This window comes from [Mycoplasma] phocae, from assembly GCF_003332325.1.
Lineage (GTDB): Bacteria > Bacillota_I > Bacilli_A > Mycoplasmatales > Metamycoplasmataceae > Metamycoplasma > Metamycoplasma phocae.
The window spans coordinates 749729-807399 of the sequence record NZ_CP029295.1; the positions used below are offsets into that span (position 1 = coordinate 749729).

Annotated in this window: 48 protein-coding genes and 1 tRNA gene (2 of these 49 running past the window's edge); 39 read left to right on the plus strand and 10 right to left on the minus strand. The window is 27.5% G+C overall.

Going from position 1 to position 57671, the window contains the following annotated elements; translation table 4 throughout:
• Positions 1-2681: the 3' portion of an SMC hinge domain-related protein gene (locus DA803_RS03025; protein ID WP_114191136.1), read on the plus strand. The gene continues 253 nt to the left of window position 1, outside the view; only the last 2681 of its 2934 coding nucleotides appear in the window; the start codon falls outside the window, past its left edge; it ends in the stop codon at positions 2679-2681.
• A gap of 118 nt (positions 2682-2799) precedes the next feature.
• Here the strand turns inward: DA803_RS03025 and DA803_RS03030 are convergent.
• Positions 2800-2889: transfer RNA gene (locus DA803_RS03030), tRNA-Ser, on the minus strand.
• Positions 2890-3089: 200 nt separating this feature from the next.
• Between DA803_RS03030 and DA803_RS03035 the strand changes: the two genes are divergently transcribed.
• Entirely contained in the window at positions 3090-3398 is a 309-nt protein-coding gene (locus DA803_RS03035; RefSeq protein WP_114191137.1) for a virulence protein, read from the plus strand.
• A gap of 87 nt (positions 3399-3485) precedes the next feature.
• Here DA803_RS03035 and DA803_RS03040 read toward each other — a convergent pair whose 3' ends face one another.
• Positions 3486-4328 (minus strand): leucine-rich repeat domain-containing protein, encoded by an 843-nt coding sequence (locus tag DA803_RS03040; protein ID WP_170120276.1) that lies wholly within the window; start codon positions 4326-4328, stop codon positions 3486-3488.
• A 69-nt stretch (positions 4329-4397) separates the two neighbouring features.
• Here DA803_RS03040 and uvrB point away from each other — a divergent pair, with 69 nt between their 5' ends.
• Both uvrB and DA803_RS06700 read left to right on the plus strand, forming a co-directional pair.
• Entirely contained in the window at positions 4398-6368 is a 1971-nt protein-coding gene (gene uvrB / locus DA803_RS03045) for an excinuclease ABC subunit UvrB (RefSeq protein WP_114191139.1), read from the plus strand.
• A 54-nt stretch (positions 6369-6422) separates the two neighbouring features.
• Positions 6423-7088 (plus strand): hypothetical protein, encoded by a 666-nt coding sequence (locus tag DA803_RS06700; protein ID WP_114191140.1) that lies wholly within the window; start codon positions 6423-6425, stop codon positions 7086-7088.
• A 132-nt stretch (positions 7089-7220) separates the two neighbouring features.
• Here the strand turns inward: DA803_RS06700 and DA803_RS06705 are convergent, their stop codons facing one another.
• On the minus strand, positions 7221-9335 hold the full coding sequence (locus tag DA803_RS06705) for an MYPU_1760 family metalloprotease (protein WP_114191141.1): 2115 nt from the start codon (positions 9333-9335) through the stop codon (positions 7221-7223).
• 169 nt (positions 9336-9504) lie between these two features.
• On the opposite strand from DA803_RS06705, the gene rsmD reads away from it, so the two are divergent.
• From rsmD to DA803_RS03095, 8 genes are all read left to right on the plus strand, one after another.
• A complete protein-coding gene (rsmD, locus tag DA803_RS03060) occupies positions 9505-10059 on the plus strand; it encodes a 16S rRNA (guanine(966)-N(2))-methyltransferase RsmD (RefSeq protein WP_114191142.1) in 555 nt (184 codons plus the stop codon).
• 20 nt (positions 10060-10079) lie between these two features.
• On the plus strand, positions 10080-10706 hold the full coding sequence (gmk, locus tag DA803_RS03065; protein WP_114191143.1) for a guanylate kinase: 627 nt from the start codon (positions 10080-10082) through the stop codon (positions 10704-10706).
• A gap of 7 nt (positions 10707-10713) precedes the next feature.
• Complete coding sequence (locus tag DA803_RS06710) at positions 10714-11484, plus strand: PP2C family protein-serine/threonine phosphatase (protein ID WP_114191144.1); 771 nt, start codon at positions 10714-10716, stop codon at positions 11482-11484.
• Positions 11465-12469, plus strand: a complete 1005-nt coding sequence (locus DA803_RS03075) for a serine/threonine-protein kinase (RefSeq protein WP_114191211.1) — start codon at positions 11465-11467, stop codon at positions 12467-12469. The genes DA803_RS06710 and DA803_RS03075 overlap by 20 nt, the downstream gene beginning before the upstream one ends.
• Positions 12470-13324, plus strand: a complete 855-nt coding sequence (gene rsgA / locus DA803_RS03080; protein ID WP_114191145.1) for a ribosome small subunit-dependent GTPase A — start codon at positions 12470-12472, stop codon at positions 13322-13324.
• A 13-nt stretch (positions 13325-13337) separates the two neighbouring features.
• A complete protein-coding gene (locus tag DA803_RS03085; RefSeq protein ID WP_114191146.1) occupies positions 13338-13988 on the plus strand; it encodes a ribulose-phosphate 3-epimerase in 651 nt (216 codons plus the stop codon).
• Positions 13989-14012: 24 nt separating this feature from the next.
• Complete coding sequence (locus tag DA803_RS03090; RefSeq protein WP_114191147.1) at positions 14013-14483, plus strand: hypothetical protein; 471 nt, start codon at positions 14013-14015, stop codon at positions 14481-14483.
• Positions 14484-14688: 205 nt separating this feature from the next.
• A complete protein-coding gene (locus DA803_RS03095; protein WP_114191148.1) occupies positions 14689-15096 on the plus strand; it encodes a hypothetical protein in 408 nt (135 codons plus the stop codon).
• A gap of 42 nt (positions 15097-15138) precedes the next feature.
• Here the strand turns inward: DA803_RS03095 and DA803_RS06715 are convergent, their stop codons facing one another.
• Positions 15139-15651 carry a hypothetical protein gene (locus DA803_RS06715; RefSeq protein WP_114191149.1) on the minus strand — a complete coding sequence of 171 codons (513 nt, stop codon included), beginning with the start codon at positions 15649-15651 and terminating at the stop codon, positions 15139-15141.
• An 899-nt stretch (positions 15652-16550) separates the two neighbouring features.
• Here DA803_RS06715 and DA803_RS03105 point away from each other — a divergent pair.
• From DA803_RS03105 to DA803_RS06720, 5 genes are all read left to right on the plus strand, one after another.
• Entirely contained in the window at positions 16551-16796 is a 246-nt protein-coding gene (locus DA803_RS03105) for a TM2 domain-containing protein (protein ID WP_277869732.1), read from the plus strand.
• 808 nt (positions 16797-17604) lie between these two features.
• A complete protein-coding gene (dnaK, locus tag DA803_RS03110) occupies positions 17605-19380 on the plus strand; it encodes a molecular chaperone DnaK (RefSeq protein WP_114191150.1) in 1776 nt (591 codons plus the stop codon).
• Positions 19381-19625: 245 nt separating this feature from the next.
• A complete protein-coding gene (gene rpsB, locus DA803_RS03115; protein WP_277869733.1) occupies positions 19626-20558 on the plus strand; it encodes a 30S ribosomal protein S2 in 933 nt (310 codons plus the stop codon).
• Positions 20559-20567: 9 nt separating this feature from the next.
• On the plus strand, positions 20568-21446 hold the full coding sequence (gene tsf, locus DA803_RS03120; RefSeq protein ID WP_114191151.1) for a translation elongation factor Ts: 879 nt from the start codon (positions 20568-20570) through the stop codon (positions 21444-21446).
• Between the two features lie 133 nt (positions 21447-21579).
• Positions 21580-23157, plus strand: coding sequence for a variable surface lipoprotein (locus tag DA803_RS06720; protein WP_114191152.1), 1578 nt, complete (start codon positions 21580-21582; stop codon positions 23155-23157).
• 410 nt (positions 23158-23567) lie between these two features.
• Here DA803_RS06720 and DA803_RS06725 read toward each other — a convergent pair whose 3' ends face one another.
• The gene (locus DA803_RS06725; RefSeq protein ID WP_114191153.1) at positions 23568-25052 is read right to left on the minus strand and encodes a hypothetical protein; all 1485 of its coding nucleotides are present in this window, start codon (positions 25050-25052) and stop codon (positions 23568-23570) included.
• Positions 25053-25568: 516 nt separating this feature from the next.
• Between DA803_RS06725 and pip the strand changes: the two genes are divergently transcribed.
• The 14 genes from pip to DA803_RS03200 all read left to right on the plus strand — a co-directional run bounded on the left by pip (position 25569) and on the right by DA803_RS03200 (position 40688).
• Positions 25569-26525, plus strand: coding sequence for a prolyl aminopeptidase (gene pip, locus DA803_RS06730; RefSeq protein WP_114191154.1), 957 nt, complete (start codon positions 25569-25571; stop codon positions 26523-26525).
• Between the two features lie 117 nt (positions 26526-26642).
• Positions 26643-28805 carry a helix-hairpin-helix domain-containing protein gene (locus DA803_RS03140; protein WP_114191155.1) on the plus strand — a complete coding sequence of 721 codons (2163 nt, stop codon included), beginning with the start codon at positions 26643-26645 and terminating at the stop codon, positions 28803-28805.
• Between the two features lie 179 nt (positions 28806-28984).
• The gene (gene nusA / locus DA803_RS03145) at positions 28985-30562 is read left to right on the plus strand and encodes a transcription termination factor NusA (RefSeq protein ID WP_114191156.1); all 1578 of its coding nucleotides are present in this window, start codon (positions 28985-28987) and stop codon (positions 30560-30562) included.
• A complete protein-coding gene (locus DA803_RS03150; protein ID WP_277869734.1) occupies positions 30546-30842 on the plus strand; it encodes a YlxR family protein in 297 nt (98 codons plus the stop codon). The genes nusA and DA803_RS03150 overlap by 17 nt, the downstream gene beginning before the upstream one ends.
• On the plus strand, positions 30809-32611 hold the full coding sequence (gene infB / locus DA803_RS06735; protein WP_114191158.1) for a translation initiation factor IF-2: 1803 nt from the start codon (positions 30809-30811) through the stop codon (positions 32609-32611). The genes DA803_RS03150 and infB overlap by 34 nt, the downstream gene beginning before the upstream one ends.
• Positions 32611-32940 carry a 30S ribosome-binding factor RbfA gene (rbfA, locus tag DA803_RS03160; RefSeq protein WP_114191159.1) on the plus strand — a complete coding sequence of 110 codons (330 nt, stop codon included), beginning with the start codon at positions 32611-32613 and terminating at the stop codon, positions 32938-32940. The genes infB and rbfA overlap by 1 nt, the downstream gene beginning before the upstream one ends.
• A 13-nt stretch (positions 32941-32953) precedes the next feature.
• On the plus strand, positions 32954-34774 hold the full coding sequence (gene mnmG / locus DA803_RS03165; protein ID WP_114191160.1) for a tRNA uridine-5-carboxymethylaminomethyl(34) synthesis enzyme MnmG: 1821 nt from the start codon (positions 32954-32956) through the stop codon (positions 34772-34774).
• A 4-nt stretch (positions 34775-34778) separates the two neighbouring features.
• Complete coding sequence (locus DA803_RS03170; RefSeq protein WP_114191161.1) at positions 34779-35210, plus strand: 23S rRNA (pseudouridine(1915)-N(3))-methyltransferase RlmH; 432 nt, start codon at positions 34779-34781, stop codon at positions 35208-35210.
• A gap of 175 nt (positions 35211-35385) precedes the next feature.
• Positions 35386-36582: a hypothetical protein gene (locus DA803_RS03175; protein ID WP_114191162.1), complete on the plus strand. Its 1197-nt coding sequence runs from the start codon at positions 35386-35388 to the stop codon at positions 36580-36582.
• A 179-nt stretch (positions 36583-36761) separates the two neighbouring features.
• Positions 36762-37940 carry a hypothetical protein gene (locus tag DA803_RS03295; RefSeq protein ID WP_145960829.1) on the plus strand — a complete coding sequence of 393 codons (1179 nt, stop codon included), beginning with the start codon at positions 36762-36764 and terminating at the stop codon, positions 37938-37940.
• A 372-nt stretch (positions 37941-38312) separates the two neighbouring features.
• Positions 38313-38651, plus strand: coding sequence for a hypothetical protein (locus tag DA803_RS03190; protein ID WP_114191165.1), 339 nt, complete (start codon positions 38313-38315; stop codon positions 38649-38651).
• Positions 38652-39078: 427 nt separating this feature from the next.
• Complete coding sequence (locus DA803_RS03360; protein WP_170120277.1) at positions 39079-39219, plus strand: hypothetical protein; 141 nt, start codon at positions 39079-39081, stop codon at positions 39217-39219.
• 69 nt (positions 39220-39288) lie between these two features.
• Entirely contained in the window at positions 39289-39462 is a 174-nt protein-coding gene (locus DA803_RS03365) for a hypothetical protein (protein WP_170120278.1), read from the plus strand.
• A gap of 167 nt (positions 39463-39629) precedes the next feature.
• Positions 39630-40688, plus strand: a complete 1059-nt coding sequence (locus DA803_RS03200; RefSeq protein WP_114191167.1) for a hypothetical protein — start codon at positions 39630-39632, stop codon at positions 40686-40688.
• A gap of 213 nt (positions 40689-40901) precedes the next feature.
• Here the strand turns inward: DA803_RS03200 and DA803_RS03205 are convergent, their stop codons facing one another.
• From DA803_RS03205 to gpmI, 3 genes are all read right to left on the minus strand, one after another.
• Positions 40902-42560, minus strand: a complete 1659-nt coding sequence (locus DA803_RS03205; RefSeq protein WP_114191168.1) for an MATE family efflux transporter — start codon at positions 42558-42560, stop codon at positions 40902-40904.
• A 10-nt stretch (positions 42561-42570) separates the two neighbouring features.
• The gene (locus DA803_RS06740) at positions 42571-43335 is read right to left on the minus strand and encodes a DUF2779 domain-containing protein (RefSeq protein WP_114191169.1); all 765 of its coding nucleotides are present in this window, start codon (positions 43333-43335) and stop codon (positions 42571-42573) included.
• Between the two features lie 95 nt (positions 43336-43430).
• Complete coding sequence (gene gpmI, locus DA803_RS03215) at positions 43431-44930, minus strand: 2,3-bisphosphoglycerate-independent phosphoglycerate mutase (RefSeq protein WP_114191170.1); 1500 nt, start codon at positions 44928-44930, stop codon at positions 43431-43433.
• Between the two features lie 194 nt (positions 44931-45124).
• Here gpmI and rpmH point away from each other — a divergent pair, with 194 nt between their 5' ends.
• Genes rpmH through yidC form a run of 3 tightly spaced genes read left to right on the plus strand, consistent with a single transcriptional unit; the run spans position 45125 to position 47649 of the window.
• Entirely contained in the window at positions 45125-45274 is a 150-nt protein-coding gene (gene rpmH / locus DA803_RS03220; protein ID WP_371690277.1) for a 50S ribosomal protein L34, read from the plus strand.
• Between the two features lie 28 nt (positions 45275-45302).
• Entirely contained in the window at positions 45303-45629 is a 327-nt protein-coding gene (gene rnpA / locus DA803_RS06745; protein ID WP_114191171.1) for a ribonuclease P protein component, read from the plus strand.
• The gene (gene yidC / locus DA803_RS06750) at positions 45619-47649 is read left to right on the plus strand and encodes a membrane protein insertase YidC (protein ID WP_114191172.1); all 2031 of its coding nucleotides are present in this window, start codon (positions 45619-45621) and stop codon (positions 47647-47649) included. The genes rnpA and yidC overlap by 11 nt, the downstream gene beginning before the upstream one ends.
• Before the next feature lie 41 nt (positions 47650-47690).
• Here yidC and pepF read toward each other — a convergent pair whose 3' ends face one another.
• Both pepF and DA803_RS03240 read right to left on the minus strand, forming a co-directional pair.
• Positions 47691-49514 (minus strand): oligoendopeptidase F, encoded by a 1824-nt coding sequence (pepF, locus tag DA803_RS03235; RefSeq protein ID WP_114191173.1) that lies wholly within the window; start codon positions 49512-49514, stop codon positions 47691-47693.
• Positions 49515-49519: 5 nt separating this feature from the next.
• Positions 49520-50038, minus strand: a complete 519-nt coding sequence (locus DA803_RS03240) for an adenine phosphoribosyltransferase (protein WP_114191174.1) — start codon at positions 50036-50038, stop codon at positions 49520-49522.
• 151 nt (positions 50039-50189) lie between these two features.
• Between DA803_RS03240 and DA803_RS06755 the strand changes: the two genes are divergently transcribed.
• The 5 genes from DA803_RS06755 to DA803_RS03265 form a co-directional block, all read left to right on the plus strand.
• Positions 50190-51845, plus strand: coding sequence for a ribonuclease J (locus tag DA803_RS06755; RefSeq protein ID WP_114191175.1), 1656 nt, complete (start codon positions 50190-50192; stop codon positions 51843-51845).
• Positions 51846-51873: 28 nt separating this feature from the next.
• On the plus strand, positions 51874-53079 hold the full coding sequence (locus tag DA803_RS06760; RefSeq protein ID WP_114191176.1) for a membrane-attack complex/perforin family protein: 1206 nt from the start codon (positions 51874-51876) through the stop codon (positions 53077-53079).
• A gap of 71 nt (positions 53080-53150) precedes the next feature.
• Positions 53151-55025 carry a hypothetical protein gene (locus DA803_RS06765; protein ID WP_114191177.1) on the plus strand — a complete coding sequence of 625 codons (1875 nt, stop codon included), beginning with the start codon at positions 53151-53153 and terminating at the stop codon, positions 55023-55025.
• A 42-nt stretch (positions 55026-55067) separates the two neighbouring features.
• Positions 55068-55733 carry a LemA family protein gene (locus tag DA803_RS03260; protein WP_114191178.1) on the plus strand — a complete coding sequence of 222 codons (666 nt, stop codon included), beginning with the start codon at positions 55068-55070 and terminating at the stop codon, positions 55731-55733.
• 156 nt (positions 55734-55889) lie between these two features.
• On the plus strand, positions 55890-57671 hold the 5' portion of the coding sequence (locus tag DA803_RS03265) for a DNA topoisomerase subunit B (RefSeq protein WP_114191179.1). The gene runs 162 nt beyond the window's last position; the window shows 1782 of its 1944 coding nt (coding positions 1-1782); the start codon lies at positions 55890-55892; its stop codon lies off the right edge, out of view.

Below are 57671 nucleotides of genomic sequence, written 5' to 3' on the forward strand. Positions count from 1 at the left end.
ATAATCGTGACCGTGCTTGTGACATTCCTCATGATTTTTTTACAATATCAAGAGTGTTAAATCGTGGTAAAGGAAGTAATGAATATTACATTAATTCTGAAGTTGCTAGACAAAGAGACATTAAAGAAATCGCCATGCAAAGTGGTATTTCAAAATCAAGTTTAGCCATTATTGGACAAGGAACAATATCAGACATTGCTGAAGCTACTCCTGAAAGAAGAAGAGAAATTTTAGAAGAAGCTAGTGGTACTTCAATGTATCGGTCAAAAAAAATTGAAGCGCAAAGGAAACTTGAAAGAACACAAGAAGCTTTAGACCAAATCGTTATTTTAGTTGAAGAGCTTGAAAGACAGCTTAAACCACTACAAAGACAAGCGGAAAAAGCAAGAATATACAAAACTAAAGTTGAACAACTAAAGGATGTAGAAGTTACCCTACTAGTGCATGACTTTATGCACTATTCGGAGAGATTAGAACAATTAAAAACCGAAGCAAGAGAATACGATATTGTGCGTGAAGATCTTGAATCTAAGGTTTTAATGTATGAACAAACAATTAAACAAAAAACTGGCATTATTCAAAATCTTGAGGAAAACATCAAAAATATTGCTAGACGTTTAGATGAAGTAAATTCGGAAATTAGTAATCTAGAAATTAGAAGTGCTAAGGAAGAAAAACATCGTGAAATGCTAATAAATGGGGAATTGATTGCCACTGCAAAAGAGCAAGCTGACGCCTTAAAAATGGAATTAAATACTATTAACACTAAAATATTAGGTTATAAGGAATTTATTCAAAAGAAAAAAGCTGATATCGAAAAATTACAAACATCAACTGCAAATCGAGCAGCTATGATTTCGACAATTAAACATGACATTTCATCTGACACAGATAAACTTAACAAAATTAGATCAAAATTAGACGTAATTGAAGAAATGAAATCTAATCGAACCAATTTGGCTAAGGGAACAAAAAATATTGTTGAAAATGCCCACCTATTTAAAGGATATAAAAATTTAGTAAGTGAATTAATTGCAGTTGAGAATACTTATGCGCGAGCAATTGAAACTATTTTGGCAGCCGCAATTCAACACATCGTTGTAGATAGCCCTGAAACAGCTGTTAAAGCCATTAACTTTTTAAAGGAAAATAACGGAGGACGTGCAACATTTATTCCGCTAAGTTCAATTAATCCTAAATATGTTAATGAACAACATATTATCGTTGCTAAAACACAAAAAGGTTTTATTGGAATTGCCGCCGATTTAGCAGCAACAGAACCAGAATTTGATGTACTAAAAAGATTTCTATTAGGAAATATTTTGGTTTGTGACACGATAGAAAATGCAAGCAAATTATCTAAATTGCTAGAAAAAAGATATATGGTTGTATCACTTGACGGAGATATTATTCGAGTTGGTGGAGTAATGTCAGGTGGACAAGTTAGTCAAAATATTTCGATTTTCGGAGTAGATGAACAAGTTAAACAATTAGAGGAATTAGTTCCTGCTATTAAAAACAAAATTGCAATCTTAAATGAAAAACTATCAACCATTCAACATGAACAAGATTCAGAAACAGCCTTACTTTCAAATTACACAATTGAAAGAGCTAATCATCAAAAGGAATATGATTTAGCATTGGAAAAATTTGATGAATTGAAAGTTAAATATCAATCGATTTCAAATGAAATTTTTTCAGAAGGTCAAGTGGTGGATATTGCCGCACAAATTCAAAAATTAACTATTGATCGTAGTGATTTATTAGCAATGAAAACTAGTCAAGAAGATTTATACTACAGTTCTAAAAAAGAATTTTATTTAATGAATAGTAAAAAAGCAGAAGCTAATTCAGAGCTTAATCAACTATTAAAAACTAACGCTCAAAAAATCGCAGAAAAAACAAAAGCAGAATCAATTATTCAACAAGCAAAACAAAGATTGGCAGAACAGTACAATATGCTATTTGAAACTGCTAAGGAATTCTATAATCCAACAATCGATTTTGATGTTGCTCGTAGTTTAGTTAATAGTCTAAAACAAGATATAAGGGAATTAGGACATGTTAACCTAGATTCAATTAATCAATTAGAAGAAGTTGAAAATAGATACAATGATGTTAAATCACAGCAAGAAGAAATTGCTGCTGCAAAATTAACCATTGAAGAAGCAATTGATGAAATGGATAAAATCATTATTGAAAGAATTACTAAGACAGTTGAACTTGTTAATAATGAATTTAAGCATGTATTCTCAAGAATGTTTGGCGGCGGTATGGCTGAAATTAGGTATACCGATCCAGATAATGTTTTGGAAAGTGGAATTGATGTTATTGCTCAACCACCAGGCAAATCAATTCGAAATTTAAAACTATTTTCAGGTGGTGAAAAAGCCTTAATAGCAATCTCATTACTATTCTCAATTATTAAAGCTAAACCTTTACCACTATGTATCTTAGACGAAGTTGAAGCCGCATTGGATGAGGCTAATGTTATTCGTTTTGCCGAATTTTTACAAAGTTTAAAAATAGATACTCAATTTATTGTTATTACTCACCGTCAAGGAACAATGGAAAGAGTTGACAAACTGTATGGCGCAACTATGCAAAAACGTGGTGTTACCACTTTCTTTGCTGTTAATTTACATGAAGCTAAGAAATTAATTGTTGAAGAAGAAAAATAAAACCAAAGATCAAAAATTTAATCAGTTACGGTTTTATAAAACAAAAATTCGAGTGCAACTTAGCACTTGAATTTTTGTTTTGAGAATAATTAACTACCCATTTTTTTGTTCTTACATATGGCGGATAGTAAGGGATTTGAACCCTTGAATGCCTTTCGACATTATTAGTTTTCGAGACTAACCTTTTCGGCCACTCAAGCAACTATCCACAGTATTTTATTCACATGTAATATTTTACTATAAAAAATTAAATTAAAATTTGTCTGTATTTTTGAATTAATTAATTAAATAAAAAAATTGCTATTTATAATATTTTTTTACCTTATTTTCTTGCGGAAAAAAATTCTATAGGTAATTTGTGCTATAATAAAAAAGTTCATTTATTACAATTATATGGAGATTTAAAATATGTATGGCTTAGTTTTTTATTTAAATAAGGAAGTTCTTAAGAAGGCTTATGGACTTGAAAAAAACTATAAACAAGCATATGAAGATGTTAGAGATATTTTAAGACATTATGGTTTTCATTGGCTATCAAATAGTTTTTATTTTTCTCGTTCAATTAATAATCTAAAACAAATTTTTCAAGCTATTCAACATTTAAAAAAACTTAATTGATTTGTTGAATCTCTAGTAAGTTTACATATTTTTAAAATGGAAGACTTATCAAATTTCACAGAGTATATGAGTTCAAGCACCGACTCATTTGATGAATAATTTTAAGATTAAAAATTTAAGGACAACTACAGCAAAAATTAAAATAAAAAAGCGATCATTTTTTGATTGCTTTGTTTTTGTATACTATTAATTTGACACAATTTCAAATAAATGTGAAGGGTCTGCCGCTAAGGCTTCCTTGAATTTATCGGAAGTTGTTTTATCTAAAATTGTTAGTTTAACTTTTGCTAATGTTTCCATTTTTGGATGAATGTAATCTAAAAAGTCGACATCAACATTTACGAGACTCGCAGGTAATTCCAATTTAGTAAATTTATTTTGTGACAGAGCACCACTTTCAATTCTTGTAACTCTCGATAAATCAATTTCAGTTAAAAGGTTATTTGCAAAAACTCCCTTTGTTAAAACTGAATAATTTACTAGGTCTTTCATATTAATAGATTTAATTTTGTTGCTTCTAAATGCGCCTTCCCCAATAACTGAAATACTATTAGGTAAAATTAATTCCTCAATTGAATTTTTTTCAAAAGCATTATCTTGAATTTCTTTTAGTTTATTACCAAAAGTAATTGTTTTTAGTGAATTAATTTCTGAAAATGCCCCTTTTTCTATTAATTCTAGTGATTCAGGTAGAATAATTCTTTCAATATTAATTTGTTGGTCGGTAATGATTCCATTTGCTATTTCTTTTCTATCGCCTTGATTGTTAATGGTAAACAATCTTAGCAGTGTTTTTCATGAAAAGGCTGATTGTGGAATAACTTTTAAATTTGTTTGTGAAAGATCTAAAGTTTTGGTTGTGCTATTGTAATAATTTTTAGCATCACTTCCAAATAAAAATTTCGCTGCAAATTCATTGGCATTTTCACGACTACATGCAATAGCGGATAATCCTAAAATAGCCGGTGTTATAATTGCTGCTGCAAATCCTAAACTAATTCTTTTTAATTTATTATTTTTGTTAAACATAGAACTCATTTTACCATATTTCATTAAATCTTATATCTTAAATGGATATATTCAATTAAAATTATCAATATGAACAATCTAAAACTGATATCAAAATATCAACCTGCTGGTGACCAAATTGCGGCCATCGCTGAATTAGTTGCTGGTTTAGAAGAACAAAAAAAGCATCAAATTCTATTAGGAGTAACCGGGTCTGGTAAGACCTTTACTATTGCGAATGTTATTAATCGAGTAAATCGACCGGCATTAATTATTAGTCATAATAAGACCCTAGCAAGCCAATTGTACACGGAGCTAAAAGAACTATTTCCAGAAAATCGAGTGGAATATTTTGTTTCTTATTTTGACTACTACAAACCAGAAGCTTATTTGCCGAAATCTGATTTATATATTGAAAAAACTAGTAAGAATAATAAAGAATTAGAAGCAATGAGGATGTCGGCTATTAATGCTTTAAGTATTCGTCATGACACAATTGTCGTGGCCTCAGTTGCTTCGATTTATGGTGAATTTAATCCGACTGAATATCGTAAAAACTTTATGCCAATTGAAAATAATTTAAAAATTAGTCGGAAAGACCTCTTAATTAGATTAATTCAAATGGGCTATGAGCGTAATCAAGGAGAGCTTAGTCGCGGTCAATTTTATACTAAAGGCGACGTTATTGAAATATGCCCAGGTTACAGCTCTGATTATAATATTCGTATTGAAATGTTTGGTGATGAGATTGAAAATATTTCATTAATTGATTCATTAACAAAAAATTTAATAAAATCCCAGAAATCATTAACAATTTTTCCAGCCACAACTTATACAGTTAATCCTAACAATATTGAAAGTATTTGTGAAGCGATAAAAATAGAACTAGAAGATCAAATTAAATATTTTAAACAGGAAAATAAATTATTAGAAGCGCAACGAATTAAAGATCGTACATTGAATGACATTGATTCAATTAAGGAATTTGGTTATGTTAATGGAATGGAAAACTATGCTCGATATGTTGATGGTAGGGAAGCCGGCCAACGTCCATATACATTGTTTGATTATTTACCTGACGACGCTATTATTTTTATTGACGAAAGTCATTTGATGATTCCGCAATTAAATGGAATGTATAACGGTGATCGTTCAAGAAAAGAAACATTAGTTAAATATGGGTTTAGATTGCCATCTGCACTAGACAATAGACCATTAAAATTCTTTGAATATGAAAACTTTTCGCATCCTAGAATTTATATGTCAGCAACACCAGGTGAATATGAACTTGATAAAACCGAAGGCGAAGTTATTACTCAATACATTCGTCCGACTGGTTTGCTTGATCCAATTATTGAAATTAAACCAAAGAAAAATCAAATTATCGAACTTTATGATTTAATTCAAAATCAAATTAAGAAAAAAGAAAAAACTCTAATTTTAACTACCACAAAAAAGAATGCCGAAGAATTATCACTTTATTTTCAGGAACAAAAAATTAAATGTGCTTATATTCATGATCGTTTTAAAATTTTTGAGAGAAATGAAATTCTTAGAGGACTTAGAATTGGTAAATTTGATGTGGTAATTGGTATTAATCTATTGCGTGAAGGAATTGACTTGCCTGAAGTTAGTTTAGTTTGTATATTAAACGCTGATAGTGCTGGTTTAATGCGAGATACTCGAAGTTTAATTCAAATTGTTGGGAGAGCTGCGCGAAATGTTAATGGAAAAGTTATTTTCTTTGCAGATGAAATTACTAATAGTATGAAAGCTGCAATTGAAGATAATAAACATAAACGTAAAATTCAAAATGAATATAATCAAAAGCACAATATAATTCCGCAAACTATCATTAAAGCAATCCCTAAATCCGAACATGATGACGAAATTTTTGATAAACTTTTAAATGAGAAAGATTACACCAAAATGATTCATAATAAAAAATTTATCAATTCAATGATTTATAAAATGAAAGATTTAGCTAAAAATAAAAAATTTGAAGAAGCGATAAAAATCCGAGATTATTTAATTGAACTCGGAGTGGATCTTGAAAAATAATTTTAATATCACAGTAAACGCTGTTAATTGTAAGAAATAGAAAAGAGTTATATTATGGGAATACCAATAGGGGCTAGTTTATTTTTATTTTTGTTAGGTATATTAGTTACGGTAATTTATGTATTAGTAAAAAAGAAAACTTTAGACATTGAGCAAAAAGATGTTAAACGTGCATTTGATCCAAATAAAAAAAGGCATTTTATCCCTTCTAGAATACAAAAAGAAAATCTTTATGATCCTTCCTGGCTTGAAAATAATTCTTCAACTAATGAATATGTAAAAATTTATTATGAAGTGATTAGAAAAATGCGTCAGGAAACTAATTTTAGGCATATTGTCGCGCCATATAATAAATTAGAAATTGCTAATTATGTTAATAATTCTATAAATCCTAAAAATGGACTTTGAAATTATCAAATACACCACATTGATGAGATTAGAATTTCTGGCACATTTTTTTCAACAATGCCCGAATATGAAACATCATTAGCAATCTTAGTTAGCACAGAAGAGCATTTCTTCTTACATTATTTAATTGTTATGGCTAAAACTACATCTCCTAATGGTCGAATTTTAAAAGAATTTGGTGATTTAGAAATAGGCCTTGAATATTGAGTTGAAATGGCTAGAAAATATTGCCTAAAATATGGTTTAAAATATGATGATAAATTCTTAGATTTAATTTTTATTGAAAGAGAAATGCATGAGATGCTAGTATAGAGGCATCTCTTTTTATTTTAATTTTATTTTTGACAAATTTATATGACAACAAATATTTTCTTGTAGAAAAGATAAATTTATTATAAAAATCTCACAACGTCGGTTGTGAGAGTAATTATAAATATTTATCAATTAGTATTTTTTTCATTCATATCAAAATTCATTTTTATCTTCATCTTTTTTGATTGCTATTTGATAAGTTTTTGATAGAGCATTTCGTTCATTAAAAATTGCCATGTATTGACGGTAATTTGTAATAGTTCTAGCATTTTGTTTTCAAATTTGGTAGTTGTCATTAGCGTTATTTTTATCTAAAATATCGCTAATTTCATTGTCATCAATTTCATTATCATCATTTTGATCGATTCATATTTTAATATTTAGCTTGCCATCTTTTTCAATATATTTGTTAATTTCATTTATACCGACTGAATCTGAATAATAAGCTACATATTCATAATTACTTTGATTTTCAGGATATATAGTTTTTTCAGTGTAGTTATTAATTTTACCTTCAGTGTATGTTTGATTTCAATATTTTTTAGCAATAAAATTGTATTGAGTCGGATTTAATTTAATTTTTAGTGGATCTTTATTTGCTGAATTTATTACAAAACTAAATTTATGATTTGGAATTGAATTATTTAGAAAATTTTTATTAATTTTTAGATAACCACCAAAATTAATGTTATTGTAATCTTTTCGATCTTCAGTTCATTTGCTTGTATCACTACCAATATAACTAATGGCTTGGCGGTATCCCATTAAATCAAGATAGGCTTTAAATAAACCCTTAGCACGTGAATTTTCTCCAGCAATATTAATGTATGGATATTCTTCATCTTTAGTGTAGTATTTTTTTAATTCCGGATCAAAAACTCAGTTATTAGAAAAAATTTTAAAATTACTCTGATTTTCACCTGTTGCATCAAAACCAATTGTTTTTAGAATATCATCTCCAATGGCGGTTAAGTAAACATCAGAATTAAAACCCCTAGATCCAAAACCTGAAAAATATAAATAATTTAAATAGCTATTACTATTTTTATATAATTTAGGGTTTGCTGTATATGAAAGTTTCAAAAGTTCTCTTGGCACTAATTCTTCAAATGAATAAAGATATCTAATTTTGTCGGGATCTGTTTTTTTACCAAAAAATACTCTATTGCTATCATTATTGTTAAAGAAATAATTTGATTCTATTCTACCAAGTGTTTTAAATCTTATTCTATCCTTAAGATTGCTATCATAATTTAGATTTGAAAATTTAAACAAATCATATGAACTAAATTCACGAAAGATGGGAGTTCCATTAGAAATGTGGAAGTCTCTTCGATTTCTTACAAAATTTTGATTTTCAGTGTAACCTAAATTTGTTCTAAATTCAGTTAAAAATTTATTATTATTGGCCTCAATATTAGTAACTAGTTCTCTTCTTTTTTCATCGCCAATTTTATAAACTAGATCAGTATTAGCATTCGGATCTGATCTTTTAGTACTTTTGTTATACACATTATCGATGTGATGAGTATATTCGTGAGCTAAAACCGAAAGAAGCATTTCAACTTTTTGTTCAACTGGTCATTTGGTAAATGTCCCATCTTTTTTAACAATACTATCAATAAATAAGTAAATACTAAATTCAGATGGTAAATAAACTCCGTTGGCATTACTTACATTAGCAAATGGAATTTGTTTATTGATATATATGGTATTTAAGGAATTTAGTTCTGGTCCGAAATTTACACGTTTTTTAAAAAGTTCATTTAATCTTTGAATTCCTTCTTCGTTTAAAAAATAAATAAGATTTCCTTCTTGATCTCTAGCAACTGGGTATTCAATTACTGATAAATTTCCAAATTTATATTCCTTGTTAGCAACTAAAAGACTTTCATTTTCACTGCTATTAATAAGTTTAGTGTTAAATCTTTTTGCATCTTTGCCATCTGAGTCGATAATTGTAATTTTCGGATTCGATAAATCTTCAAAACTGTCTTTAAAATAGTGGTATCCAACATATCCAAGCCCACCAACAATCGCGATTCCAAAAAGAAATAGTAAGAATTTAAAAAATCCACCACCCTTTTTTTTCTTATTTTTGTAACTATCATCAATACTTTGTTCTTGAATAGAATTTTGATCATTCGAAGTTTGTTTTTCTTCTTGATTTTGGTTTTCTAAGTTATCATTAGGGTTATTTAAATTCTCATTTTCATTATGTTCATTTTTTTTATCATCTTCATTCATGCCTATACCCCTTTGAATAAATTAATAAATAATATTTTAATTCAAAATCTAAAAATCATAAAACTAAATTTAAAGAAATAGTCCATAATCATTGATTTAAACATTTATTTTTTCACAAATATTGTTTATTTTATTTACCTTTATAAATTAATATATAATAATATCCAATATGTTGAGAATTATTGCTGGAAAATATCGTTCACAAATCCTTAAACAGCCTAGTAAAAATACTACTCGACCTACAATTGACCGAGTACGTGAGGCGATTTTTTCATCTATTCAATTTGATATTGAAAATAAAGTTTTTTTAGATCTTTTTTCTGGAAGTGGTTCATTTTGTTTAGAAGCTCTTTCTAGAAATGCTAAAAAAGCAGTTTGTGTTGAACGTGATTATAATGCCTATAAAATTATTTTAGAAAACCAAAAGAAATTAAGAGAAGATAATCTAAAAGTTTTTAATACTACAGCCCAACGATTTTTAGAACAAAATCTAGATTATAAATTTGATTATGTTTATTTAGATCCACCATTTGCTGATAAAGAACTTTTGTTGTGATGCTTAGATAGCATTTTTGAAAAGCGAATTTTAAATGATAAAGGACTTGTAATTGTTGAAACTGATTCTGGTGATTTTTTGGCAAGCAACAAGGTGTATAATATTATTAAGAGCAAAAAATATGGTAAAATATTTGTCTATTACATCGCTTATACACAATTGAAATAATATTAATGACAGGAGAAAACATGGATAAAAAATTAATTATATTTACTGGCCCCAGCGGCGTAGGGAAGGGTACGGTTGAAAAAATTTTATTTAATCAAAAAGATTTAAAATTAAAACTTTCTGTTTCGATGACTACAAGACAACCACGTGAAGGTGAAGTGGATGGTATTCATTATTATTTTGTTTCAAAAGAGACTTTTAATGCTTGTTTAACTGATAATCGCTTAATTGAATATTCAATGCATTTTGATAATTATTATGGAACTTTATATTCTGAAATTGACCGAATTTGTGAACAAGGTAAAATTCCGTTTCTTGAAATTGAAACTAATGGTGCTAAACAAATTTTAGATTATTATAAAAAAATGGGGAGACAAAATGAGGTATGCTCAATTTTTCTAATGCCTCCTTCATTTACCGAGCTTGAAAAAAGAATTGAAGGTAGAAATACTGAAACTGAAGATTTAATTGCTAAACGACTAAGTAAGGCGCAAGAAGAAATTGCGTTTTCAACTTTATTTCAACATGTCGTAATTAATGATGATGTCGAAGAAGCAGCTGCTAAAATTCGCGAAATAATTTTAAAGGAATTCAAAAAAGTTATTGAAGGCAAAAAAGAAAATCAAACTGAGGGGAGAAAAGCTTAATCAGTTTATGAGATATTGCATTAATTCAAATATTGGAATTGTTAGAAGTGAAAATCAAGATCGCGGCGATATTGCTTGAAACGAAAAGTGAACGCTCGCCATGTTATGCGATGGTATGGGTGGACATTATGGTGGCGCAAAATGCGCAGATTTAACCATTAATTTATTAAAAAAATATTTTAATGATTCATTTTTGGTTGATACAGCCTTTGATGATAAAAATAAAATAATTGATTGATTTAATGCAGCCTTAAGTTTTATCAAAGAGAATTTAATAAAATTTGCAAATCAAAATCCAGAATTTAAAAGTATGGGCACGACATTAACGACTTGCCTAATTTTTAACGCTAACAGAATGGTATATGTTTTTAATATTGGAGACTCTCGAACTTATGTTTATAATGGTCTTCTTCATCAAATTACCAAGGATCAAAATTTGTATAATCAAATGATTTCTCAAAAAATTTTAGACACTGATTTGGCTAGTAAACATCCCGATGCTAATAAGCTTGTGAGTTGTATTGGACCGAGTACGATAATTAGATATGATAATTATATTATTAGGCCAAGTTCTAATATCAAATATATAATCCTATCTTCAGATGGACTACATGATTATGTGGATAAACCAGTCATTGAACAAGTTATTCAAGATGTAAAAAAAACATTAGAGGAAAAAACTAAATTATTAATTGAATATGCTAAAAGAAACTTATCAAAAGATAATATTACAATAATGATAGTGGAGTTGAATGATGATGAAAAAAGAATTGGATAATTATCCAGATTTAAATAGCAAATTTACAGATTTTGAACTAATTGGCGAAGGTGGATTTGGTCAAGTTTATTCGGCTGTATATAAAAAGGATAATAAGCGCTATTCAGTTAAAACTTTAAGATTTGATGCTAATCAAACCGAATCTAGTAAACTTCGTTTTATTAATGAGTGTAAAGTTCTTAGAAAAATATCTAGTCGTCATGTAGTAAAAATCCTTATGTATCATATTGGAGAAAAAGAATCATATTATGTAATGGAACTAATTCATGGTGAAGGACTCAAAAATATTATTCGCAAAAATCAAAAACTTTTACCAGATATTGCCGTACTATACGCAAAAGAAATTTGCCAGGGTTTAATTGATATTCATAAACAAAATGTTATTCATCGTGACCTTAAGCCAAGCAATATTTTAATCGAAAATGGTACTAACAATGTTAAATTAATTGATTTTGGAATTTCCTTAGATGAAGACACTATTCGAGTTACAGCGGCTAATAAAACAGTTGGTTCAGTTCAATACATTGCTCCGGAGATTCTAACTCAAGCTCAAGGACCATCAATTTATAGCGATATCTATGCACTTGGAATAATTTTGTACGAAATGCTTGTTGGCAAAGTTCCATTTTCATCCACAGACCATCAAAATATTATGCTTATGCAAATTAATTCGCCAGTTCCTAGAATAGAAAATGTTAATATCACAATTCCCCAAGCACTAGAAAATATAATTATTAAATGTACTGCCAAAAAAATTTCACAACGTTATGAAAATTGTCAACAATTACTTTTAGATTTAGAGACTTGTTTAGATCCAAAACGTGCTAATGAAAGACGTTTGGAACTTACAAATAATTCAGTAAAAAAAGGTATTAGTAAATTCTTCAAAAGTAAAACTTTTACCATTCTATTTTTTACCATTGGTGGACTAATTATTTTAATTACAATTATTTTCTTATCATTATGAGCTGGAGAGGTGATATAAATGCCAATAGGAAAAATTGTTAAATCAGTGGCTGGGTTTTATGATGTCAAGGATTTCGAAAGTAAACAAATCTATCGGGTAAGAGGGAGTGGTAAACTACGACTATTAGATTTTAAGCCGATTGTTGGCGATTATGTTGTATTTGAAATTGGGAGTTTTATTAATAAAATTTTAGAACGAAAAAATTTCTTTATTAGACCTAAAATTGCCAATGTTGATCAGGCAATTGTTGTCATGTCATTAGTTGAACCGGAATTTAGTTATTCTTTAGTTGATAAATTTTTAATTATTGTGGAAAACAAAAACGTTAAGCCTATTATTGTTTTAACAAAAAAAGATTTAACTTCAGATTCTAAAATTGAATTCTATAAAGACCAAGGGTATGAGGTTTTTGAAATTAATTATCAAACTAAAACTGGTTTTGACGGACTTGAGGAAATTTTTGAAAATAAAACTAGTTTTTTTGTTGGTCAAACTGGTGTTGGTAAAACTACTTTGATTAATTATTTAGCTAAAACACATTTTGAAACTCAAGCAATATCAAAATTTCTTAACCGGGGAAAGCATACTACTAGAGAAGTAAGTTTAATTGAATACAACGGTGGTGAAATTATTGACACACCAGGATTTTCTTCAATTGAGTTCGATTTAACAATCGATGAAATCCCTAAGGCTTTTTATGCTTTTAGAGAGGCTGCAAAGTTATGTAAATATCGAAGCTGTCATCACTATCGTGAGTCGGAAAACGATTGTCAAGTTAAAAAGCTAGTAAGTGAAGGTATTATAAAAAAAGAGCGATACTCAAATTATCTAAGTTTCCTAGAAAAAATATTAGAAAAAGAAAAAACATATTAATTAAGGAGAAAAAATGAAAAAGCTTAGTCCATCTGTTTTAGATGTTCCCAAAGAAAATTTAGTTGACTATATAAATACCCTAGTGAAATGGGGAGTGCATAATGTACACTATGATGTTATGGACAATATTTTTGTTCCTAATCACGCACTAAAATTAGATGAAATTAAAAAAGTTCATGAACAGTGTGCTAAACATGTGATGGATATCCATTTAATGGTATCAGAGCCTTTTAAATACTATGAAATGTATAAAGGAATTGGCGATATTCTAACTTTTCATTATGAGGCTTTCAATAACAATGAACTTAATGAATTAATTGCCACGGCCAAAAAAGATAATGTCAAACTAGGATTAGCTATCAAGCCTAACACTAAAGTTAAAGAAATTTTGCCATACATAAAATCATGTGCCCTAATTCTAATAATGAGTGTTGAACCTGGTTTTGGTGGTCAAAAATTTATTGAAACAAGTCTTGATAAAGTTAAAGAAATTACTGATTTTATTCACAAAAATAATTTAAATGAAACTATCATTCAAATTGATGGGGGCGTTAAAGACATCAACATCAAATCATGTTTTGAATCTGGTGTTTCATTAGCTGTTGTCGGTTCTTATTTAGTGAAAAATTTTTCAGAGGAAACTGTTAAAAAATTAATTGCTTAGTTTCAATGATATAATAATTACATTATGTTTTCAAATACTCAAGAATCAAAAATGAATAATGGGTTTAAAAGATCATTATTAGTTTTTAATGTTCTAGCCATTATCATTCAAATTATTCAATTAGCACTTTTAATAAATTATTTTGTTACTTTTTTATCGTATTTAAATAATCAAGATAGTACAAAAACTTTTTCTCCATTTGCTAGTTTAATTCCAATATATATTCTATCGCCGATAATAACTGTTTGCTTTATTCTAAATATTTTTGCGATGATTCGCGCTTATAAGGTTCATAATAATCTCAAAATTGCTATATTGTTTGGATTATCATTATTTATTGCCATTGGAATATTAGGCTTGATTGCTACAATTCTCCTTATAAAAGAGGAAAATAAGAAATTAGCTAATAGTAATGGATATTCAGAAAATATGGACGATATTCCTGAATTACATGATACAACTGATAATAACAATGATTCTAGAAAAGACGCTTAAGCTTGCTTAAGCTTTTTATTTTTAATGTAAATTAAACAAATACTTATATACAAAAATTACTTTTATTTTTTAAAATTTACTTTTTTTAAGTTTTATTTTTTTTAAAAACACAAAAAAAGTGAATATATTTTCTATAATTAAAATGTTGATTTTGTTAAAATCATTTATGTTTTTATCTTCAACATTAAAAAAACAAAGGAATTTTATGAACAAACCTGTCAAAAAAGCAATATTGGCATTTAATATAATCTCTATTATAGCTTCACCTATTATCTTAGGTTTATTAGTTGCTATAGTTTTATTATTCAATTCTGAGAGAACAGAATCTGAATCAACATCATTTTTATTGAAAATAATAGCAGAAATTCTAGCATTATTGCTATTTTTAACCCTAAACTTCATAGCTTTTGTGTTAAATATAATTGGCATTACTATCGGATTTAAAGAAAAAAAATCCACTGCCGGGATTATGTTTATTTTATCAATTGTCTTTAGTGGTTTAATGGGAATATTTGGAATAATAGGATCTGTTATGCTATTAAAAGATTATCCAAATAACCAACAAAGATATAATAATAATATGTCAAACTCAAATAATATGAATAGAATCTAAATTATATAAAATACATTCAAATACAATTTGGGTGTTTTTTATTTACATATTTTTTAGTTTTATAAATAATTTATTATAGGTTTCTTTAAGTTTATTATAATTATCGATATTAATTTTTAGTAATTGATAATGTTTTCTAACAACATGAATTTTATTATCAACTCACTTATTTCATATTTTGTCATTAGTATTGGTTTCTTCATTTTCAATATTTTCGCAAAGCAATTCAACTGATACAAAATTAATGTTCATTAAGCGAATATTTTTTTCAAATTGCGATTCTAATTTAATTATTAGATAATTTAGATCATCTTTGATATGTAATCTGATTTCATGCGAGAGTTTAGCAAATTTTTCTAGCAAGCCTTGGATAGTTGCACATGTTTTTTGAAATTTTAAATCTAGAGTATTAGCTCGAGTTAAAACTTTTTTACTTAGTTTAGTATTTAGATAAAAGTTTTTATCGATTTTATCATTAATAATTTTTATTTGATTATTAGCTCAAATAATTACCTGCAAAATTTTTTTAATTGTTTGTTTATTATTTTTTTTCATTTTACTAACCTTTTTAAATTCAAAATTTTATTTATAATTATAGTCAAAAAATTTAGCTAACTATCTAGAAAAATAATGCCGCTACATTTGCATCTTGGTTTGAATCTATTTTTATTTATTATCTCGAATGCATTTTTTGATCTGCATTTTTCTTAGATTTATTTAAATTAATTGCTTAATTTTTTAATAAGAGATGATAAGTAGTTAATAAATCACCAAATATGCAAAATTTTACAAGCAATAATTTTATGCAATGTATTTTAAAATTTAATTGCTAGCATTTATTTTCTTGTGCAAAATTGGAAATATAATCTAATTGCGTTTTTGGTATGATAATTTCATCCATTTATTTATTTTGTGATATTTATCTTAATAATTTAAAGCAGAAAGCATTAATAATAAATTATAAATTTTGCTGGCTAGCATATAAAATATTTTGATTTTCATTGCTATTAGGATAAAATTTTCGAATAATAAGTTGACATTTATACTATTTATTATGTTATTGTTTTTAGAATGGTTGTTTCTAAATTACTTCTAAAATTAGAAATAAAACGACATCATTTTGAAAAGATATTAATTTTAATAATGATTTAAAAAATCAAATATAAATTTAAGAATATTAGCATTTTTAATTATTTTTATAAAAATTTTTTGCATTATTTAAATTATTTGATAAAAATGTAATATGATATATGAGTATTTGTATATTTGTGTGCACATAAAGTTTGTAAATTAATAAATAATCACCATCAAATCACATGATTTGGGGTGATTTACTTTTTATATTTGTTCTTTATTTTTTTACTAATTTTAAAAAAGCGAAAAATATAACTTTAAATACTATAAAATTAATTTAGTAAAGTTTTTACAAAATCATTTTAAAAAAGGAGAATTTTATGGAAAATAAAGAAATGAAAAAACCTATGGAACCACAAGTAAGCGAAAAAAGTAGAACAGTGCTATCATTATTATCTTTTTTCTTTGGAACATTAGGAGTTGATAGATTTTACGGCGGTAGAGTAGGACTAGGACTATTGAAATTATTTACCGGTGGCGGTTTCGGAATTTGAGCAATTATTGACTTTTTCCTAGCAATCGCAGGTGTTCAAAAAGATGAGAAAAAATTACCAATTAAAAAATAAATTTTATAAATAATAAATTTTTAATAAATGATAATTTTAAAAATAATATATAAAGAGCCAACTAAAATTCTTAGCTGACTCTTTATATATTATTTTTAAAATATTTATTTGCATTTACAATGATTCTAGTCTATTATCATAATTTTTTTATAATTAGAATATTGATTTTTAATAAGTGATAATGTTTTCTTACAACATAAATTTTGTTATTAACTTATCTATTTGATATCATATTATTAATATTGATTTGTTTACTTTTAATATTTTCCCAAAATAATTCGGTAGATACAAAACTAATGGTTGTTAATTAAATAATTTTTTCAAATCGGCACTTTGATTTAATTATTAGAAAAATAATTCCTGTATAGTTTTTTAATTAGTTGCTTATTAATGTTTTTATAAATTTGAATTTTTGCTTTTAATCACCGTTAAAAAAATCCAAATTTTTTTAGGCAAAATATTTTATTTTCTTGAAAAAATAAGCATAAAATATGCATAAATTTAATTTTAAAAAATATAAAATAATTATTTTTCTATATAATTTCAATTAATAAATGTTTTAAAAGATTTTAATAGCACGCTTATTTTTGCCAATTTCCGCTTTTTTTCGCAAATTTCGGCATAAAAATTACTTTATCGGTTATTACTTCTGTTCGATTTTCCAACAAAAAATGTTTAAATAATCATTAAAAATGCCATTTTAGAAAAAAAATAATTTTTTTTAGCACTCTTTAAAATTAAGTGCTAAAATATATTTGAATGTTTGGAAAAAAATGAACATTTATGTATTAAAAAAAGGAGATTAAATATGGCAAAAGAAATAATCCTAGGTATTGACTTAGGTACAACTAACTCTGTTGTTTCAATCATTGAAAATGGTAAAACCAAAGTTTTAGAAAATCCAAATGGAAAAAGAACAACCCCTTCAGTTGTAGCTTTCAAAAATGGTGAAACAATCGTGGGAGAAGTTGCAAAAAGACAATTAGAAACTAATCCAGATGCAATTGCTTCTATTAAAAGATTAATGGGAACATCAAAAACAGTTCACGCTGATAACAAAGATTACAAACCAGAAGAAATTAGTGCAATGATTCTTGCATATCTAAAAGAATATGCAGAAAAGAAAATTGGACACGGTGTTAAAAAAGCTGTTATTACCGTTCCAGCTTACTTCGATAACGCACAACGTGAAGCAACTAAAAACGCAGGTATTATCGCTGGACTTGACGTTATTAGAATTATTAACGAACCAACCGCTGCTGCTTTAGCATTCGGACTTGACAAATCAAAAGAAGAAAAGAAAAAAATCTTAGTATTTGACTTAGGTGGTGGAACATTTGACGTTTCTATTCTAGAAATGGAACATGGAACATTTGAAGTTCTAGCAATTTCAGGAGATAACCATTTAGGTGGGGACGACTGAGATAACAAAGTTGTTGAATGAATGGTTTCTGAAATCATGGCTAAATACAACTACAATGCTAAAAATGACAAAATTGCAATGGCAAGATTAAAAGAAGAAGCAGAAAGAGCAAAAATTACTCTATCTGAATCACCAATTGCTAATATTTCATTACCATTCCTAGCTATGAATGCTAATGGACCTATTAACGCTGAATTAGAACTAAAAAGATCAGAATTTGAAAAAATGACCGAAGATCTTCTAGAAAGAACCAAAAAACCATTATTAGATGCTTTAGAAGCTGCTCAATTAAAATGAAGTGACATTGATGAAATTCTAATGGTTGGTGGATCAACCAGAATGCCAGCTGTTAAACAAATGGTAATCGAAGTTACAAACAAGAGATTAAACTCAACAATTAACCCTGATGAAGTAGTTAGTGTTGGGGCTGCAATTCAAGGTGGAGTTTTAGCTGGAGAAGTTAAAGATATTCTACTATTAGATGTAACTCCATTAACACTTGGAATTGTTGTTGAAGGAAATATTGTTGCTCCTTTAATACCAAGAAACACCACAATCCCTGTAACTAAGAGTCAAATCTTCTCAACAACAACTGATAACCAAGAAGCTGTTACAATTATTGTTACACAAGGTGAAAGAGAATTAGCTGCTGATAACAAAATTTTAGGTCAATTCAACCTAGAAGGAATTCAACCAGCACCACGTGGTATTCCTAGAATCGAAGTTAGCTTCTCAATCGACGTTAACGGTATTACAAAAGTAACTGCAAAAGATACTAAAACCAATAAAGAACAAACCATTACTATCGAAAACACTTCATCATTAACTCCTGAAGAAGTTGAAAAAATGGTAGCAGAAGCTGAAGCAAGTCGTGAAGCTGACAAGAAAAAACGTCACGAAGTTGAAGTAACTGTTAAAGGTGAACAATTAATTAACGATTTAACAAAAATCTTAGAATCAGAACAAGCTAAAAACTTAACAGAAGAACAAAAGAAAGAACTAGAAGACGAAATTGAAAGAGTTAAAAATCTAATTGAAGAAAAAGATTTCGATACACTAGAAAAAAGAGTTAGAGATTTCCAACAAAACATGGTTAGAGCAAAAGAAATGCTAAACAGAAAACCAGAAGACAAAAAACCTGAAGATTTAAATAAAAACTAATCTTTAAAAATATTAATAATATAATAATCGTGAATCCCGCACGATTATTTTTATTTATAGATAATTTATTTATGAATTTAAAAAAAGTTATGTTTATGATACAATTACTATGTACTTTGATCGTACTTATTAAATTAAAATTTAATCAATTAAACACTATTATGAATTCAAATGCTCGTGTTAATTTATTAATGCATTTGTTAGAAATAATAGGAAGTGTAACAAATTAAAATTAAGGAATATACATGCAAGAACAAAAAGACATGAAACAACAAGAAAATAAACAAGTTGAAAAAAACCAAAAAAATGCAACTATGCATAATTCATCAGAACCTACCATTGTTTCGAGAGAAAAATTACTAGAAGCCGAAACATATTTTGGTCATAGAGTTAGTCAATGAAACCCAAAAATGAAACAAAGCATTTGAGGCAAAAGAATGGGAATTCACATTATTGACATTGCCAAAACTCAAAAAGCATTGGAATATGCTTACAAACTTTTAAATAAAATGGCTCAAAAACCTACTTCATTTATTTGAGTTGGTACCAAAAAACAAGCTAAAAAAGCTATTGAAGCTGCTGCTGAAAGAACAAATTCTGTTTATGTATCAGAACGTTGATTAGGTGGTACATTAACTAATTCAACAACTATCTTTAAAAGCGTTAAAGAATTAGAAAGATTAGAAGAACTTCAAAAAGGCGGATACGCTGGATATACTAAAAAAGAAGGTCTTTTAATGGACAAGAAAATTGCTAAATTACAAAAAAACCTAGGTGGTATTAGAAAATTAGCAAACCGTGGAACAACCCCACAAGTAATGATTTGTGCATCACCAATGGATGATGATATTGCTATTAAAGAAGCAAGAAAAAAAGGTTTGAAAATCTTTTCAATTCAAGATACCAATTCAAATCCTGATTTAGTTGATTTCGCTATTCCAGCAAATGATGATTCAGTTAAATCTGTAACATTAATTATGACCATTTTAGCAGATGCTATTGCCGCTGCTCGTGGAAATGAACAATTATATGCTTACAAACCAAATGAACAAATCATTTTACCAGAAGATCCAAAACCAGAAAGAGATCCAAATACCTTTCCAAAGAGAAGAACATACTACAATAGAGAAAATAATGAAAATTCTCCAAGAGAAGAAGAATCAAAAAATAAAGAATAAGGAGAACGAATGTCTGTAGATTTAAAAAAAATTAAGGAATTAAGGGAAAGAACTAACTCAGGATTCCTAGACTGTAAAAATGCTTTAGAAGCAACTAATAATGATGTTGAACAAGCAATTGATTGACTAAAAGAAAAAGGAATTTTAAAAGCTGCCAAAAAAGCAGGTAGAATTGCTGCTGATGGTATTGTAAAAGAATATGTTAAAGATAATGTAGCTATTATGTTTGAACTTAATTGTGAAACTGATTTTGTTGCTAAAAATAACATGTTTATGGAATTGTCTGACAAAATATCAAAAGCTTTAGTTGACCAAAAATTTGAAAGTGCTGAGGATCTAAAAAATCTAAAAATGGAAGGATTAACCATTGAAGAACACTGCAATGAATTAACAGCAAAAATTGGTGAAAAAGTTGCTTTTAGAAGAGCAACAAGATTTGAAGCTAAAGAAGGCGAAGTTGTTGCTGGATATACCCACGCTAATAATAAAGTTGCTTCAATTTTAATCGCTAAAGGATCTAACCAAGAAGCTTTAAGACAATTAGCAATGCACGTTGCTGCTCTTAACCCAGCTCACATTTTTGAATCTTGTCTACCAAAAGGCGAATTGACAATGATTTACAAAAAAATTGATAGTGATCCAAAACTTTTAAACAAACCAGAAAAAATTCAAAATTCAATGAAAGCTGGAATGTTAAGAAAAGAAATGAATGAAAAAGGAGTTTTATTATTCCAACCTTTTGTTATGGATGAATCTAAAACTGTTGCTCAATTTCTAGAAGATAGTAAATTAGAACTAATTTATTCAAAGAGATTTGAAGTAGGAGAAGGAATCGAAAAAAACGTTGTTGACTTTGCTGCTGAAGTAGCAGAACAAATGAAACACTAAAAATTTCAAATAATCCCTTAAAATAGGGATTTTTTTTAATTCCATTTTAACTATTTATATAATTTTGACATTTTTTATTAAACTTATATATAATTATTTATGTTAAAAATAAAATAAATGAAAGGCCTTAACAATGAAAAAAAATACAAAAATATGAATATCATTAGCGGCAATTGCTACTCCAATTGTCCTTCCATTAGTAGCTGCATCATGTGGCAATAAAAACACAGCAGAAGAAATGAAAGAAAAAACAGATCCTAAAACTGATGGAGAAAATCGATACAAAAATGTTCCAAAAAGTTTACTTGAAAGTGTTAAAAATAACTTTGGAATTATGTATTCAGAAAAATTAATTAATGAAAAAGCGAATGTTACAAGTAATTCAGTTTTAGAAAAAATTAAATCAAAGGCCGATAATTTAAATGAAATTTCTAGAATCCTTGAACCTTATGCATATGTAAATTTTGATAATATTGATACCACCAAATTTAAATATGAATTAGATCTTAAAAAAACAAAAGCTACTTCAGGAGTACTACATTTGATATTTAAGGTTACTCCACTTACAGGGAATACTAATATTTCTCTTTCGTCAGAATTTGATTTAATCGATTTTCAAAAAGATCTTTCAAACGCGGCAACACATAATATTGCCGGCATGATATTTTCAGAAACAGTAACTAGCTCAGGCGAGGAAATAACTGGACCGATGTTAGTTGCTGGACTTAAAGAATTAACTTCAAAACCAGTCAAAGAACAACTTGCATATCTAAAAAAATATATTACTATATCTGGAGATTACGATTCAAATGCTTATGATCTTAAATTACATCCAGAATATATTCATGACCATGGTTTAACAAATGTCCACATGAAAGTTTCATATAAAGCTAAAAACGAAAGTCAATGAAAAGAAATAATCTTCTTTGTTTACGGTTTTGATGCTAAAAATAAAAGTGATGTTTTTGGTTTAAAAGTTAATGAAAAGTCAAAAAGAATTACTTCTATTGATTTACTAGCAAAATTAAAAAATTTAAATACATGAAATGAACAATTAGCAGTTCTTCAAGAATATTTTAACTTTACTGAAAGTGATAGTTTTAAATATTATGATTACGAAATCAATAAAGAAAAATCAATTGTCCCTTATCAAAAAATTGAAGATGAAGATGAACAAAAAGATCAAGATAAAAAACAACCAATTCTTGATAGCAAATCGCTTAACTTAGTTGTTAATAAAATTGATAAATTTGATAAAACTAAAAAAGTTGAAATTAATTTTGAAATTAAAGGATTAGATATAATTAAAGCTATTGGATACTTAGAATTTGAAGAATTGGGATATGGAACTGAAGAGTTTAGTGGAACATATTACAGAGTTGGATATTCTTCACTAAAAAATTATTTAGAATCAGAAGGATTTAAAAGAATATCAGCTAAAGAACAAATAGATAATCTTATAGTTAAATTGAATGAAGGAATAGATCCTGAAGAAGGCCAGCCCGCAAGAATTATTGAAAATTTAGTATCTAAATATGATATGAAAATTAATCCAAAATTCATTGTAAAACGTGGAAATATTTATCCAGATCATATTGTTACATTTACATTTGAAATTACTGATAAAACCACAAATAAGACAACAAAGCAAAAAGTACAAGTGCCAGGTTTTGATTTTTACAAGGAATTGCGTGATAAGGAAGTTAATTAATATTTAATTTTAAAAATTCTAGCTTATTAGTATGAGCTAGATTTTTTATTAATTTTTAATATGAAAATTAAAAAATAGTATAAAAATTATAAATACTAAAAATAGAAAACAGCATTGCCAATTAAGATCTCAACAATTTATAGAAAATAGATGTAATAGCAAGAGAATATAAAATTAGAATTTAAACGAAACATATGAAAAAAAATAATATTAGTTTTTTTAAGTTTAAAGAAAAAATTAGTAATTTTTACTAATAGTAGAAATAATTTTGCAATTTAGCATAAATTTAATTTTGTCGACAATGAGAAGATGAAGTGATCATATTAGCTAATAGTGCTTTTATAAATTTTTATAAAATAAAATTTGATAAATAAAAATCATCTGTTTAATTCAAACAAATGATTTATTTTTTAAATTCCTTTTTCATTGATGATTTCAATTAGAAATAGTAGATAGTATAAGTTTCTTGTTAGAACTGAGAAATCTTTTCTTTGAACTGGAACAATTAAATCAATTTTATTTATGTCCTTTTCTTCAACATCATTTAAATAAACAAATTTAACTGGTAGTCTAAATTTCCTTACAAGAGCCTTAAATTTACTTATAGTAGCTTGTTTATCTTTATCTTCGATATTCTTCGGCATTTTGATAACAATGTTTTCTTTATCTCAACTATTATGTTCATCAATTTTAGGTGTGAATACAAGTTGATAGTTTTCTGCTATATCATCAAAAGAGTTTTCATTGTCAAATAAGTAAAATACATTCATTTTGCTATTTTCTAAATATTTATCAGCAAAAGTCATTAGCATTGCTACCATTGGGTCGTAATATTTTTCAATACCAAATTTCTTAATTTTGCTTGTTGATTTTGATTTTAAATTACCAAATGATAATTTTAGGTAATCTTGATTAAAATTGTTTCACATTATTTTGTTATTATTTTTTGAAAGTTGGTTATCTCTTTTAATATCACATACAAAAAGATTATCGCTTTTGTTTTTATATTTTAAGAATCCAGTATCTTCTTTAATTAACTGAATTTTGTGATAACGTGGAGACGCTTCATCAATTACATCATCTTCATAATTAAAAGTTCTATCTAGACTACTGAACTCCTTAATTTTCATATCAATAATATGATTTGATTTTAAAATTGCGTCTGAAATTTTATATATTAATCTTAACCCTCTTATTTTATTAATGGTTTTTAGATAAATAAATGCTTTTCCTAAAACAATATTTCTAGTTTCAGTATTACCGAAAAGATTTTCTTCAATTTTTTCAAGATCAAATGTATATTCAAGGTATGAATCATAATTATAATGACGATAAATGAAAAAACTATTGTAAGCGCCTGATAGAAGAAAATCTTTAGCTGCTTTACTATTAATTTTCTCTCAAATTTTAGGGTCGGCATCTGATATTTCAATTAGGTCAAGTTTTATGTCTTTAACTTTCTCTGTTCGGTCATGTTGATATCAATCACTTAATACATATTGCATCATTAATATTCTTTGAACTGCTGCAAATTCAGTGCCTAAAAGTAATATATTTTGATAAGTGCTTTTTTTGGTAAATTGTTCTGAAATTCTTTCAAGTGTAACTAATTTAATTTTTATATCATTAATCTCAAAAGCTAAAATATTGCCGTCTTCTTTTAAATTTTTTACACTTTCCTGTTGGCGAATAAAGTTTAGAAATTGTTTTTTACTTTCATTTTTTGTTTCTGTAAAGCAAAAATTAAGATCATTGGGCAGTCTACTAATTAGACCTTCTTTTGCAAAAACATAACTTCCTTTTAAGATAATTTGTACATTTTTGTCATACATGTTGTTGAATTTTTCAATCATTTGGTCGATTACTTCTATAGTGGTTTCAATTTGTGTATACATATTTTATTTTGTCCATTCTTGTTATTAAAATAAGCATTGTAGCTTGTTTATAAAACATAAGATATATTTTTATTTTTTTGTTAATTAATTTTGAGAAATTTAAGTTTATCACTAGGATATTTTTAATATAGCATATTTAAAGTGGCAATCAATTTAAGGGTTGTTATTTTCTCTAATTTAATTAGATTATCATGGGTTTTGATTGCTAATTTTAAATATGCTATTTGATTTTAAATTATAAATTTTATGCATGTTCATATCCTTATTAGTTATCATTTTAACACTTAATAAGCAATTAATTTTAAAAATATACTATTTTTAGTTACTTTTTTAAAATTTTTAATTTGTCTTTAAAAATATTATGTTGCTAATGGTTTGAAATTTATTAAAATTGAATTAGATACTAAACTTTAATAAGTGATAGATTTTAATGGCTTTTCAATAATTTCATTCAATTTATTGTGTTATTTAGAAGAATAAATAGTATCCTTATAAATATAAAGTGAAAGGAAAATTATGAAATTATATGATTTGATTGAACCCTATAATCGTGGGTATTTAAAAGTTGATGAAATTCATGATATTTACTATGAAGAAGTGGGTAATCCTAATGGTCTTCCAATTCTTTTTATTCATGGTGGACCGGGCGGTGGAATTTCTGAATCTAATCGACAATATTTTGATCCAAAAATTTATCGTGTTATTTTATTTGACCAAAGGGGTTGCGGCAAAAGTACCCCAAGTGCTTGCATTCAAAAAAATACAACAGCGCACTTAGTTGATGATATTGAGAGACTAAGAGAAAAGTTGAATATTGATAAATTTATTTTATTTGGCGGTTCATGGGGTTCGGCATTAGGATTAATTTATGCAATTAATTATCCTAAACGAGTTGCCGCTATGATTTTGAGAGGTGTATTCTTAGCTCGAGAAGAAGATGACAGATGATTATATCAAGAAGGGGCATCATATTTCTTTCCGGAGGATTATGAAGAATTTATTTCAATTTGTTCGAAATCAAAAAGATCAAATATTATTTCGGCCTATCATGAACTTTTAAATTCAGAGAATACTGAAATTGCTGAAAAAGCCGCTTATCATTGGGCGAAATGAGAATTAGGTTTAATTACATTAAATAAATTACCGATGATTGAAGAAATTTTAGCTGATAAAAAAGCTAACTTAGAACTAGCAAAATTGGAAAATCATTATTTCTATAATCATGTATTTTTAGAAGATCGAAATTATATTTTAAATAATGTAGATAAAATTAAGAATATCAAAACAATTATTGTTCATGGTCGTTATGATATGGATTGCCGTCCAGTGGGCGCTTATCTTCTACATAAAGTTATGTCAAATTCTGAACTTAGAATTATTGATGAATCAGGACATTCAAGTAAAGAACCAAAAATTGCTGAGGCACTTGTAGATGCTTGTGAAGATCTTAAATTATATTTTAATAAAAATTAGTTTGCATTAAATTACTCGTGATGCAACTTTTTTTGCTTTATTTTTTAGTTTATAACTTTATTAAAATATTATTACTATGTTTATATATAATAAATAAAACAAACAATAAGGAGACACATGGCAACTTCAATTCAAAATGTGGCAAAAAAATTAAAATTAACAGAGGGACAAGTAGCAAATACCTTAAATCTACTACAAGACGGAGCGACAATCCCATTTATTTCTCGTTACCGGAAAAATATAACTGGTGGATTAGATGAGGATATGGTGGCTAAAATTAGTGATTTCTATATCTATGACGTAGAATTAGAAAAAAGAAAAGAATATGTTTTAACTATTTTGCAAGAGAAGCAATTATTAACTGATGAACTTAAAAATAAAATAGCAAATGCAGAAACAAAACAAGAAGTTGAAAATATTTATGAACCATTTAAAATTGGCAAAAAAACTAAAGCATCTGATGCTATTGCTATGGGTTTAGAGCCATTGGCTAGAATGATTATGGAAAATGAAGATGATAAGTTTAATATGTATCATGAAGCTCGTAAATATTTTAACGATAAACTAAAAACCGAAGAAGAAGTTTTAGCACAAACAAAATTTATTATTGCGCAAATTGTCTCACAGGATATTAGGACAAGAGAATTTATTAAATCACAATTATACAATTATGGAACTATTACAACCAAATTGAAAAAAAATGCCGAAGATGAAAAAAAGGTTTTTGAGCAATATTACGATTATCATGAAAAAGTTTCTAGAATTCCTAACCACAGAATTTTAGCGATTTCACGGGGCGAAGAGAAAAAAATAATTTCTTATGATATTGTTTATAATGAAAAAATCGTTATTTTTCATTTAAATCGCATGTTTTTTAAAAATAAGAGAACAGCAAAATTGGTTCAAGAGTGTATTCTTGATGCTTTAAATCGTTTATTAATACCTTCAATTATCCGAGAAATTAAAAACGACTTATTTGACAGAGCTGAAGATGAAGCAATCAAAGTTTTTGCTTCAAATTTAGAGAAAATGCTACTATGACCAGCAACTAAGGATAAAAGAATTCTTGCAATTGACCCAGCTTTTAGTAATGGTTGTAAACTAGCAATGCTTGATGAAAATGGAAATTTTTTGGAAAAAGGTATTATTTATCCTCACAGTCATAATAAAGAAGAATGATTTAACGCTGTAAAAACCGTTAATGACTTTATTTCAAAATATAAAGTTGATTTGATTGTAATTGGTAATGGAACTGCTAGCCGGGAAACTGAAGAGTTTATAGGCAAATTATTAAATCACCGAAAGAAAAATGATCAATATGCAAATGAAAATATTAAATTTGCCATCGTTAGTGAAGTTGGAGCGTCAGTTTATTCAGCTTCTAAACTTGCGCAAGAAGAATTTGGCGATTTAAGTGTTGAATATCGTTCTGCAATTAATATTGGAAGAAGATTCCAAGATCCACTAAATGAATTAATTAAAATTGATCCCAAATCATTAGGTGTGGGACAATACCAACATGATGTTGACCAAAAACGTTTAGGTCAAGAACTTGATTATAAAATTAATAAAGTTGTTAACCTAGTTGGTGTGGATTTAAATACTGCAACAAAACACATTTTGTCATATATTTCTGGACTTTCAAATTCAATTGCAGAAAATATTATTGAATATCGAAATGAAAAGGGCAATTTCAGTTCAAGAAATCAACTTAAAGAAGTTAAGGGTCTTGGACCAAAAGCGTATGAGCAATCAGTTGGTTTTTTAAGAATTCATGATTCTAAAAAATTTTATGATAAGACTAATATTCACCCAGAGAGTTATGAATTAGCTGATAAAATTGTTGATTATTTAAAAATTGATTTACAAAATATTGATAAAAAAGCACTGGAAAATGCTGATCGTGACGAAATTGTTAAATCACTAAATATGAATAAATATGATGTAGATTTAATTATTGATTCGCTAATTGCACCAGAAAAAGATATTCGGGGCGATAAAAACGGTTTCTTAGTTTCTGATAAAGTATTAACAATAAATGATATTCAGGTTGGACAGCAAATAATCGGTCAAATTCAAAATGTTACCGATTTTGGAGTTTTTGCTTTTATTGGTTTAAAGGAAAATGTGTTAATTCACATCACTAACATGAAACAATATGAAGGGCAACGTATAGAGCATCCATTAGATGTAGTTAGTGTTGGCGATAATTTATTAATTAAAATTATTGATATCGACAAAGAAAGAAATCGAATTCAGGGTAAAATTCTTTGAGAATAGTTAAAAATAGGAAATAAATTACAAATTTTAGCTTTTATTTCCGGAACTGTTAAAATTAATTTATAATAAATATACTATTTTTAAATCACTTGATTAAAAAGGGTTGGCCAAAAGGTCGACCCTTTTGAAATAAAAATAGTTAAAACTGCTACAAATATTAAACTTAAAAAGGAGATAATATGAATGAATCAAATCTTAACTCAAAAGACTTTTTTATCGAAATGTACAATCTTTCAAAAATCAAAAATATTGATGAAAACAAAGTTTTTGATTTAATTAAAAAGGCTATTTCTAAAATTATTTTAGAAGAATACGATGAAAGTGCTGAATTAGAATTTATTTTAGATAATAAAAATCTTAATTTTAAAGTTATTAATCACAAAAAAACTGTTATTGATGACCCAAAAAGCCACAAAGATGTTGATAACATTAGTCGTTGTATTGAAGTGCCAATTAGTATTGCTAAAAAAATTGATCCTAATGTTGAAGTTAATGATGACATTTCTGAAGAAATTAATTTTGATGATTTTCAAAAAAGAGATTATGTAAGAATATCATCTGCATTTTTTCAGTATCTAAAAGAATTAGAACATCAAATGATTTATGCTAAGTATTTAAATAAAATTGGTGAAGTTGTAAAGGCTAAAATTAATTACCTAACTAAAAGTGGAATTATTCTAGAATTAACAGATGGAGCTGCCGCTTATATGCCACCATCAAGTACTAATGCTCGAATTACAAGTAAACTAAAACCTGGTGATCTAATTGATGTTTATATTGAAGAAGTAAAAGAAGAGAGCAAAAACGCTCAAGTTATCGTTTCTTCAGTTGAATCAAAATTACTAAACAAATTATTTGCGCAAGAAGTACCAGAAGTTGCAAATGGATTTATTGAAATTGTTAAAATTGCAAGAATTCCTGGTGAAAGATCAAAAGTTGCTATTAGAAAAACTGAATTAGCTCCAGTTGGATTGCAAGAAATTGGATGCATTATGGGAGATCATTCGCATAGAATTAATGCTATTTCTGCTTTACTTGGTGGCGAAAAAATAGATGTTATCTTATATTCAGATGATCCCAAAGAATTTATTATTAATGCAATGAACCCATCAAAAGTTATTGATGTTATTTCAAATGATAGTGGAAGAAAATCAATATATCCTTCTTATTATGTAATTGTTCCAAATACCCAACATACATTAGCAATTGGTCGAAAAGGCCAAAATGTTAGTTTAGCTTCAGAGTTAACTCGGATGAAACTAGATATATTAAGTCAAAAACAAGCAATTGAAAATAATATTCCATTCAATATTGAAAATGGTAATGTTACTGAAGAAGAAATTAAACAACTTGAATTAGGCAAAAGACTTCAATCTAATTACAAAAGAAGACCTAATAGAACTTCGAGTGGAATGCTAGAAAATACATTTGACATTAATGAATTTGATGAAGATCTAGCTGAAATGAGACAAAAAGCACAACAAAATGATGATATTTTTGAAAAACAAATGTTTTCGGGTTCTTTTGATGAACAACTTGAAGAAACACTAAGCAAATTTGAAAAAGATCTTTCAAATGAAAGTCATGAATTAAAAGATGAAGATGTTTACTCAGATTTAATTGAAAACATAATGAATAATAAATTAGATTATGAAAAAATTACATCGACAAAAATGAAAGACTTTAAAAAAGACGATGACTTGGCAGTTGGTTTAGATGATATTGATTTGAGTGATTTAGATGATGAAAATTGATAGAAAATATAATCGTAAGTCAATAGTAGATTCAAAAATTTATGATATTAATATGTTAATTAAATTTGTCAAAAATAAAAATGGAATTATTAGTTTTGACAAAAATAAAAATATGCCTGGTCGTGGCGCATATTGTTTATTAGATGAGGATCAAATTAATATTTTATTTAGAAAAAAGCTATTGAACAAAGCATTTAAGCAAAACATTAATGTAGAAGTTTATAATAATTTAGAAGGAGAGGTGATTGAATGAATAAAAACAGTAAAAGAAAATCAAATGTAGATTCATTAAAAGAGCATTTAAGCAATACAGAAACAAAACTACAGGACGGGATATTTAAATTTACAGGACCGTTAACTGTTTCAGAGTTTTCAAGCAAAATTGGTAAAAGTGTAAATGAGATTTTACTTCATTATTTTAAAAATGGTATTATCAAAACAATTAATAGTACATTAAACGAAGAAGAAATTGCAGAACTATGTTTACACTATAATTATGATTTCAAAAAAGAAGAAAATATTGACGCACAAAATATTTTTGATAAATTAGATATGGTGGTAGATGATCCTAACGATTTAGTTAATAGAGCACCAATTATAACAATTATGGGACATGTTGACCATGGTAAGACCACACTAATTGATTCAATTCGCAAAAGCAATGTTTTAGATACTGAATTTGGCGGTATTACTCAACACACCAGTGCATATCAAGTTGAGTATAACAAGCGAAAAATTACTTTTTTAGATACTCCTGGTCATGAGGCTTTTACTGAAATGCGTTCACGTGGAGCAAAAGTGACTGACATTGTAGTAATTGTTGTAGCAGCTGATGATGGAATTAAACCGCAAACAATAGAAGCAATTGAGCATGCTAAAGCTGCCAAAGTTCCAATTATTATTTTTGTTAATAAAATGGATAAATCAACAGCCGATCCAGAAAAAATAAAAAGTCAATTAAGTGAGCATGATATTTTATGTGAAGAATGAGGGGGGCATTACCAATTTATTTATGGTTCTGCTTTCACTAATGAAAACATTGATAATTTATTAGAGGCAATTTTTCTACAATCAGACATATTAGATTTAAAAGCTAATTTAAACCGTGATCCAATTGGAACAATTATTGAATCTAAAATTGATAAGGGTCGTGGTGTTGTGTCTACGGTTATTGTTCAAAATGGAACTCTACTTCCAAGGGATTTTATTGTTGCTGGAAGTCAATATGGTAAAATCCGTAGTTTAGTTGATATGGATGGTAAGCCACTTGCCAAAGCTATTCCTGGCACACCATGTGTTATTAGTGGACTGAACAAAAATCCACAATCAGGTGACCGTTTTGTTGCCTTAAGTGATGAAAAATTTGCTAAAAAATTAGCAGAACAAAAAGGTTACTTAGACAAACAAAAAGAACTAAATGAAAAAAATACATTTTCATTCCATGAGGGGATGAAAACCGTAAACGTCATTATTAAAACTGATGTTCAAGGAACAGCCGAAGCTATTAAGCAAACTATTCAAAAAATCAAAAATGATGAAGTGGCAGTAAATGTTATAAGTGCGAGAGCTGGCGAATTAACAAAGTCAGATATTCTTCTAGCTGAAACTTCACTTTCAAGAATTTATGTATTTAATAATAATATTAGTACAGAAATGAAAAAACTTGCTAGTTCAAAAGGTATTAAGTTAGTTAAGCACAATGTTATTTATAAAATAGTGGAAGAGTTAGAATCACTAATCACAACATTAAAAGAACCGGTCTATGAAGAAAAATTAATTGGTAGCGCACAAGTAATAAAATTATTTTTCTACTCTAAAGTTGGAACAATAGCTGGATGTATAGTAACATCAGGTCAAGTTAAGGAATTTTCAAAAGTAGAAATAATTAGAAGAAATAAAGTTATCTTTAAAGGACAAATTGATTCCCTAAAAAGGGAAAAAAATGATGTAAAAGTTGTCGAAAAAGGCTTTGATTTTGGTACTCATATCAAAGAATTTGATAAAATTGAATTAGATGACGAATTAAAATTTTATGAGGATGTATTAGTATAATGAACAAGATTAATCACGAAAGAAAAACCCAACTATTACTTGAATTAGTGGGTAATAGTTTTTATGAACTAAAAGATTTTGATGTAACTAATGTTGCTATCAATGACGTAATTTTATCTGGCGATGGTTCACATGCCAAGATTTATGTTACTTTGTTTAAAAATCAATCAAGATATTTAGAAAAATTAGTTGCAATGTCACCATTTATTCGTTCAGTTGTAGCAAAAAGCTGAAAATATAAGAAATTACCTGAAATTGTCTTTTTGATTGATGAAGTTGAGACTAATGCTCAAAAAATTGAGCAAATTCTTGAAGATATTAAAAAATAAGGATTATTAAACAATGAATAATAATTTTGATGCTATTGTTATTGGCGGAGGACATGCCGGAATTGAAGCTGTCTACGCCCTAGCAAAGCGAAATTTTAGTGTTGCTCTTATTACTTTAAATACCAAGAAAATTGCGATGCTTCCATGTAATCCTTCAATCGGTGGATCGGCAAAAGGAATAATAACTAGAGAAATTGATGCTCTCGGTGGAGTGCAAGCATTTTTTGCCGATAAGGCAATGATTCAAATTAAAATGCTAAACACCTCAAAAGGTCCAGCAGTGTGATCATTAAGAGCACAAATCGATAAGGATAAATATAGTGAAATTATCCATGATGATATTATTAAAAACCCTAATATTACTTTAATTGAGGATGAAGTTTTTGATATTATTGTGGAAAATAGTATTTGCAAAGGTGTTAAAAGTGTTGCAAATGGCGACATTTTTGCAAAAGTCGTAATTATGACCACGGGTGTTTATATGAATTCGCGAATTTTGAGGGGAGACACCATTAAATATGATGGACCTGATGGCGAAAAAACTAATGCTACATTATCAAAAAGTTTAGAAAAATATGGTTTCGAACTTTTAAGATTAAAAACAGGAACGCCATGTCGAATTTATACTGATAGTATTGATTTTTCAAAAGTTGAAAAGGAAATTCTTGATAAAAATGAGTTGTCTTTTTCAAAGAAAAGTCAAATCAAATTAGATGAACAAACATGCTGTTATTTAACACATACAACTCCAAAAACTAAAGAAATAATTTTAAGAAATTTAGATAAAAGTTCGCTTTACTCTGGAATTATTCAAGGAATTGGACCGAGATACTGCCCAAGTGTGGAAGATAAGATTGTGCGTTTTACCGAAAAAGAAACTCATCATATCTTTTTTGAACCTGAAACATCACGTGGCGACATAATGTATATTAATGGTCTTTCAACATCGATGCCAGAAGATGTTCAAGATGAAATGATTGCTTCTATACCGGGTTTAGAGAATGCACGGGTACAAAAATATGGTTATGCCATTGAATATGATGCTATAAACCCAATTAGCTTATATAAATCACTTGAATCGAAAATTATTTCTAATTTCTTCTCAGCGGGACAACCCAATGGAACAAGTGGTTATGAAGAAGCAGCAGCTCAAGGTTTAATCGCCGGAATTAATGCGGCTAATAAACTTGATAATATGCCGGCAATGGAAATTAAACGAAGTGATGGCTACATTGGCGTGTTAATTGATGATATAGTTACTAAAGGAACTAGCGAACCATATCGTATGCTAACTAGTCGTGCTGAATATCGTCTTCTGCTAAGAAATGATAATGCTGACGAAAGATTAAGTGATTATGCTTATCAAAATAAAATGATCACAAAATCTGAATATGATAAAATCAAAGAAAAACAAGCATATATTCAAAAAACTATAGAAGAACTAAAAAATAAATTCGTATCATCAAAAGGTTTTTTGGCTGAAAAATACCAAATTAGTAACGGAATTTCATATTTAAAACTGCTGTCAAATCCAGCCGTTGATCCAGTTGATATTCTAGGCGAAGATTTTCCTTTTATTGAAGAAATAACAATTCAAGTGAGACTCTTTGGTTATCTTAAAAAACAAGAGAGTGCTGCTGAAAAAATGCTAAGATTAGAAGCTTTAAAAATTCCAATGGATTTAGATTACTATCAAGTTGAAAATTTAGCAACAGAAGCAAAACAAAAGCTAACAATGATAAAACCAACAACTATCGGCCAAGCTTCAAGAATTAGCGGAATTAATCCTGCTGATATTCAAATGCTTATTTTTCATCTAAATAATAGAAGATAGATAAATGAAAATTAATATTATTGCTGTTGGTTCTTTAACTAAAGAATATCAGAGCCTTTATAATTCGTATATAAAAAAAATTTCCTTTTTTGCTCAAATTAACTTAATTGAAATAAAGGAAGTTGCTTCTGATAACATTAATTTAAAAATCGAAAAAGAAACAAAATTAATTTTAGATAAAATTCCTAAAAATTCTAAAGTTATTTATTTATCCATAAAAGGTAATCAAATGACAAGTGAGAATTTTTCAGAAATTTTAGTCGAGAATAATTTGACATTTATAATCGGTGGTAGTAATGGCGTTAATGAAAACTACTTTGATAAAAAAATTTCATTTTCACAAATGACATTTCCGCACCAATTGTTTAGAATACTATTAGTTGAACAAATCTATCGCGGCTTAAGTATTCAAAAAAATATCAAATATCACAAATAAAAATCATCACAATTAACGTAGATGATTTTTTATTAGATAAAAATTTAGTGAATATAAAAAATATTTTAAACTAAGTTATTTTTGTGTTTAAAACTAAGATTAGGCATCTTACTTTATGGTTCATTCACTAGTTATATAGTATAATAACTTAAAATAAAATACAAAAGGAATTATTATGAAAAAGAAAAATATTAAGTGATGAATTGCTTTACCTGTAGCAATTACTACACTACCATTACTTGCTGCGGCTTGTGGAAACACTAGTGGCAAAGAAATGGACAAAAAACCATCTCCAAATATTCCTGATATGAATGGTGAAACAAAACCAAACCCTAATAATAGTGGAAATGGTGGCCAAAATCAAGGTGGCAATGGCGGAAATAACAATATGACCCCTCCAAAGCCCGATGATAAAAACAATCAAGGTGACAAAGGTGACAATAATAATAGGCCACCTAAACCAAATGATGATTCGGTGCAACGTGAAAAAGAGCGATTAGAAAAAGAAAAACAAGAACAGGAAAAACGCGAAAAAGAGCGTTTAGAAAAAGAAAGAATTGAACGAGAAAAACAGGAACAGGAAAAGCGTGAAAGAGAAAGCCCGGAAATACAAAAAAAAGTTAGAAAAATTCAATATTTATCACTTTTTGAATTAATATATTTAGGCATAAATGATATTGCTAATAGTGAAGGATCTAAGATATTTAGTAATCCAGAACCCTTCAAGAAATTTAAAAATATCGATGAATCCAAATTTATTTTAAGTAAAATCAGAAGAGGTAATTCAATACAAGATTTTGCTGAGTTGTACAATAAAGAACTATCTAGAAATAAATTTCCGGAAAGTGAATTAAGTAAAATGATAATTGATAGTGTTGTCAATAAGAAAATGAATCCCATAGACTTAGGTGATAATTTTATAAACGAATACATAAAATATATTTCTGGTGAAAATCAAAATTTCGGAGAAATAATTTTAAATTTATTCGTGGCACAAACACCAGAAATTAGTAATAATCTCGTTTTTTTCACACTATTATTGGAATATTCAAATAACAATTTTTCTTCATTTTCAAAGCCTCAAACAAATAGCGAATATTATATTTTATCATTTAAAAAATATTGAGAAACTCTAGCATATCTTAAGAATAATGATTTTTATAATTATCCATATTTATATTATATTAGAAGAAATTTGAAGGATTATAATTTGGAAGATGGTAAAAAAAATCCATTATTTGCAAAAAGAAAATATAAGGATTTAGCAAAAGAAGTGTTTACTATTTTAGACGGAGCCATTAATAATAAAATTTCATTAACACAAGAACAAATATCAAAAATTAATGAATTAGTAAAAAAAATAGAATCTTAATTGTTTAAAAAATAAAATTCAAATTGAGGTGAATGCCGTTATAAGAATTTTATTTTTTATTTTATGTTCATTAATTGAAATTATTTATTACATTAAGCACTTTAATAGTGCTATTTATTTATGTCATTTGCTAGTTATTATAGTATAATAACTTAAAATAAAATACAAAAGGAATTACTATGAAAAACAAAAATTTTAAGTGATGAATTGCTTTACCTGTAGCAATTACTACACTACCATTAATTGCTGCTGCCTGTGGAAACACTAGTGGCAAAGAAATGGATAAGAAACCATCTCCAAATATTCCTGATATGAATAGTGAAACAAAACCAAATCCTGATAATAGTGGAAATGGTGGAAACAACAATATGACTCCTCCAAAGCCCGATGATAAAAACAATCAAGGTGACAAAGGTGACAATAATAATACGTCACCTAAACCAAATGATGAATCAGAGCAAAGCGAAAAAGAGCGTCAAGAAAGAGAGAGACTTGAACGCGAAAGGTTTGAAAAAGAACGTTTAGAAAAAGAAAAACGTGATAAAGAACGTCAAGAAAAAGAAGAGAAGGAAAAACTTGAACGTGAAAAACAAGAACAAGATAAGCGTGAAAGACAAAGAAAAGAGAGAGAAATTCGATATTTATCGTTATATGATATTTTATATCTAAGAGTAATCGGTATTACTACTAGTATTCAAAGTCTTAAATCCTATGAAAATATAAAAGAATCTATGTCAATTATCGAACAAATAAGAAGTGAATTTTCTGCTATGGACTTTGTTGAATTGTATAGAGAAGTATATCTAAAAAAAATTCCAGAAGCGAGTCCATTCGTTAAAAAAATTGTCGAAAATGTATTAAATGGAGTATTAAAACCAATTGATTTAGGAAAAGAATTTATAAATAAATTTAAAGAATACATAAATAGTAATGAAAAAAACACAGAGTTTGAAGATATAATAACGAAATTACTTCTAGATAATCCAGTTGATGGGAGATATTATCCATTTATTTTTTTATTAGAGTATACAAGTAGTAGCTTTACTAATTTTTCAAATCCTTCAGAAAATTCGGAATACTATATTTCATTATTTAAAAAGTATTGAGACCAATTAATTTCACTTAAAAATTCTGATTTTTTAAATTATCAATATTTATATTATTTAAAAAAATCCTTATCAAATTACAATAATGATAAAGCAAATAAATTCTATAATAATAGACAAAATGTGGAAATTTCACTGGCAATAGAAAAAATAATTGACAAAGCAATTTCAAATAAATCCTTATTATCCGAAATGGATGTACAGGAAATTAATACATTATTTAAAAAAGCGGAAGGTTTAATAAAATATTAAAATTTAAATTTTCATACTATAACAGATTACATTAGTTTAATAAATTCAATTGTTTAATTTATATATTTTTTTCACATTATGTATATGCATAGTGTGGAATTTTTATATAAATAACATTAAAATCTTTTGTGTTTTTAAATATTCAAATTAACAAATAAAATTTTAGTTAAAAATAATTTTAATTCAGTATATCTACTATGCCTTAAATAAATATCATAAATAAAAATGATTGTTACTAATGCTAATTTTTTAATATTATAAAAGTCTTGTCAATTGAGTTATATTTTTGATAAGGACTCAGACTAAATGTCTTATTTTATGTGCCACTTGCTAGTTATATAGTTTAATTTCTTAAAATAAAATACAAAAACTATGAAAAAGAAAAATTTTAAGTGATGAATTGCTTTACCTGTAGCAATTACTACACTACCATTAATTGCCGCAGCTTGTGGAAATACTAGCGGCAAAGAAATGGATAAAAAACCATCTCCAAATATTCCTGATATGAATAGTGAAACAAAACCAAATCCTGATAATAGTGGAAATGGTGGTCAAAGTCAAGGCGGCAATGGTGGAAACAACAATATGACTCCTCCAAAGCCCGATGATAAAAACAACCAAGGTAATAATAATATGTCACCTAAACCAAATAATGAATCGATGCAACGCGAAAAAGAGTGCCAAGAGAGAGACTTGAAAAAGAGCGTTTAGAGCAAGAAAAACGTGATAGAGAACGTCAAGAAAAAGAAAGAATCGAACGCGAAAGATTAGAAAAGGAAAAAATCTAAAGGCAAAGAAAAGAGCGAGAAATTCAATATCTGTCATTATATGATATTTTATATCTAAGAGTAATCGGTATTACTACTAGTATTCGAAATCTTAAATCCTATGAAAATATAAAAGAATCTATGTCAATTATCGAACAAATAAGAAGTGAATTTTCTGCTATGGACTTTGTTGAATTGTATAGAGAAGTATATCTAAAAAAAATCCAGAAGCGAGTCCATTCGTTAAAAAAAATGTCGAAAATGTATCAAATGGAGTATTAAAACCAATTGATTTAGGAAAAGAATTTATAAGTAAATTTGAAGAATACATAAGTAATGATACAAAAAATAATGAGTTTGAAGATATTGTAATGGATTTAATTGAAGATAAGCTTGATGGAAAGCATTATTCATTTATTTTTTTACTAGAAAATACAAACAATGGTTTTACTAATTTTTCAAATCCACAAACAAATAGTGAATATTATATTTTGTTACTTCAAAAATATTAAGAAACTCTAGTCCTCTTAAAAATAATAATTTTTATGATTACCCCCTATTTGTATTATATGAGAAAAAATTTGATAAATTATAATTCAACTGATAATAGAAACCCACGATTTGCAGAAAGAAAAAATGTGCATTTAGCAAATGAATTGTTCATTATTATAAATGGCAGCATTAATAATAAAATTTCTTTAACACAAGAACAAATATCAGAAATTAATGAATTAGTAAAAAATATAAAACCTTAATTCCCTAAAAAATAAAATTCAAATTGCGATGAATGTTGTTATAAGAATTTTATTTTTTATTTTTTATTTTATGTTCATTAATTGAAATTATTTATTTAATAGTACTATTTATTATTTCATTTGTTAGTTATATAGTATAATCCATTAATAAATACAAAAGGAATAATATGAAAAAGAAAAATTTTAAATGATGAATTGCTTTGCCTGTGGCAATTACCGCAGTACCATTAATTGCTGCGGCTTGTGGAAACACTAGTGGCAAAGGAATGGATGAAAAAATAACAGATCCTAATAAAAATGGAAATAGTGGACAAAACGAAGGTGGCAATGGTGGAAACAACAATATGACTCCACCAAATCCTGATAATGGAAACAATCAAGGTAATAATAATACGTTGCCTAAACCAAATGACGAAGAATCACAACGTGAAAAAGAACGTCTAGAAAAAGAAAAATTTGAAAAACTTGAGAGAAAAGTTCAATATTTATCACTTCATGAATTATTATATTCAAGTATAAGTGATATTGCCGAAAATATGCTAAATGAAATATTTGATAATCAAGATGCCTTTAAAAAAATTAAAACTATTGATGAATCTAAATTTATTTTAAGTAAAATAAAAAGAGATAAATCAATACAGGATTTTGTTGAATTATATAATGAAGAATTATCTAAAAATGAATCTCCAGAAAATGAATTAATTAAAATGATATTTAATAATGTTGCCAATGAAAAAAAGAATCCAATCGAGCTAGGTGATAATTTTGTAAATGAATACACAAAATTTATTGCTGGTAACAATCCGAATTTTGGTAAAGTAATTTTAAATTTATTTTTTCCAGAAACGGAAGAAGTTAGTGACAATCTTATTTTCTTTGCATTATTATTATTAGAATATTCAAATAGTAACTTTTCTTTATCTTCAGACGAAAAAACAAATAGTGAACATTATATTTTGTTGTTTAAAAACTATTGAGAAACTCTAGTTTCTCTTAAAAATAATGATTTTTATAGTTATCAATATTTATATGTTTTAAGAAGAAATTTAATGAATTATAATTTGAAAAATAGTACTAAAAATCCATTATTTGCACAAAGAAAAAATGAAGACATATCAAATCACCTAAAGGCTATTATTGATAAAGTTATTGAAGATAAATCTTCATTAACAAAAGAACAAGTAGATCAAATTAATGGTCTATTAAATGCTGCAAAATTAAATTAGTGATCGAAAATTAATTAAGCAAATTTAGTATTGGATCTACATTGTGCGAAATCATAATGTAGATTTTTTTATTCTTTAATTTAGGCTTTTTATATTTATTATGGTTTATTAGCAAAAATAATATGTGTTTATTTAGTTTCCCAATTTATTAAGATTAAATTTATGGAAATAAAAAACACTCCTTTTTTAGAAGCGTTTTTGACTTAGATATTTTTATGCTACGGTTTTTTCCATTTCGTTAGTAATATTTCTTTTTCAATTAGTCTTTCAAGCTACGACTTCAAATATAATTAAACGAATAAAATCAATTGAATAGAAAATGAAAAATGCTAATTCTAAAGACAATGATCTTGAAGTGTTACGTAGTGGAATAACGATGGCAAAACCAATTAAAATTAATCATAAAAATGAAAGTCATTGAGCAGATAATATGGTAAATGATGCTATATTATTTCTTCCACCTGCTCTTGGTAAGGCAGCTGAAGTGTAGAATCAACATCACATTGGATTAAACGCTAGAAATGTAAAACAGCAAAGTAAAAAAGTATTTTTAAAAGTATTTTTTGTTAATAGTTTAGCATTTTCGACTCAACTATCATATGCCGAGAATTGTCCTACTTTTGGAATACCATTAAGTCTAATATAATCTATTATTTGTTGATTTTGAATTGGATTTTCGTTAAAGATGTTAGTAATATATTCTTTTTCTTTTGCATTATAGAATAGATTATGAACGCCATCAATAGTTCCCCTAGATGTGCTAGGTGAATAGGCAATTGCTAAAACTATAAATAGCATTAATGTTGACATAAGGATTCCAGCAATCATGTGAAATCCCTTTAAGGCATGTGAATGCTTTTCTGCCTCTTCGAAATTATTATCTCCTAATTTGCTTGCCACAAAAAACGATACATTACTTGAGCAAACACTAGTGATAGCAGAAGCGACAGCTGATAAGCTTTCAACTAACCCTAAGATGGTTACTCCATTTATTCTCATTCATCTCTCACCAATTCCCGATCCTTCTATCATATTATCAGGAAAAGTTTTGCTTCAAATAACCATTCTAAGTGGTATTGTTACCATTGCTGCAATTGTAATTATCATTGCTAAACTTCTTTTTAGAATTTGTTTTGCAATTACTTTGGAGATATGAAATAGTTTTAGTAAATTAATAAAAATTTTTCTATCTTTGAAATAAGTTAGTAATTCATCACTCATTAAACAAACACATGCCCCAATGATTGATCCGACAGCAGCATAATATGCTGGTTTTTTAAGTCCAAGTAGGAAAATAGCATTAAAGGCTGCGTTTACTAGTAATGTTAGTGTTGCTGAAATCATTGCATATTTTGAATGTCCAGTTTCATTTAGCAACATATTAGTGTTAAAGTTGAATGATGTAATAATTCAAGAAATTGTAATTAATCATAAATAACTCATTGATTGACTAAGTGTGTTATCATCAATTTTTTGATTTCCGATAATTTGAATCATTTGTCTACCGGCGGCTCAGGACGGTATTGCAAAGGCTATTGCAACAAACAAATGCATTCAAATCCGGAGATTCATAATTTGTTTTACTTTATCATAATCTTTTTTGCCGTAATATTGCCCTACAAACATTGCCGCAATTCCTTGAATAGCAAAAAATACTGTGTATAAAATACCAGTATAGGTGTTGGCATATGTTAAGGCGTCAATCCCACCCGTGATATTAGTAACCATGAAGTTATCTAAAAATCCATTTAAACAAAATAAAATTTCCCCAATAACAATTGGCATTGTTTTGGCAAAGTATAATTTCCAATCTGTTCTACTTTGTGGGAAAATACGCCTTATAATGTTTTTGTGAATTTTGATTGAATTCATTATCACCTCATTATAAGTTTCATATTTTTTCTTTTATATCTTTAATTGTTAGTTTATCATCTAAATTTAAATTGTTAATTTGTTTAATTAATTCTCGTTTGCTTGATAAATCCTTAATTCATTTTTCGATTTCCTCTGGGTGTGATGCTACATGTAGCATTTTTAATACATCATCATAAGAGTACTTGTGTAATTCTTTTAAAATACTTCTTTCATTTAGTTCGATTAAATATTTTTTTCTTCTATCATTTGCTCGAAGGTTTTTTAATGAATTAGCATATAGTCAATAACCCACGAAAGATGCGATTGCACCATTTTTGTTAGTTAATGAATTTTTTAGATATTTATCATTTGTGTTTTGAATAACAATTTTTGTTTTAGTGAAATAGTCTCTATTAAAAAATTTTCCAGTTAATTTTGACAGTGATACTGTAGTTTTTTCAATTAGGGGTTCAACTTTATTTTCAGGAAACAATCTCTTAATACATTTATTTTCTAGGACTGGATTATGTCCAATAAAAGTTACATTTTTTATATTTATTTTTTGATTAATATTATTAATGTCTTGCAAAATTCGTTTTCTAATAATTGTTCAGATTGAATTAATGGTAGTATGCTTTTTAAAGTTAATAATGAAAGTTTTAACTTTAAAAACACTTCTATCATCTAAAAGGCCTAATGTATATGCATAGGGTGTCCCACTGGGAACATTTATTAATTTTGCAAATGGATTAGTTATTGCCTCAAAATCAATATATACATAGTTTGGATTCATATTATAGTATTACATATTCTTTTCTTTTTTGATTTTTGTTATATTTTGGAATAATAAATCATTTATTTAAACAGGATAGTTTTTAATTTAATGAGTTATTTTAAAAGTGATCTTCCAGTCATTTCTACTGGTTTTTCAATTCCTAAATATTCTAAGATTGTAGGAGCAATATCAGCTAACTTACCATTATTTAATTTAATGGCTTTGTCAGTTCCGATTAACATAACAGGACTGGTTGTGTGTTTTGTTGCTGGTTTTCCTGAACTATCTTCAGTTATTTCGGCATTCCCATGATCTGCGGTAATAAATCATGTGATATTTTTGCTTTGTTTTACAACCTCTAAAATTATAGCAAATTGTTTATCAAGAAATTCAATTGCTTCAATTGTCGCTTTCAGATTTCCGGTATGTCCGACCATATCAGGATTAGCATAATTCATAATAACAAAGTCATTTTTATCTAAATTACTAATTAACTGTTCAGTTATTTCTTTGGCTGACATGTGAGGATAGTCAGCAAATGATTCAGCTTTAATACTGTCAACTAAAATACGGTTTTCATTTTGATAAACTTTGTCAATTCCACCATCAAAGAAAAAGGTAACGTGGGCATATTTTTGAGTTTCGGCCAATCGAAGTTGAACAATATTATTTTTTTCTAGAACTTCACCAAGTGGATTTATGACTTTCATTTCTTCAAAAGCAATTTGCGAATTAATTCCTTCATATTTCATTAAAGAAACAAAATTAGCAATTTTTTTTGTTATTGGTGGTTTGTAGTCATATAGATTTGATCCAATAATTAAATGGCTTAATTGTCTTGCTCGGTCAGGTCTAAAATTAAAAAATATTACTGAATCGCCATCTTCTAAAAATCAACCGTCTTTTACTTGTGCTGGAACAAAAAATTCATCTAAAATATTTTGTTTATATTGCTCTTCAACATATTTGTTTACATCATTAATTTCATTTTTTGAAATTCCCAAAATAGTTTCATATGATGCCATATTTCTTTCAAAAATTTTATCACGGTCCATGGCATAAAATCTACCGGCAATTGATGAAATTTTGTAATTATATTTGTTAACTAATTTATTCAACTCATTTAATGAGCTTTGAATTGACATTGGTTTAACATCTCGGCCATCACCGAAAATATGAACACTTACTTTTTCAAGTTTTTTTTGATGAGCTAATTTTAAAATTTCAAATAGATGAAGATCTAGTGAATGAACACCACCATCACTTAATAGCCCCATGATATGTAAAGTTTTATTAGCTTTTTTAGTTTCATCAATCACTTTATTTAATACTAAATTTTTGTTAAATGTTTTATTTTTGATCTCTTCATTAATTAGTGATAGTCCGGTGTAAACTATCCGCCCAGCACCAATATTTAAATGTCCAACTTCACTATTACCAATTTGATTTTTTGGTAATCCGACAGCTTCACCTGATGCCTCAATTAAAGAATTTGGATAATTCTGAAATAAATTATCAAAAGTTGGGTGATGAGCTTGAGCATATGCGTTGCCTTGAATATCTTGACGAATACCTAAGCCATCAATAATAGTTAAAATTATTTTTTTATTCATATTTATGTCCTTATCTTTATATATTATAGTTTAATTACCATCAACTCACGACCAAAATATGTGCGATTTTAGTACTAAATAATCAATTATTTTTAATTTGTAATGTTTTTATCTATAATATATTTAATTAATTTTTTGTTTAATTTGATAAAATAAACTAAGTTTTAGTATTGAAAAAACTTGTGAGGAGAAAGATTATGAAAAGAACTTATCAACCTAAAAAACGTAAACACATTAAAGTGCATGGTTTTATGGCTAGAATGCAAACTAAAAACGGAAGAAAAGTTTTAGCTGCTAGAAGAGCAAAAGGTAGACATAAATTAACAGTATCAGACGAAAAATAGTTTGATATCTTTTTTATTTTAATATCGCATGAATAAAAAAAACATTGTTAAAAAAAATTGAGAATTTCAAAAGATTCTTAGCAAACGACATCAAGTCATTTCTAAAAATTTAATTATTTATTTTAGCAAATCAAATTCCTTTAAGGTTGGCATTTCAATACCTAAACAATTTGCCAATGCCGTTAAAAGGAATCATTTTAAAAACCAAATTAGATCAATACTAAGACAAATGGATATCAGCAAAATTAATTATGAAACAGTAATTATTGCTAGAAAGACATTTTTTAATTTAGAGTGAAAACAAAAAATTAATGAAATACATAACCTATATGAAAGGATAACTAATGGCAGATAAAGATTTTAGTAAGCACTATCGTGACTTTAGAAATAATGGTCCACAAGAAAAAGCTCCTAAACAAGTTTGAACTAAAGTTTTCAAATGGTTTAAGATTGTTATCATCATCATTTTTATTACCGTTGGATTAGTTGGTTGCGTGCAATCGCTAGCAGTTAAATCGAGTTCTAAAGTTGGATCTGGTCAAGAGTTATACGTTTCAAAAGACAAAATATCTCCGAACATTATAACTTTTAGATACAATGAAACAACAAACTCATTTTTCCTACCTAATAAAATTAATGAGCGGAACATTATTGCCAATAATTACTTAAGTTTAAAAGATCCTAAGGCCTTAAATGAAATTAGAGCACAAGACAGACGTACTGGTGACCCTAATGGATTTGGGATCTATGGTGGAAACTCCTTTGCCTTACAACTTCAAACTTTAAGAAAGCTTAAAGAAAATGATAGCTATACTTCAAACTTATCACGTGAAGAAAATTGAGCAAATATTAATGGTGATACAAGTAATATAAGCCAAGATTCTGATTTTGTGTATAGAAGAAATAACAAATATAGCTACATTAATTTAGGAGATGCAAATGGCCTTGGAGCGACAACAAAATACAGTCCAGTTACTGATTTTAGTGAAATTGTTATTCCAACAGAAATTCAATTTGCACAAGTTCAAAATTCAGATGGTAGTTCAAGAATTGATAATAAATCACTTTCTAAATTTACTTATGGAAAATTACTTTCAACAATTGAAGGTGGTTCATCTGTACAAGACATTTTATTACGTGATTTACTTCAAGTTTTATTTGAAGAAACCTTATATATTTGAAACAAGAAAAATCTAGATCACAATGTTTCACTTGTGGATCCAAATAATAACGCACAAAGAATTACAAAAAAAGTTTCAATAAGAGAAATATTAGGAACCTCTGAAACTTCTAGCAAAACCGAAATTATTAATCAATGAAACCAATACATTAAATCATTTAAAAACAAAGCTGCTAAAACAAATGCATTAACTGAAGAAGAAGGACAAAATTTACTATGAATTTCAACTTCATCAATTATTCCATTTAGACAATATTTAGAATTAGCAAGATATTCAAGTAGTGGTTATAAAGTTGATGGTGAAACTGTATTTACCAAAAATAACATTACCGAACTTGGTAACTACGATGATAAAAGATGAATTTCTCAATTATATAATGGTAGTTCTGTAGTTCCTCAAAAAGCAATTTCAACTTACAAGGAATATTGACAACAAGGACCATTTTATGGAATATTCGTATATCCAGTTAATGCCTTTATGAACGTTATTATTTCAAGTTTAGGTGCAACCGGATGAAGTGTAATTTTAGCATTAATTATTATTGTTATTATTGTAAGATTTCTAACCTTTGTTATTTCATTTAAAACTTTATTCAGTCAAGCTAAAATGGAAGAATTCAACCAAAAGAAAGCTAAAATTGAAGCTAAGTATGCTGAATATAAAAATGATAAAAAAATGAATCAACGTAAGCAATTAGAAATTAGTGAACTTTATAAAAAAGAAAAAATCTCCCCATGGGGGCAAATGGCCACGATGTTCATTACCCTTCCAATTCTTATTGTTGTCTTTAGGATTATTTCAACATCACCTGAAATTAAACAAGCAACAATATATGGAATTCAACTGTCAGCAACATCAATTAGTCGGGTATTCTCAAATCGTGAATTCTCATATCTTCCAATAATTATTGTTTCCCTAGCGGTTCAAGCTTTAGCACAATATATGCCAAAAATTCTTAATATCAAAAAGAAAAAATCATTACGAGCTGATGCTTATCAACGGGAAGCGATGAAAAAAGAAAAACGTAAATTTAATATTATTTCATTAATATTTATTGGAATTGGTGTGTTATTTAGTGCCGGTCTTCAAATCTATTGAATATTTGGTGGTATATGAACAATTCTACAACATATATTTGTTCACTACTTCCAAAGAACTAAATTGTTTAAAACAAAAATAGAACCAAAACTATAATAAAAAAATTCAGGTTAGCCCTGATTTTTTTATTCTCAAAATTATTTAAAGATTTTTTTACCAAGTTTAATGTATTTATTAACCTTACTTTCCAGAAGATCAAAAGCTTGATTGTAGATTTCTTCTGAATAAATATCAACACCTGCTTCTCTAAGAATTTCAGCTGGTCAGTTTTTATCACCGGCACTTAGGAATTTGTTAATGTAATTTTCTAAGGCTATTTGGCCTTCGGTCTTATACTTTTGGAAAAAAACGTTAGCAACAATATAACCTAGCGCATATTTGTATACATAGAAGTAGTAGTAGAAGTGTGGAACCATAACTGAATAAACATTATTCGGGTTACCAATTTTTTCTTTTTTCGGATCGATTGCATATTTTTTAGCATTTTCAACATAAATTGCTTCAAGAGCTTCATAAGTATTAATAGCTTCGTTTGCGTCAATACGATTGTAAAGTTCAAATTCAAAGTTTGATCAGGCACCTTGTCTTAGAACCGTTCCAATAAAATCGTTAATGCTTTGATTTAGTAAATAAAATTTTTCTTCATCACTTTTAGCATTTTCATTTAAATAATCATTTAACAGTAATTCATTAAAAATTGATGCAATTTCAGCTAGAAAAATTGGATATTGACTTCTAAAAGGATGTTGGCATTTATCTGAAAAATACGAATGCATTGAGTGTCCCATTTCATGGCATAATGTATTAACCGAATGTAGTGTGCCATCAAAATTCATTAAAATGTATTTTTTATCAAGACCATATGATCCACCAATTGAGTATGCTCCGCTCCGTTTTGAAGGAACATTAACATAATCAATTCATCTTTCCTCAATTGCTTTTTTAACAACATCATGATATTCATATGGCATTACACTAGTTGATTCTAATAAAATTCTTTGTGCATCCTCAATGGTATAATTGGTTTTTAATTTCACTAAATCAACATTACTATCTCATTTTTGCATTTTCTTATTAAATTTTTTATTAAAGAATTTAGCTTTAGCCTTATAAAATTTTCTAAAAATATGCATATTGTTTTGAATTGATTGATAAATAATTTCTAATAATTTTTTATCAACATGATCGACTGAAAGAATTGATTGTAATGTAGAATCATAACCACGATAAAGAGCCTGAACTGAAGCTTCTTTAAAGTGTTGATATAACATTTTAGCTAATGACTGTTTATGATTTAAAAATGCTTTTGGATAATTAAAATAAGTCGATTTTCTTACCATTTCATCTTCATTTTTTAGTAACAACATTCTTGTGCCTTCGGTAATTTTATATTTTTTACCTTTTGATGAAGTGGCATATCCAAAATCAATTTCGCTATCGGTTAGAATTGAGAAAATTTCTTCTGGTGAAGGATTTCCGGTAGCAGTATCATTTAAATATGTTTCGACTTTGCTATCTAGTTTATATTTCAATTCCTCTAAACTAGCCTCAAGATCTTTTCTAACATATTCCAATCTCGGATCTTCAAGTCATTTTTTAATTTTTTCTTGATTTTGGGCAAGTCGATTAATCTCCGAGCCAGCTTTTTTAGCATACTCAGCTGATTTTATTTCAAACTTAGTAATGGCCACATTAATTTTTGGATCAACGATATTGGTATTAAGTTTATTTGATAAATAGTTACTAATTTTATTGTTTAGTAATAATATTTTTTCTGACAATTTTAAATATTCTAAATAATTCTCTAATGATTCATATTTACTATCTTTAATAGCGATGTTCTCTTCAACTAGACTAAAATATTCATTTTCAAGCTCATCAAAACTTTTATTTTCTAAAATACTTTCTAAATCTCATTTGTATTTATCTTCAATTTCTTCATATGAATTGTATCTTTTCATATTTTTTATTCCTCATCTTTTTTAACATATATTAGGTTTTGAATATCGAAAGGTAGACGTTTTCTTGCATCAAAGCCTTCTAATTCCATTAAAACAATTATTCTTAGTATTTCAACATTTTGATCTCTCAATAATTTCGTAATTGCTTCAAGTGTGCCCCCAGTTGCTAAAACATCGTCAATAATTACAGCTTTTTGCCCAGGTTTTACCAAACCACATTGAATTTCTAAAATGTTTTTGCCATATTCAAGCCCGTAGTTACAACTTATAACCTTGCCTGGTAGTTTCCCTTTTTTTCTAACCATGATAAATGGCTTTGATAATTTGGCTGCAACTGGAGTTCCAAAAAGAAAACCCCTTGCATCGGGTCCAACAATAATATCGGCATCTTCTGCTAATTCTGCCATTCTATCAATGGTATAGTGAAGTGCTTCTCCATTTGCTAGCAATAAAGATATATCTTTGAATTTGACACCCTTTTCAGGAAAGTCTTTAACTGTTCTAATAAATTTTTTTAATTCCATAACATTAAAATTATATAGTTTTTCATTTTCATAAATGCAAGTCGATAACTTTTTTGACAAATTACTTATTTTTTCTATAATTTGATAAAATTAGCATTAATAATGGTTAATAATAACTTGTCATTTTCAAAAAATAATGGAGGATTATAATATGAACAAAATAAATTTTTTTGCTTTAGGTGGATTAGATGAAAATGGGAAAAATGCTTATGTTCTAGAAATTAACGGTAAGCTTTTTATCATTAATTCTGGAACTAAAGTACCTATTAACGCTCATAATGGAATTGACACACTAATTTGTAATTATGAATTTCTTGAAAAAAGACAGAAGGATATTGTCGGCTTATTTTTAACTGATGTTCATAACTCAACTTTTTCAGCAATTCCATGACTTTTAATGAAAATTAAGAATTTAAAAATTTACACTAGTGCCTTTAATAAAATTGTTTTATTAGACCGAATTTCAAAATATAACATTGAAAATGCAAACTACGAAATCAAAGTAATTCGCGACTCTTTTGCTTTTAATGATGTTAAAGTGACATCATTTGACTTAGCTGGTGGCCTACCAGGTGAAATTGGTTTTAATTTTGAATATAATAATGGAAATATTTTATTTATGGTGAATTTTGTTGATGGTGATCTTGGCCCATATGGCAGAACTAGTTATGATGATATTAAAAAAATTATTAATAATGGTAAACCACTTCAAATGCTAATTATGGATTCTGGATTTAGTGCCTATAAGGGTAAGAGCATTGACAAATTATGAATTTCAAAAAAAATTGAATATAAATTTAAAGAAGCATCAAATGATTCGCGAATTATTGTTGGACTTTATGATGAAGATATGATTACCGCGCATGAAATATTAATTTTAGCCAAAAAATATAATCGTCCTGTCATCACATATGGTAGAACATATTCTCAATTAATTAATTTAGTTGCTAAAATTAATCCGGATTTACAATGACCAGAATTTATTGATTATCGGGCAGCTAATGATATTAAAAATGCAGTAATTTTAGTTACTGGCGCAATTGAAAGACTATACCTAAGATTCATTAGAATTGCTTCAAACAACGATGTTTATCTAAAACTAAAAAATAATGATGCTGTTATTATTATTGCTCCGCCTGTAAATGGACTTGAAGTTAATTATGCTTTAACTTTAGATGAAATTGCTAGAAATACTTCTAATCTAATTGAATTAGGTTCAGATCAATACTATTCATGTAACCCTGCAAAAGAAGATATTCGTAATGCGCTAAGTATTTTAAAACCAAAATATTTTATTCCTATTCAAGGACTATACCGTTATTTAGTTGTAGCTACACAAGTTGCTCGAGAAACTGGTATGAATCTAAATAACTGTCTTGTTTTACAAAATGGTAAAGTTGCCGAATTTGTCAATAATGAACTAACCAGTCAAAAGCACAGTATTCGCCTAGTTTGTGATGTGGTAATTGATGGTCTTGGAATTGGTGATATTTCCCATGAAGTTATTAATGAGCGTGAAAATCTATCTCGGGATGGAGTTTTAGCTGTTAGTTCTTTGATAGATTTTAAAACTAAACAACCTATCAATGAGTTGCAAGTTGCTTCATATGGTATTTTAACTAAAGAGAATAGAGATATTGTCAATAAAATTATTAATGATCTCTTCTACAAAGAATTTGAAGATAAAGAACCACATGAAATTAAATTAAAAGAAATTCAAGAAAAATTGCGAAAAACCATTAAAAGAAAAACATCAAAAATGATAAATAAAGAGCCAATTGTGGTAATTACCTTATACGAGATATAGTTTGTGGTAACATATAAGAGGAAAAACTATGTTGAATAAAAATAATGGCAATGAGAATGAAAATGTTAACAAAATTCAAAAACAAAAAAAATATTATCTAACAAGAGATAAGAATATTTTGTGAACATTTGTGATAATAATAACAACGCTTTTTATTATTATTTCCTATATAAATATTAAAGGCTTAAGTACAATTCACTCGTATACTGTAAATGTAATATTTGGATTTTATTCGCCACTTTTTTATTGTCTAATTATTTTTATAGCTATTTACAAACTTTTTAATTTAGAGAAAACCTTTAAATTCTCTGTTTTTCATTTTAGTTTAGGTCGTATGACTTCATGGTATCTTGCGTTAATAGCCTTAACTAGCATGATTTTTTATACAATTGAATTTGTGGGAATTTCTTTTGACGGTTCTGATGCACTAAAAGTAAGTTTTAAGAGATGATTTGAATTGTTTAAAGGTAGGTCAGAAATTAAAGATCCGGCCTTGCCAAATTTATATACACCCGGATTTTTAGGAACATTTATTTTTGCTCTTTTTAGTTTATTTGGTCAAAAGGCTGGCATCGCCATTGGATTTACAACATCAATTATATTTATTGGTGCATCAATTCCATTTTTCTTTATAAGCGATAAAGTATTATTAAAAATTAGTTTCTCAAGAAAAAAACGTGAAAAAATTAGAAAAGCCTTAATTGAATCTAAATCCAAAAATATTCACTATGATCCAAATCAAGAAAATGATTTAGAGAAAAATAAAAAAATAAATAATGAGGAATTTATTGTTTCAATTGAAAAACAACAAATTGACAGCATTGATAATAATTTAGATGATCGGTCAAATAAAGATCAAAATTTATATGAAAACAATTTAAACAATTATTCTAATATAGATAATAATCAGGAGCTTCAAAAAAATGATTTTAAGGAATTAAATGATAATGATGAAGTTGATATTCATCAAATTGAAATTGCTGATAATGAATCGAATTTTATCAAGTCAGATGATGAGTATAGCAGCGAAAATAAAACGAAAATTTTAGAAACGCATAATGATTTTGAAATCGATGACAATATTTTAGATGATGTTGATTTAACTTTTAATGATAAAAGAATAAACACTGTGGTGAATGACGAGTTAAAAACTGAAAAGAAGGAAAGTAATTTACCAAAAAAACCACGTTTATCAATTGTTGAAGATGAAGATGATGATTTTTTTAAAAATTAAATTTATATGCAAATAAGATAGTTTTTCGAGCTATCTTATTTATTTATTATAATAATATAAAAGGAGATTGTATGGAGACTAAAAATGATAATCAACAAACAAGAAAAATTGAAATTAATATGGATGATATTTTTCGTGACCCAATTAAAAAATTTTATGAACCCCTTGTATTAAATATAAAAGACAAATTCAATAAGGTATTTAAAGAAAGAATAACTAATGAGGCTGACCAGCAGTTATTTAGCGAACACAAAAGAAATGAAGATACTATTGACTTAATGGAAAATGAAATCAGAAATAATAAAAAAGAAAATAAAATTACTGCAAGAAAAGTTGCAAATGGTTTCATTATATTTTTTTCTGTTCTGTTAGTTGGTTTATTTTTCTTGGGTTATCTTTTAAAAAACAAAAGAATAATAAACGATTTTAAGAAATATGCTGAAGAACGTGAATCGAAAATCTCAGCTCTTCATCGAAGGAATAATGAAATTTTATTGCAAATATATTCACGATATTCATTAGAAGAAATTAAGGATTTTGTTCTAAAAGAGTTGCATATAACTAAAATTTATAATTATGAATGAGAAGAACTAAAAACATTTGTTGATAATTCGAAATTCGCATGTTTTTATTCAGTTAATAAATATGATATCCGTAATTCGCATTACTATGATCTTTTATACTCGATACTAGAATGAATAAATATTACAACTGTAGGATATCGTACTGTTACTTATAAATCTGGTGATTCGGTGAGAACAATAACTGTTTCAGCTAGCCATGTTGAACCCACACCATTTGTAACTATTAAAAATGCTACAAGTATAACAACGAATTATTTACCAGATTTTTCTTTTGTTGAAGATAATACCAAAACAATGACTCAAAAAGAATATGACAAAGCTGTCAAAAAAGGTAATTTTGTTTTAGAAAATCCCGAGTTTCATAAATACTATGGGTTTGACTTTAATGACAAAGTAAGAATGTTTACTTATTTTACAACTAGTGTTCAGGAAAAATTTGTTGAATATAAAAAATATATGAATTCAAAATTTGAATCTACCTATCCACTATCAAAAATTAAAAATAATATTTATACAACAAGAGAATATAATAATTCATTACTTTATTTCTCAAGAATTCATAACTGACTGCCATTTGAAATTGATTTAAAACAACGTTGAACTATTGACAAAATTAATGAAAAACTTGTCGGAGATTTGATTGATGTCCTAAAGCCAGTTTTTAAATCATTAACAAAAGCATATTTAAATAATTATATTTCTTCTGAAAACTTTGCTAAATTAGGTGATCGTTATGTTTCAACTTACAAAGATATAAAATCAATTAGTCAAGATAAAAATATTAATATAATTTACTGACTTAACAAAATTATTAGTGGAAGAATTTTTTCATTGATAACTAAAAGAGCAGATCGTAATACTATTTATGAAATTATTGGTGCGGACTTTACTAATCAAACTAATGAATTACTTGTTAAATTAACATCATTTGAAGCTCATGATGAAATTGATGTCGTATACTCTCAAGGTTATGCCGTTAATGTTCCTTATGTGCGTTACTATAAATTTTCAGAATTGAAAAAAACATTTACTAATAGTCAGTTTTACCTAACAACTCCAGGGGCTGAAATTTATGCCTATGACGCATATAATAGTAAAGCTATTAGCCACACAAATGATAAAGATTTAAATGGAAATATTTCAGGTAGCAGCATTACTTTTAATGTTGAAGCATCTAAAAATTACTCTGAACTCGAAAAGGGAATCAGAATCATTAATAATTTTTATAGAAGACTTCCAGAATTGCGGGGCAATTCAAAATTTCTAATAGATAACTCTGGAATTTCTATTCACATTAATGACATTGATAAAACAAAAGTTACATTGAGATTAATTGATCAGGTCTTGAATGGGATTATTTAATTGAAAATAATAGTATAATTATTATCACATAAGGAGAAAAAAATGTTATTTGATACCAGAAATCAACAATCAAGTGAGGGTTTTAAACCTAATGTTGATAACACAATAAAAAAACCAGAACCTACTGGTTTTGAAAAATTTTTATTTGGGTTATTATTTGTTCTTACTTTTGGTTTATTTATTTTTGGATACTATCGTAGAAAAAATTACTTATTAAGAAAAATAAACGAAATTCAAGAAGCTTCATCTGTTATTCAAGCAGCTGAGAAAAAAAGAAGAGCGACTTTAATTAAACAAATAGACGCTGTAAAAGGTTACGCTAAATTTGAAAATGCAACATTAACAGAAGTTACAAGAATGAGATCAAAATTAGTGGAATTGGAAAATGAAAATAATGTCGCAGAACTAAAAACACAACTTGACAGTATTCAAAGAAATATTAATTTACAATTTGAAGCATATCCAGATTTAAAAGCAAGTCAATTATTTCTACAATTTAACACAGAAATTGCTTTACAAGAAGATGAAATCTATTCAACAATTAGAATTTATAATATGAAAGTTAATTCATTTAACTCACAAATTTATACATTTTGAACTAACTGTGTAGCTAAAAAAATTGGAGCATATAATCAACCATTATTTTCTGCAAGTGAACAAGAAAGACAAGATGTCGATACTTCTTCACTATCAGAAATGAAATTTTAAAATTAACCAACTTCGGTTGGTTTTTTTGTGCAAGATTAAAAAGCACACATTTTCTTATATAATTATATTTATTAGTGTATTTATTATTTTTTTTGATATCTACATTATTAAATTTAATTTTAAAAAATTAACTAACAAGCTAAAGTGAGGTAGTGTATGAGTAAGACAGAAGAGGTACACAAATATGAAGCCAATAATATTCAGGTTTTAGAAGGGCTTGAGGCCGTTCGAAAAAGACCTGGAATGTATATTGGATCTATTGGATCAAAAGGCCTTCACCATCTAATTTGGGAAATAGTTGATAATTCAGTTGATGAAGCAATGGCGGGATTTGCCACTGCAATTGATATTAATTTATATCCAGATAATGTTGTTGAAGTAATTGACAATGGACGGGGAATGCCAGTTGGCATCCACGAAAAAACAAAAAAATCGGCAGTTGAAACAATTTTAACAGTTCTACATGCCGGAGGAAAATTTGATAGTGATACATATAAAGTATCAGGAGGACTTCACGGGGTTGGTGCATCAGTTGTTAACGCCCTAAGTGATGTTTTTGAAGTTTGGGTTAAACGTGATGGCAAACTTCATTATCAAAAATTTATTAATGGTGGATATCCTGTAAAACCACTAGAAATTATTGGGGAAGTTCCAATCGAAGAAACTGGAACAAGAATTAAATTTCATCCCGATTACGCAATTATGGAAAAAAATAATATTGAATTTGGTAACATTTTAGACCATTCAAAACAAATGGCATTTTTAAATAGGGGACTACGAATTAATATTTGTGATGTTGCCGCTGACAATAAAATTAGTTATCACTTTGAGGGTGGAATAATTGATTATTTTACTCAAGTTAATCACCTTAAAAAGGCAACTGTTCCTGAAGTTATTTATGCCGAGGGAACATTTAGAGATAAAACAACTAAAAATTCAGCTGACGTTATGGTTGAAGTAGTAATGCAATATAATAACGATAATTTTTCAAATATTCTTTCTTATGCTAATAATATCAACACAAGTGAAGGTGGAACACACGTTCAAGGTTTGTATGATGCACTAATTAGAATTTTTAATAACTATGCTGAAGAGAATAAATTACTAAAAAATAATTCTGATAAATTTACAAGGGATGATATTAAACCTGGATTATATGCAATTATTTCGGTTAAACATACCGACCCAATCTTTGAAGGTCAAACAAAAGCGAAATTAGAAAGTAAGGATGCTAGAATTGCAACCAATAAAATTCTTTCACTTAAACTTGAAAGATTTATGGCTGAGAATCCTGAATATGCTAAAAAATATATTGATAAATGTCTAGAAAATCGTAAAAATAGATTAAACGAAGAAGCACAAAAGAACTTAAATAAGAAAAATGAAACTGATATTAGTGGCTTACCTGGAAAATTAGCTGATTGCTCATCGAAAAACCCTGAATTAAGGGAATTGTTTATTGTCGAAGGTAATTCTGCTGGTGGTTCTGCTAAAATGGGACGTGACCGTTCAATTCAAGCTATTCTACCATTGCGGGGAAAAGTTATTAACTCTAAGAAAAATGATATTTCTACAGTTTTGGCCAATAAAGAAATTGCAACTATGATTAATGCTCTTGGAACTGGTATTGGTGAAGATTTTAATATTAACAAATTGAAATACCACAAAATTGTTATTATGACAGATGCCGACGTTGATGGTGCCCATATTACTACATTGCTACTAACATTTTTCTATTCACATATGCGTCCTTTGATTGAATATGGATTTGTTTATATTGCGCAACCGCCACTATATAAAATATCATCAGGTAAAATTGTGGAATATGCTTATAATGATAGTCAAAAAGATGAAATTACTAGTAGCTTAGAAGATAAAAAAAATATTTCTATTCAACGTTATAAAGGGTTAGGGGAAATGGACCCTGAACAATTGTGA